Source organism: Limnohabitans sp. JirII-31, from assembly GCF_002778315.1.
Taxonomy (GTDB): Bacteria; Pseudomonadota; Gammaproteobacteria; order Burkholderiales; family Burkholderiaceae_C; genus Limnohabitans.
Map to the genome: position 1 here is coordinate 165680 of NZ_NESA01000001.1, position 57152 is coordinate 222831.

The 57152-nt window shown below is 59.6% G+C and carries 51 protein-coding genes (2 of these 51 running past the window's edge); 17 read left to right on the forward strand and 34 right to left on the reverse strand.

The annotated features are described in order from the left end of the window. Both B9Z41_RS00835 and B9Z41_RS00840 read left to right on the forward strand, forming a co-directional pair. A protein-coding gene (locus B9Z41_RS00835; RefSeq protein WP_100144047.1) for a hydroxymethylglutaryl-CoA lyase crosses the window boundary here: on the forward strand, positions 1-209 show its end. The gene continues 709 nt to the left of window position 1, outside the view; 209 of the gene's 918 nt are visible here — the last part of the coding sequence; its start codon lies beyond the left edge, outside the window; its stop codon occupies positions 207-209. Positions 210-227: 18 nt separating this feature from the next. Beyond that, positions 228-1460: a CaiB/BaiF CoA-transferase family protein gene (locus B9Z41_RS00840; RefSeq protein ID WP_100144049.1), complete on the forward strand. Its 1233-nt coding sequence runs from the start codon at positions 228-230 to the stop codon at positions 1458-1460. Here the strand turns inward: B9Z41_RS00840 and B9Z41_RS00845 are convergent. The 9 genes from B9Z41_RS00845 to B9Z41_RS00885 form a co-directional block, all read right to left on the reverse strand. Further along, on the reverse strand, positions 1447-2427 hold the full coding sequence (locus B9Z41_RS00845; RefSeq protein ID WP_100144051.1) for a tripartite tricarboxylate transporter substrate binding protein: 981 nt from the start codon (positions 2425-2427) through the stop codon (positions 1447-1449). The genes B9Z41_RS00840 and B9Z41_RS00845 overlap by 14 nt on opposite strands. A gap of 54 nt (positions 2428-2481) precedes the next feature. Then, positions 2482-3231 carry a class II aldolase/adducin family protein gene (locus B9Z41_RS00850; protein ID WP_100144053.1) on the reverse strand — a complete coding sequence of 250 codons (750 nt, stop codon included), beginning with the start codon at positions 3229-3231 and terminating at the stop codon, positions 2482-2484. Between the two features lie 26 nt (positions 3232-3257). Further along, positions 3258-4298 carry a tripartite tricarboxylate transporter substrate binding protein gene (locus B9Z41_RS00855; protein ID WP_143474126.1) on the reverse strand — a complete coding sequence of 347 codons (1041 nt, stop codon included), beginning with the start codon at positions 4296-4298 and terminating at the stop codon, positions 3258-3260. Between the two features lie 26 nt (positions 4299-4324). Continuing rightward, positions 4325-5095 (reverse strand): substrate-binding domain-containing protein, encoded by a 771-nt coding sequence (locus tag B9Z41_RS00860; protein WP_100144058.1) that lies wholly within the window; start codon positions 5093-5095, stop codon positions 4325-4327. A gap of 18 nt (positions 5096-5113) precedes the next feature. Then, positions 5114-6208: an alpha/beta hydrolase gene (locus B9Z41_RS00865; protein ID WP_100145047.1), complete on the reverse strand. Its 1095-nt coding sequence runs from the start codon at positions 6206-6208 to the stop codon at positions 5114-5116. A gap of 95 nt (positions 6209-6303) precedes the next feature. After that, positions 6304-6789 carry a cupin domain-containing protein gene (locus B9Z41_RS00870; RefSeq protein ID WP_100144060.1) on the reverse strand — a complete coding sequence of 162 codons (486 nt, stop codon included), beginning with the start codon at positions 6787-6789 and terminating at the stop codon, positions 6304-6306. A gap of 25 nt (positions 6790-6814) precedes the next feature. Continuing rightward, positions 6815-7780: a tripartite tricarboxylate transporter substrate binding protein gene (locus B9Z41_RS00875; protein ID WP_158236104.1), complete on the reverse strand. Its 966-nt coding sequence runs from the start codon at positions 7778-7780 to the stop codon at positions 6815-6817. A gap of 29 nt (positions 7781-7809) precedes the next feature. Continuing rightward, the gene (locus B9Z41_RS00880; protein WP_100144064.1) at positions 7810-8658 is read right to left on the reverse strand and encodes an alpha/beta fold hydrolase; all 849 of its coding nucleotides are present in this window, start codon (positions 8656-8658) and stop codon (positions 7810-7812) included. 75 nt (positions 8659-8733) lie between these two features. After that, positions 8734-9258: a heme-binding protein gene (locus tag B9Z41_RS00885; RefSeq protein ID WP_100144066.1), complete on the reverse strand. Its 525-nt coding sequence runs from the start codon at positions 9256-9258 to the stop codon at positions 8734-8736. Between the two features lie 73 nt (positions 9259-9331). On the opposite strand from B9Z41_RS00885, the gene B9Z41_RS00890 reads away from it, so the two are divergent. Together B9Z41_RS00890 and B9Z41_RS00895 are read left to right on the forward strand one after the other, a co-directional pair. Next, entirely contained in the window at positions 9332-10324 is a 993-nt protein-coding gene (locus B9Z41_RS00890; protein WP_100144068.1) for a tripartite tricarboxylate transporter substrate binding protein, read from the forward strand. 24 nt (positions 10325-10348) lie between these two features. After that, positions 10349-11317: a tripartite tricarboxylate transporter substrate binding protein gene (locus B9Z41_RS00895; RefSeq protein ID WP_100144070.1), complete on the forward strand. Its 969-nt coding sequence runs from the start codon at positions 10349-10351 to the stop codon at positions 11315-11317. Here the strand turns inward: B9Z41_RS00895 and B9Z41_RS00900 are convergent, their stop codons facing one another. Beyond that, complete coding sequence (locus B9Z41_RS00900) at positions 11318-13282, reverse strand: YhgE/Pip domain-containing protein (RefSeq protein ID WP_100144072.1); 1965 nt, start codon at positions 13280-13282, stop codon at positions 11318-11320. A 188-nt stretch (positions 13283-13470) separates the two neighbouring features. Here B9Z41_RS00900 and B9Z41_RS00905 point away from each other — a divergent pair, with 188 nt between their 5' ends. The 7 genes from B9Z41_RS00905 (at position 13471) to B9Z41_RS00935 (ending at position 29092) form a co-directional block, all read left to right on the forward strand. After that, entirely contained in the window at positions 13471-14085 is a 615-nt protein-coding gene (locus B9Z41_RS00905) for an LON peptidase substrate-binding domain-containing protein (RefSeq protein ID WP_100144074.1), read from the forward strand. Between the two features lie 187 nt (positions 14086-14272). Further along, positions 14273-14878, forward strand: a complete 606-nt coding sequence (locus tag B9Z41_RS00910; RefSeq protein ID WP_233202447.1) for an LON peptidase substrate-binding domain-containing protein — start codon at positions 14273-14275, stop codon at positions 14876-14878. 606 nt (positions 14879-15484) lie between these two features. Next, positions 15485-20800 (forward strand): DEAD/DEAH box helicase, encoded by a 5316-nt coding sequence (locus B9Z41_RS00915; protein WP_100144078.1) that lies wholly within the window; start codon positions 15485-15487, stop codon positions 20798-20800. A gap of 24 nt (positions 20801-20824) precedes the next feature. Beyond that, positions 20825-23668 (forward strand): helicase-related protein, encoded by a 2844-nt coding sequence (locus B9Z41_RS00920; RefSeq protein WP_100145049.1) that lies wholly within the window; start codon positions 20825-20827, stop codon positions 23666-23668. A 3-nt stretch (positions 23669-23671) separates the two neighbouring features. Next, complete coding sequence (locus B9Z41_RS00925) at positions 23672-27631, forward strand: DNA methyltransferase (RefSeq protein ID WP_100144080.1); 3960 nt, start codon at positions 23672-23674, stop codon at positions 27629-27631. Further along, positions 27628-28428, forward strand: coding sequence for an HNH endonuclease (locus B9Z41_RS00930; protein ID WP_100144082.1), 801 nt, complete (start codon positions 27628-27630; stop codon positions 28426-28428). The genes B9Z41_RS00925 and B9Z41_RS00930 overlap by 4 nt, the downstream gene beginning before the upstream one ends. Positions 28429-28450: 22 nt before the next feature. Further along, positions 28451-29092 (forward strand): hypothetical protein, encoded by a 642-nt coding sequence (locus tag B9Z41_RS00935; protein WP_143474127.1) that lies wholly within the window; start codon positions 28451-28453, stop codon positions 29090-29092. Positions 29093-29466: 374 nt separating this feature from the next. Here B9Z41_RS00935 and B9Z41_RS17180 read toward each other — a convergent pair whose 3' ends face one another. Both B9Z41_RS17180 and B9Z41_RS00945 read right to left on the reverse strand, forming a co-directional pair. Then, complete coding sequence (locus B9Z41_RS17180; RefSeq protein ID WP_233202448.1) at positions 29467-29844, reverse strand: hypothetical protein; 378 nt, start codon at positions 29842-29844, stop codon at positions 29467-29469. A 91-nt stretch (positions 29845-29935) separates the two neighbouring features. Continuing rightward, positions 29936-30352 carry a hypothetical protein gene (locus B9Z41_RS00945; RefSeq protein WP_100144086.1) on the reverse strand — a complete coding sequence of 139 codons (417 nt, stop codon included), beginning with the start codon at positions 30350-30352 and terminating at the stop codon, positions 29936-29938. A 100-nt stretch (positions 30353-30452) separates the two neighbouring features. Here B9Z41_RS00945 and B9Z41_RS00950 point away from each other — a divergent pair, with 100 nt between their 5' ends. After that, positions 30453-30794 carry a hypothetical protein gene (locus B9Z41_RS00950; RefSeq protein WP_143474128.1) on the forward strand — a complete coding sequence of 114 codons (342 nt, stop codon included), beginning with the start codon at positions 30453-30455 and terminating at the stop codon, positions 30792-30794. An 8-nt stretch (positions 30795-30802) separates the two neighbouring features. Here B9Z41_RS00950 and B9Z41_RS00955 read toward each other — a convergent pair whose 3' ends face one another. From B9Z41_RS00955 to B9Z41_RS01005, 10 genes are all read right to left on the reverse strand, one after another. Continuing rightward, positions 30803-31852 (reverse strand): Rieske 2Fe-2S domain-containing protein, encoded by a 1050-nt coding sequence (locus B9Z41_RS00955; protein WP_100144090.1) that lies wholly within the window; start codon positions 31850-31852, stop codon positions 30803-30805. A 10-nt stretch (positions 31853-31862) separates the two neighbouring features. Further along, a complete protein-coding gene (locus tag B9Z41_RS00960; RefSeq protein WP_100144092.1) occupies positions 31863-32450 on the reverse strand; it encodes an NAD(P)H-dependent oxidoreductase in 588 nt (195 codons plus the stop codon). Positions 32451-32496: 46 nt separating this feature from the next. After that, positions 32497-33864 carry an amidohydrolase family protein gene (locus tag B9Z41_RS00965; protein ID WP_100144094.1) on the reverse strand — a complete coding sequence of 456 codons (1368 nt, stop codon included), beginning with the start codon at positions 33862-33864 and terminating at the stop codon, positions 32497-32499. An 18-nt stretch (positions 33865-33882) separates the two neighbouring features. Then, the gene (locus tag B9Z41_RS00970) at positions 33883-34683 is read right to left on the reverse strand and encodes an ABC transporter permease (protein ID WP_100144095.1); all 801 of its coding nucleotides are present in this window, start codon (positions 34681-34683) and stop codon (positions 33883-33885) included. Beyond that, positions 34680-35537 carry an ABC transporter ATP-binding protein gene (locus B9Z41_RS00975; protein WP_100144097.1) on the reverse strand — a complete coding sequence of 286 codons (858 nt, stop codon included), beginning with the start codon at positions 35535-35537 and terminating at the stop codon, positions 34680-34682. The genes B9Z41_RS00970 and B9Z41_RS00975 overlap by 4 nt, the downstream gene beginning before the upstream one ends. A 13-nt stretch (positions 35538-35550) precedes the next feature. After that, complete coding sequence (locus tag B9Z41_RS00980) at positions 35551-36543, reverse strand: ABC transporter substrate-binding protein (RefSeq protein ID WP_233202449.1); 993 nt, start codon at positions 36541-36543, stop codon at positions 35551-35553. A gap of 300 nt (positions 36544-36843) precedes the next feature. After that, positions 36844-37599 (reverse strand): amino acid ABC transporter ATP-binding protein, encoded by a 756-nt coding sequence (locus tag B9Z41_RS00990; RefSeq protein WP_100144101.1) that lies wholly within the window; start codon positions 37597-37599, stop codon positions 36844-36846. Beyond that, positions 37586-38236 carry an amino acid ABC transporter permease gene (locus tag B9Z41_RS00995; protein WP_100144103.1) on the reverse strand — a complete coding sequence of 217 codons (651 nt, stop codon included), beginning with the start codon at positions 38234-38236 and terminating at the stop codon, positions 37586-37588. The genes B9Z41_RS00990 and B9Z41_RS00995 overlap by 14 nt, the downstream gene beginning before the upstream one ends. After that, on the reverse strand, positions 38229-38900 hold the full coding sequence (locus B9Z41_RS01000; RefSeq protein WP_100144105.1) for an amino acid ABC transporter permease: 672 nt from the start codon (positions 38898-38900) through the stop codon (positions 38229-38231). The genes B9Z41_RS00995 and B9Z41_RS01000 overlap by 8 nt, the downstream gene beginning before the upstream one ends. 13 nt (positions 38901-38913) lie before the next feature. Next, entirely contained in the window at positions 38914-39651 is a 738-nt protein-coding gene (locus tag B9Z41_RS01005) for a transporter substrate-binding domain-containing protein (RefSeq protein WP_100144107.1), read from the reverse strand. Between the two features lie 247 nt (positions 39652-39898). Between B9Z41_RS01005 and B9Z41_RS01010 the strand changes: the two genes are divergently transcribed. From B9Z41_RS01010 to B9Z41_RS01020, 3 genes are read left to right on the forward strand one after another with little or no spacing between them, the layout of a single operon-like run. Next, positions 39899-41038, forward strand: a complete 1140-nt coding sequence (locus tag B9Z41_RS01010) for an ABC transporter substrate-binding protein (RefSeq protein ID WP_100144109.1) — start codon at positions 39899-39901, stop codon at positions 41036-41038. A gap of 8 nt (positions 41039-41046) precedes the next feature. Beyond that, entirely contained in the window at positions 41047-41886 is an 840-nt protein-coding gene (locus tag B9Z41_RS01015) for a shikimate dehydrogenase (RefSeq protein WP_100144111.1), read from the forward strand. A gap of 9 nt (positions 41887-41895) precedes the next feature. Continuing rightward, positions 41896-42717 carry an amidohydrolase gene (locus B9Z41_RS01020; RefSeq protein ID WP_100144113.1) on the forward strand — a complete coding sequence of 274 codons (822 nt, stop codon included), beginning with the start codon at positions 41896-41898 and terminating at the stop codon, positions 42715-42717. Positions 42718-42762: 45 nt separating this feature from the next. On the opposite strand, the gene B9Z41_RS01025 is transcribed toward B9Z41_RS01020, so the two are convergent. The 12 genes from B9Z41_RS01025 to B9Z41_RS01080 form a co-directional block, all read right to left on the reverse strand. Next, a complete protein-coding gene (locus B9Z41_RS01025; RefSeq protein WP_100144115.1) occupies positions 42763-44196 on the reverse strand; it encodes an aldehyde dehydrogenase family protein in 1434 nt (477 codons plus the stop codon). Between the two features lie 97 nt (positions 44197-44293). Further along, a complete protein-coding gene (gene otnI, locus B9Z41_RS01030; RefSeq protein ID WP_100144117.1) occupies positions 44294-45130 on the reverse strand; it encodes a 2-oxo-tetronate isomerase in 837 nt (278 codons plus the stop codon). A 79-nt stretch (positions 45131-45209) separates the two neighbouring features. Beyond that, positions 45210-45905: an aldolase gene (locus B9Z41_RS01035; RefSeq protein ID WP_100144119.1), complete on the reverse strand. Its 696-nt coding sequence runs from the start codon at positions 45903-45905 to the stop codon at positions 45210-45212. Positions 45906-45912: 7 nt separating this feature from the next. Further along, positions 45913-47205, reverse strand: a complete 1293-nt coding sequence (gene otnK, locus B9Z41_RS01040) for a 3-oxo-tetronate kinase (protein ID WP_100144121.1) — start codon at positions 47203-47205, stop codon at positions 45913-45915. 13 nt (positions 47206-47218) lie between these two features. Continuing rightward, positions 47219-48511 (reverse strand): TRAP transporter large permease, encoded by a 1293-nt coding sequence (locus tag B9Z41_RS01045; RefSeq protein WP_100144123.1) that lies wholly within the window; start codon positions 48509-48511, stop codon positions 47219-47221. After that, positions 48508-49020: a TRAP transporter small permease gene (locus B9Z41_RS01050; protein ID WP_100144125.1), complete on the reverse strand. Its 513-nt coding sequence runs from the start codon at positions 49018-49020 to the stop codon at positions 48508-48510. Before B9Z41_RS01050 ends, B9Z41_RS01045 begins: the two co-directional genes overlap by 4 nt. Positions 49021-49130: 110 nt before the next feature. Then, on the reverse strand, positions 49131-50111 hold the full coding sequence (locus tag B9Z41_RS01055; RefSeq protein WP_100144127.1) for a TRAP transporter substrate-binding protein: 981 nt from the start codon (positions 50109-50111) through the stop codon (positions 49131-49133). Positions 50112-50154: 43 nt separating this feature from the next. Then, positions 50155-51060 carry an alpha/beta fold hydrolase gene (locus tag B9Z41_RS01060; protein WP_100144129.1) on the reverse strand — a complete coding sequence of 302 codons (906 nt, stop codon included), beginning with the start codon at positions 51058-51060 and terminating at the stop codon, positions 50155-50157. Beyond that, positions 51057-51968 (reverse strand): L-threonate dehydrogenase, encoded by a 912-nt coding sequence (gene ltnD / locus B9Z41_RS01065; protein WP_100144131.1) that lies wholly within the window; start codon positions 51966-51968, stop codon positions 51057-51059. Before ltnD ends, B9Z41_RS01060 begins: the two co-directional genes overlap by 4 nt. 71 nt (positions 51969-52039) lie before the next feature. Then, positions 52040-52813: a FadR/GntR family transcriptional regulator gene (locus B9Z41_RS01070; RefSeq protein WP_100145053.1), complete on the reverse strand. Its 774-nt coding sequence runs from the start codon at positions 52811-52813 to the stop codon at positions 52040-52042. Between the two features lie 5 nt (positions 52814-52818). Then, complete coding sequence (locus B9Z41_RS01075) at positions 52819-54189, reverse strand: MmgE/PrpD family protein (protein ID WP_100144133.1); 1371 nt, start codon at positions 54187-54189, stop codon at positions 52819-52821. 67 nt (positions 54190-54256) lie between these two features. Next, entirely contained in the window at positions 54257-55228 is a 972-nt protein-coding gene (locus tag B9Z41_RS01080; RefSeq protein WP_100144135.1) for a tripartite tricarboxylate transporter substrate binding protein, read from the reverse strand. A gap of 210 nt (positions 55229-55438) precedes the next feature. Between B9Z41_RS01080 and B9Z41_RS01085 the strand changes: the two genes are divergently transcribed. Both B9Z41_RS01085 and B9Z41_RS01090 read left to right on the forward strand, forming a co-directional pair. After that, the gene (locus tag B9Z41_RS01085; protein ID WP_369823276.1) at positions 55439-56194 is read left to right on the forward strand and encodes a GntR family transcriptional regulator; all 756 of its coding nucleotides are present in this window, start codon (positions 55439-55441) and stop codon (positions 56192-56194) included. Positions 56195-56228: 34 nt separating this feature from the next. Then, positions 56229-57152, forward strand: partial view of an ABC transporter substrate-binding protein gene (locus B9Z41_RS01090; RefSeq protein WP_100144139.1) — the 5' portion only. The gene runs 243 nt beyond the window's last position; 924 of the gene's 1167 nt are visible here — the first part of the coding sequence; its start codon is at positions 56229-56231; its stop codon lies beyond the right edge, outside the window.

Sequence of the window (57152 nt, forward strand, 5' to 3'; positions counted from 1 at the left end):
GCGGCTTGGGCGGTTGCCCGTACGCACCCGGCGCCTCAGGCAATGTGGTGACCGAAGACCTGGTGTTCATGTTCGAGGCCATGGGCGTGCGCACCGGCGTGGACTTGACCCGTTTGATCGCCGCACGTGCCCCCCTGCGCGAGGGCTTACCTGATGAACCGCTGTATGGCATGACGCCCGAAGCAGGCCTGCCCAAGGGTTGGCTCTGATTTTTTGATGTTGCACAGATGACCGAGACACACACCACCACAGCATCCACACCGTCGCAGCCCGCGCCCTACGCGGGCCTGCGCGTGGTGGAGTTCACCCACATGGTGATGGGCCCCACCTGCGGCATGGTGCTGGCCGACTTGGGCGCCGAGGTGATCAAGATCGAACCCATTGGCCACGGCCGCCACGGCGACGCCACCCGGCAGTTGATTGGCTCGGGCGCGGGCTTTTTCCCGATGTTCAATCGCAACAAAAAAAGCCTGGCGCTCGACCTTGAAACGGTGGAAGGCAAAGAGGCGGTGTTGCGCCTGATCGCCACCGCCGACGTGGTGAGCGAAAACTTCAAGAGCGGCACCATGCGCAAGCTGGGTCTGGACTACGCCAGCTTGAAAGCCTTGAACCCACGCCTGATCTACGTCAGCCACAAAGGCTTTTTGCCCGGCCCTTACGAGCACCGCACCGCCTTGGACGAGGTGGTGCAAATGATGGGCGGCTTGGCCTACATGACGGGCCGCCCCGGTGACCCCTTGCGTGCGGGCACCAGCGTGAACGACATCATGGGCGGCGTGTTTGGTGCTTTGGGTGTCATGGCGTCACTGGCGCAACGCGAAAAGACGGGGCTGGGCCAAGAAGTGCAAAGCGCCTTGTTTGAAAACAATGTGTTCCTGATGGCCCAGCACATGATGCAGTTTGCTGTCACCGGCCAAGCCGCAGCCCCCATGCCTGCGCGCATTTCGGCCTGGGGCATTTACGACGTGTTCAAGGTCAAAGACGAGGCACAAATCTTTTTGGCGGTGGTCAGCGACACCGCCTGGGGTGTTTTTTGCGAGGCCTTTGGCTTTGCCGACCTCAAAGCCGATGCCCGCTTGCACACCAACAACGACCGCGTGCGCAACCGCGACTGGATGATGCCCCTGTTGCGCGAACGCTTGGCCGCTTGGTCCGCCCACGACTTGGCGGCGGTGTTTGAACAGCACGGCTTGCCGTTTGCACCCATCACGCGTCCGCACGAGTTGCTCAACGACCCGCACCTGCAAGCCAGTGGCGGCTTGTCGCCCATCACCTTGCCCGATGGACGCAGCGCGCCTGCGGTGTTGCTGCCGTTCACGCTCGATGGTCAGCGCCCGGGCATTCGCCTGTCGCCGCCGCGCTTGGGCGAGCACAACGCGGCCTTGTTGGCCGAGTTGGGTTACAGCGCCGCAGAGATTGAGGCCCTGAGCCACCCAGTGGGCGGCACTACTCCAGCGTGATCTTGGCGTCTTGAATCACGCGACGCCACTTGGCCGCGTCGCGTTGTGTCCACAACAGCACCTCGTCGGCCGAGCCCGCGCGCAGCTCGGTGCCTGCGGCTTCTACCTTGCTGGTGAGCGCTGGGTTCTTCAGTGCACGGCTCAAGGCTTGGTTGATGCGCTCCACCAAAGCGGGTGGGGTGGCCAGTGGCGCGTACATGGCGTACCAGGTGGCGTATTCAAACTCGGGCAGGGTGGCCGACATCAGCGGTAAATTTTTGGTGGCGGGTGATTGGCTGGGCGCGGTGGCGGCCAGCAGCCGCACATAGCCTTTGTCGATCAGGCCTTGCAGCGAGGGCAGGCTGCTGAACAGCGCGCTCACCTGGCCCGAGATCAAATCGTTCACCGAGCCAGAGCTGCCTTTGTAGGGCACATGGATGACATCGGTTTTGGAGAGCGACTTGAACATTTCCATGCCTAAGTGCGAGGTACCGCCCGTGCCCGCAGAGGCAAAGCTCACCTCACCCGGATGGGCTTTTGCATAGGCCACCAACTCGGCCACCGACTTGATGGGCAACTTGGCACTCACCACCAGCACATGCGGTGCGGTAGAGATGATCGACACCGGGCGCAGCTTGGCCACCAAGTCTGCTCCGCCGTGTTTGCTGAGCATGGGTTGCAGCACCACATTGCCCACGGCTGCCATCAGCAAGGTGTGGCCATCGGGTTCGGCCCGTGCCACGGCACCCAGCGCTGGCACGCCCATCGAGCCGCCCATGTTCTCGACCGTCACCGACTGTTTGAGGTCTGCCGTCAAGGTGAGGGCGAGTTCGCGGGCCACCAAATCCGCCGGGCCGCCAGCGGCGTAGGGCACCACCAGACGGATGTTTTTGCTGGGCCACGTGGTTGCGTTTTGTGCATAGGCACCCGCGCAGGCGAGCAATGCGAGCGCGCTGCTGGCGAGTTGAAGAAGGTGTCGACGTGTCATCGGTGTGGGTCAGATAAAAGTCGGTCAGGCAGAGGTGGGTCAGGCCGAGGTGGGTTAGGCCGAGGTGGTTTTGGGCTGTGCCGCTTCAGCGGCCAGGCGGGGCAACCATTGGGTGCGCCACAGATCCCACGAGCGGGCGTAGGCTTGCCACGACAAGGCCTCTACCTCAGCGTCGTCGAGGTACACCACCTCGTCCACCTGCCCGGGCGATTGCAGGGCTTGCATCTGCATGGCTTGCAGTTGCATCTTGGCGTTGTGGTCGAGGTAAATGGTGCGCCCCACGGCAATGGCCAAACTCGCACCCACCACCACCGAGCCATGGCCGCGCATGAGCGCAGCGGGGTGGTTCCCCAGTTTCTGCGCCAAGGACTGGCCCAGCTGGCTGTTGCGCACCAGCATGTCGCTGCCGCGTTGTGCGTCGCGGATGTCCCAGGTGGGAATGCCTTCGCCAATGAAGGCCGCCAAATGAAATATCGGTCGCAGCCGACAGCCGGTGCAACTGAAGGGCACCACCGCATGCGAGTGGTTGTGCACGATGGCGTGCACATCGGGCCGCGCTTTGTAAATCTCGCCGTGGATGTAGCGCTCGTTGTAGGCCGCCGGGCCACCGTCTTGGATGCGGTGGCTGTCGAGGTCAAACTCCAGCAAGTCGACTTCGGTGATCAGCTCGGGCGCCACGGCGCGGGCCATCCAGTAACGGTCAGGCGAGGTCTCGCTGCGCACACTCACATGCCCGTAGGCGTCAATCACGCCGTGCTCGGCACAGGTGCGCGAAGCAATGACCAAATCTTGTAACAAACTCATGGTGTCTCTCTGTCAGGTGTGGGTGTTCAGTCTGCTTGGATGTGGGCGGTGCTGACCACTTGCTTCCAGCGTGTCACTTCTCGCGACAGCAGCTGCCCCAGGCGCTCGGGTTTGCCGCCTGCCGGGCTGAGTCCGTGTTTGGTCATGGCCTCGCGCACCTCGGGCAGTTGCAGCAAGGTGTTGAAGTCGCCATTGAGTTTGGCCACCACCTCCGGCGGTGTGCCCGCTGGCGCGAAGATGCCGTACCAGGTGTCCACCACCAAGTTGGGATAGCCCAACTCTTTGAGGGTGGGCACTTTGGGGAACACCGCAGAGCGCTCGTCGCTCATCACGGCCAGCATCTGCAATTGCCCACTCTGAATCAAGCTGCTGGTGGTTTGCAGCGCCACGATGCTGGCTTGCACATGGCCTCCCATCAAATCTGTCATGGCACCCGCTGCGCCTTTGTAGGGCACATGGCTCATGCTGGCGCCGGTTTCTTGCAGCAGCAAGGCCATGGCCAAGTGCTGCACCACCCCGTTGCCGGGCGAGGCGTAGTTGAGCTGACCCGGTTTGGCTTTGACCAGGGCCAGCCATTCGTTGAAGTTCTTCACGCCCAATTGCGGTGGCACGACCAAGGCCAGGGCACTGGTGGCCATCAAGGCCACCGGCTCGAAACTTTTGATCGGGTCAAACGGCAGCTTGGCGCGCAGGGCTTGCACCGTGCCGTGCGAGGTGGCGGTGAACAGCAAGGTGTGGCCGTTGGCCGCAGACTTGGCCACGGCTTCTGAGCCAATCGCACCCGACGCGCCCACGCGGTTGTCGGTCACCACGGGCACGCCCCAGCGCTCGCTGAGTTTTGTGCCCATCAAACGTGCCATCGCGTCCGCCGAGGTGCCGGTGGAGAACGGCACCACCAGCGTCACCGCGCGGTTGGGGAAACTGGCACTGGGTGTTTGGCTCCAGGCCGCTGTGGCGCTGGCCAGCCACAGACCCAGCAAGCAGAACTTGGCCACACGCCCTGCGGTGCGCGTGGCGGGTGGTGTGCGGTGTTGAGCGTGGTGTGTAGTGGGGGATGTGATGTGCATGGCCACAGACTTCAAGGGAATGGCGTTCAACGCGCCTCGACGAAGGGCTCAATGCCAATCGGGCGCAAGGTCAGGTCTGCCGGTGGGCTGGTCATGAAGCGCACCAAGGCTTGCGCCTCTGCCGGGTGGGCGCTGCGCGTGGCAACCGCTGCGGCAAAACCAATCCAGGTTTGCAGTTCGTCGGGAATCAAGCCCACCACCTGCACACCGGGCACACCGTACATGCGCGAGGCGACCACCACCACCATGTCCACCTCGCCGCGCGCCACGCCCTCGACGTTGTACTCGCCCGACATGGGGCGCATGCGGGGTTTCATCTCGGCTTCAAGCCCCAAGCGTTGAATGAGGCTTTCAAAATAAATGCCACTGGCCCCTTCGCCGGGATACGCCACCGAGCGTGTTGCGAGCAAGGTTTTTTTGAAGCCCTCCACGCTGCGAATGTCGGGCAAGGGTGCACCTTGGCGAATGCCCACGCCTAGCCCAATGCGCCCAATCACCCGGCGTGTATCAGCCCGCACCTGACCGCTTTGGATGACTTGGTCCAGTGTGGGTGGGTTGAGCACCGTGACGTCAAAGGCTTCACCGTCTTGGATTTTTTTCTTGGCCCGTGGATTCACCGCAAACTCCACCGCCACCTTGTGCCCGGTGGCGGCTTCGAATTGTTGGCACAAGGCGATGACGGCAGGGCGCGAGCCGTTGCCGCTGAGCACTTTGAGTTCGACCGCTTGGGCCGATGCAGACAGCGCCATCAGCACCGTCGCGAGCAGGCGTGCGCCCTGTGTGGTGAAGCGTGTCATACAACGTCGATCATGAATTCAGCGGGCCAAATGGCGGTCAAAAAATTGGGCGATGTCGGTGAACGCTTCGCGGGTTTCTGGGGCGTCGGCGTTGAAGCCGTATTGCGCATGCGACTGACCTTCGTACACATTCAAATCGGCCACCACGCCCGCGCGGCGTAGTTTGCGGTGGGTGCGCACGGTGTTGGAGAGAAACAAGTCACGCGTGCCACTGGTCAGAATGGTGGGCGGAAAGTGTGAGAAGTCACCATAGATGGGCGACAGCTGGGGGTCTTTCAAATCGCGGCCATTGGCGTACAACAGAGCCGCGCGTCCGAGCCAGCCGTCCCAGGTGACCAGCACGTTGTCCACCCATTCGTTGGTTTCGTAGGTGTCGCCAATCTTGGCAATGTCCGACCATGGTGTGCCGGGCGCAATGGCCGCAGGCAAGGCCACTTTTTCGTCTTTGGCACGCAGCACCAGCGACAAGGTCATGGCACCCCCGGTGGAGGTGCCAAACACGGCCATGTGTTTGGCCGAGTGTTTTTTCAGCAGTTCTTTCCACACTGCCATGGCGTCATCCATGGCCGCGGGGTAGGGATGATCGGGCGGCATGCGGTAGTCCACCGACACCACGGTGTAGCCGCCAAAGCTGGCCAGCAACAGGGCTTCAGGCAAGGCCGACTCGCCGGGGCCAAACACATAGCCACCGCCGTGCACATGCATCAACACGCGGTTTTTGTTTTTCGATACGGGGTGTTTGGGTGTCACCACAAATACCGGCACGCCCGCCATCTGCGTGGCTTGCACCGTGACGCCTAATTTCTCTTTCAAAGCAGGCAGGCCCGCCACCACCAAGGCTGCACGGCGGTTGACCAGCTCTTTCCATTCGGCAGGGTTTTTCGGGTCGGCGTTGAAGTGGGGTGGGTAGGGCGCCGCGATCATGGCCTGCATGGCGGGGCTCACGTCGCTTGACGGCGGCGGGCTCACATGCGCAGGTGACTTGCGCGCACCTGCTTGTGCGTTGGCTGCACCTTGTGCGACAGCCAGCTCTGCGTAGCCTGCGGGTTGTGCGTGCAGGCCGAAAGACAAGAGGCTGCCTAACAGCAGCCCCCAGAGAGAAAGTTTTGTCATGGCGATGTCTCCTGTGCGTGTGGTTTTTGTGGGCCTGAGCATTCTTGGCTCAGATCACCCAGGTCAAAAGCACGTAGGAGACAGCGTGTCAGGCGTCAACCAAAAGCGTTGAGCGTTTTGCCACCGGCTTGCACCGGGTTGGCATGAATCAAGATCACGGCCATCACACAGGGCTCGGTACCACGGTTGATCCAGTTGTGCACAGTGCCGCGTTGCACCATCACATCGCCTTGCTTGAGGTGCACTTCTTCGCCGCTTTCCAGCTCCATGTCGATCTCGCCCGACATCACCACGATGTAGTCGATGCTGTCGGTGCGGTGCACGCGCTGCTCAACGCCGGGATGAAAGTCCAAGATGCGAAACACGGTGCCGTTTTCGATCATGGTGAACTTGCCGGGACGTTGGCCCTTGTCGTCTTGCGACGAGTTGTCGGCAGGCGCGGTGTCGGTGGTCCAGATGTTGCAAATCTGGCCGTTGGGTCGGCCCTCTTTGAAATGGGTGCAGACCTCGTCAATCTTGACGATGGCTTTGCCTTGGTCGTCGTGGCCCGTGACCACGCGGCGGATGCTGGGTGTCTTCATGGTGTCTCTCCGTCAATGTTGTGTGTTATTCGGCTTTGATCTTGGCGTCTTTGATCACGCGGCCCCACTTGGCGACCTCGGACTTGATGTAGCTGGCAAATTCCTCAGAGCTTGACCCGCCCAGTTCATAACCCAGGCTCAAGGCCTCGGCTTTGAAGGCGGGCGCTTCCATGATGGCGCTGACTTCAGCCTGCAAGCGTTGGATGATGGGCTTGGGCGTGCCCGCTGGCACAAACAAACCGTTCCAGCCGGAGGCTTCCGCATCGGGCAAACCGGCTTCAGCCAGCGTGGGCACCTCGGGCAAGATGGGGATGCGACGCGCACCCGCCACACCCAAGGCCACCAACTTGCCCGAGCGGATGTGCTGGGCCACCACCACGGGGGCCAAGTAGGCGGTGGCCACGTGGCCGGCCATCAGGTCGGGCAGCTCAGCGCCAATGGCTTTGTAGGGAATCTCACGCACAGTGAGGCCAGCCATCATGTTGATCTTCACACCCAGCAACTGCGTGATGGAGCCAGTGCCGCCCGAGGCAAAGGTCAACAACTGCGGTTGGCTTTTGGCCAAGGCCAAATACTCTTTCCACGTCTTCACGCCAAGGCTTGGGTGGGCCACCATCACCAGCGGTGTGCTGGTGAGCAAGGTCACGGGAATGAGGGCTTCGTTCAAACGGCAGCAGGCATCGTTGGTCAAGATGTCGTTGAGCGAGTTGTTGATGTTGGCGTGAAACAGCGTGTGGCCATCGGGCGCCGAACGGGCCGCTTCACGTGCGCCAATGGCGCTGTTGCCACCGGGGCGGTTTTCCACCACCACCGACTGCCCAAACTTGTCGGCCAAGCCAGGCGTGAGCTTGCGGGCAAACACGTCCACGGCGCTGCCAGGGCCTGCGGGTTCGATGATGCGCACCGTTTTGCTGGGGTAGTTTTGTGCCCAGGCACTGTGCAGCAGCAGGCCGCAGACCGCGGCCAAACAGAGTTGTTTCAAAGACTTCACATCGATCTCCTCGAACGGTCAATACAGGTTCAGTGGGCACGCGCTTCGACGCGGTGCATGAAGTCGGCCAGCGCTTGTGCCAGCTCGGGCTCTTGCTCAGACCACGCGGAGAACGGCAGCAGCGGCACGTCTTGGTCTTCAATCGGCAGGTTGTAGAGCTCGCTGCCAGGAATCAACTCGGCGGCGGCAATGCCATTGACCGAGGCATGTGTGTTGTCGTTGCCGGGCACCACCAAGGTGGGCACCTGGATGGAACGCAGCGCCTCGTCGGTCATGCCCAACACGGGCTTGCGGGGCCCTTGCAAAAAGATATCCAGCCAATGGCTCATGACCCGGATGTAGTGGGCCGGGTCCATGTTCATCAAGTAGTCCAGGTTCTTGGGGTTGGCCTTGATGCGCTCTTGGTATTGCTCGGTCGCGCACACCGCGGCCATGCCGCCTTCTTGGGCCGCGCGGATGAACTGTTTGTAGTACATCTCGGGCAAGCGTCCGGCTGCAAAGTCACCGCCGGTGATGCGCATCAGCAGCAGGCCTTTGACATCTTTGGGGTGGCGCAAGTACACCAGCATGGACATGCGTGCGCCGGATGAGGTGCCACCAATGTAGGCGGGCAGGGCATTGAGGTGTCCCAGCAAGGCGATCAAATCGTCGGCTGCAATTTCTTCTTCACCTTCTTGGCCGTCAATCACCACATCGGAGGCGCCCGTGTTGCGTCGGTCATGCAGCACCACGCGAAAACCTTTGGCCGCGAGTTTGTGTGCAAAGGGAATGAACTCGGCGTAGCCACGGCGCCCACCGGTGGTCAACGCCACGTAGGGGCCGCTGTCGCCCACCACCTCATAGTTCATGTTGAAGCCACGGATATTCAAAATAGGCATGCTGTGTTCGCTCAGTCAAAAAGATGCGAGAGTGTCCATGAAATAAAACGCTGCCGTGTCGCCTACGCGGCACGCTCAGAGCTTGCCCGTGTCGAGGCCTGCTTTGCGGTACAGCGCTTCGATGTGCTGCCTGACTTCGGGCGGTGTGGCATCGTTTTGCGCACGGTGTGCCCAGCCCACTTTTTCGCGTGCATAGATGGCCATGATCTCGTCTTGGTCCGAGGTGCCACCGCTCACGCCATAGGCCCCTACCATCTCGTCGCCTTTGAAGATGGGTGCGCAGCCGCCCGACACCACCACCTTGCCGCCCGTGAAGATGGAGGCGTTGATCAGCATTTGGGGGTTGCGTTCTTTGAACCATTGCTGAATGGCCAAGCCGTCTGGAAAGCGCGGGCTCATCGAGCGAAAAGCCGCCACGGTGAAGGCTTTGCTGGTGGCAATGTCGGGGGTGATGAAGCCCGCGTCGTCCATGCGCTCAAGCGCCAACAAGTGGCCCTCGGCGTTGACCACGGCAATGGCGACCGGCACTTTCATGTCGAGCGCCTTGGCTGAAACGGTTTGGATGAATTCGCGGCATTCTGCAATTTTGAGTTTGGGCATGGCGGTGTAAAAAAAGTAAGGAGACTAAAAATATTCTAGGATCGTAGTCATAACCACAACGCAGAGAGACAACATGAATACCCTTAGGCATCACCTGGGCGACACCTCACGCCGCGCATGGCTGGTCGGTCTGTGGCTGGCCTGTGCCGCCAGCGCGTGGGGGCAAAGCAGCTACCCCTCTAAGCCCATCAAACTGGTGGTGGGTTTCCCCAGTGGCAGCTCGGCCGATGTGACAGCGCGCATCCTGGCACGCAAACTCGGCGACACCTTGGGCCAAGCGGTGGTGGTGGACAACAAGCCTGGTGCCAGCAGCAACATTGCCACCGACGGTGTGGTGCGTGCCCCTGCGGATGGTTACACCTTGTTGCTGGGTTCGGTGGCCAACACCATCAATGCGGGCATGGGCAAAAGCCTGCCCTTCAACTTTGCGACCGACTTGGCCCCCATCACCCTGGTGTCGAGTTTGCCCAATATCTTGGTAGTGCATCCCTCACTGGGCGTGAGCAGCGTGCAAGAGTTGGTGGCTTTGGCCAAAACCAAACCGGGCGCGATTGACTTTGCGTCGTCGGGCAACGGCACCTCGCCGCATTTGTCGGGCGAATTGTTCAACCTGATGGCGGGCGTCAAGCTCAGCCATGTGCCTTACAAGGGCAGTTCGCAAGCCATGACCGATGTGTTGTCGGGCTTGGTGCCAGTGATGTTTGCGCCCGCGTCCACTGCGTTGCCGCACATCCAAAGCGGCGCACTCAAGGCCTTGGCGGTGACCAGTGCGCAACGCTCGGCCATTGCGCCCAAGTTGCCCACCATCAGCGAGTCGGGCTTGAGTGGTTACGAAACCTCGGTGTGGTTTGGTGTGCTGGTGCCGCAACTCACACCGCGTGATGTGCAAGACAAGTTGTCGCAAGCCATCAACCAGTCGATTCAAGCGCCCGAGATCAAACAACAACTGCTGAGCCAAGGCATTGATGCCTTGGGTGGCACCCGTGCGGACTTCGCCAAATACATGGCCGCAGAAACCGACAAATGGGAAAAGCTCATCAAAGCTTCAGGTGCCAAATTCGACTGACCTTTTCATTCAGTGAGGTGTCTTATGCGAAAGTTGTTTCACAAGAGGTGGGTGGTGTTGGCCGTGTGGTTGGGCTGTGTCTGTGCTTATGCAGAGTACCCCGACAAACCCATTCGCATGATCGTGCCGCAAGCCCCAGGCAGCGCCACCGACACGGCAGCGCGCATTTTGGCCAGTGAGCTCACAGTTCAACTCGGGCAAACCATCGTGGTGGAGAACCGACCCGGCGGCGGCTTCACCATTGGGCTGGACATGGTGGCCAAAGCGCCGCCCGATGGTTACACCATCGGCTTGGGCCCAGTGGGGGCCATGGCCATCAGCCCCAACATGATGGCCAAGTTGCCCTACGACATTGACAAAGATTTCCAACCCGTGGCCTTGGTCACGCGCGGTCATTTGCTGTTGGCGGTCTCGCCCAATTTGCCGGTCAACAGCGTGGCCGAGTTGATGGCCTATGCCAAGAAAAATCCGGGCAAGCTCACCAACGCGTCATCATCCAATGGCTCGCCCGGCCATGTGGGCGGTGAGTTGTTCAAACTCATGACCGGCACGCAGATCGTGCACGTGCCCTACAAGGGTGGCGCACTCGCGATCAACGATTTGATGAGCGGACAAGTCGATGTGCTGTTTGAAAGCCTCAACTCCATCGCACCCCATGCACGCTCGGGCAAGGTCAAAGCCTTGGGCGTGAGTGGCGCGCGCCGCTCGCCAGGGTTTCCCAACATTCCCACCATTGCTGAGGCCGGTGTGCCGGGCTTTGATGCACCCACTTGGACCGGCGTGTTTGCACCCGCCGGTTTGCCCAAGCCGGTGCTGGACAAACTCAATCTGGCTACCAACCGCGCCATTGCATCGTCCACCTTCAAAGAACGCTTTGGCGTGATTGGCGACGAGCCTGCAGGAGGTACGCCAGAAGAGTTGGGGGACTTGCACAAACGCGAGTTGGCCAAGTGGCGCGATGTGGTCAAACGCTCGGGCGCCCAGTTCGATTGACTACACATCCAGCAGCGGGCGCATGCGTCGCACAGGCACAAAGCGCCACTGCCCCACAAAACAGGCCACCCATGCACTGGCCACACCCCAGCACAGCGTCACCAGCATGGGGGTGTACCAATCACCTTCAAATGCATGGAACATGCAGGCCTTCACGCCCATCACCACCCAGGTCATGGGCAACCAGGGGCTGATTTGTGCGTACAAGCTGCCACTGAGTTCCACGGGCAATAGCCCGCCAGATGCAGACACCTGCAAGGCCAGAAACAACATCGCCAGCGCTTTGCCTGCATCGCCAAAGGCGCGCGTGAGTGCATACACAATGCACACGAAGGTGAGCGACGCCAGCGCCAGCATGACGGCCAAGATAGCGGGATGCTGAACGCTGATGCCCAGCACCCAACACACCGTGAGCAGCACCAAGGTCGCCTGCAACAAACACACCGAAGCCGGCACCGAAACCTTGCCTAAGAACTGGGCCCATGGCGAAAAACTTTGCGCCATGCGAGGCAACAAACGCAGGTGAACCAAAAATGCGGCAATGCCTGCACCCAGCCACAGCGACACCGGAATGATGTTGGGTGCAAAGCCACTGCCGTGGTTGGCCACTTCGGCATCAACTTCCAGAATCGGCGTGACGGAATGTGCCAGGCCTTCTGGGCTGCCTTCGATCGAGCCTACCGCGCTGGGCAATTCTTGCGTCATCAAGTCAATGCCGGCTGACAGGTAGTGCGAACCTTCGCGCAGGCGTTGCAAGCCGTCATGCAGTTGGCTGGTGCCGCGAGCCAGTTCAAGCGAGCCATTGCGCAGTTGATCCAGTTGGCTGTCTTCGGGCAGTTTGCCCGTCATGCTGCGCAGGCCAGCGCGCATGTCGCGAACCCCAAAAGTGAGCGTGCGAATTTTGTTGCTGAGGGTGGTGGCACCTTGGCTGAGTTTTTGTTGGCCTTCTTGGGCTTGCCCCAAACCTTGGTCAAGTTGTTCGGCACCCTGACGCACGCGGTCAAGCCCATCGGCCACGGCCGATGGCACAAACACATTGCTGTCGGCTTCGGTCTTGAAGTGGCTCACGCTCTGTGCCATGCGCTGGCTGCCCAGTCGCAGTTCTTGCAGTCCCTTGTCGAGCTCTTGGTGCCCACTGGCCAGTGCTTCTGCGCCTGTGCGAAGGTTACGCACATCGTCGATGGGGGGCAGGCTGGCTTCCATGGATCGGATGCCGCCGCCGAGTTGCGCTGTGCCGTCGGCCAGTCGTTGCACGCCATCTTGCAAACGTGTCGCTCCTTGGTGCAAGCCCACGCTGCTGAGCTCGGCTTTGCTGGTGCCGTTGGCCAACTCCAGTGCGCCGTTGCGCAGCTGTGTCATGCCCGAGCGCAGGCGATCCACACTTTGTTGTGAGCCTGCACTGGCACTGAGCACCAGTGACCAACGCTGCTCATTGAGGGTTTGATTGACCTCTTCACCCAGTGCTTTGGCAAACTGTGATGCCAAGACAGAGCTCTCATAGTTGTTGCCCGCCGAGGTGTACACCACCAAGCGTCCTTGCCCAGCTTGCAAGCCCGGTACGGCATTGGCGCTGAAGTCACGCGGAATGATGAGGGCAAAAGCCAGTTTTCCTTGGCGCACCCGTTCACGAGCCTGGGCTTCGTTGTCGAAGTTTTGATAGCCCAGTTGCTTTTTGTGTTGCAACCCGCTGATCAAGTCGTTGCCGATGTTGAGTGTTTTTTCACGGTAGGTGAAGCCTTGGTCCAAATTCACCAAGCCCACAGGCAATGAGGTGGACCGAGCCGACGGGTCCCACACGCTGGAGAGGTAAATCAGCAGGTAGATCGAGGGAATGATGGCCACCACCAAAGCCGCCAGCCGTAGCTTGGCCTCGCGCTGGAAATGACTGAACTCGACATGGGCCACCCACCGAGTTTGTGTGAGCAGATGTTTCAACCGGGCACGGCGACTGACGCTGTGTGACATAGGGTATTAACCGTTTCGAGGAGTGTCGCTGTGATTTTTGCAGCTTTTAGAATTCTCTTAGGCTGCTAAGTTCATATATTTTTGACATGCTAACAGCGATCCCTTGGCGCTTATGTTCCACAAATCAAGATGAAGGAATACATTTGGGGCCTGTGTCCGACAGGGAGCCAACGGTGAACACAAACCTCATGACGGAAGTGCCTTTGTTTCCTTTGGGAACGGTGTTGTTTCCAGGGGGGCGCTTGCCACTGCAAATTTTTGAAGTGCGTTACCTCGACATGGTGGGTCATTGTCATCGCGAGGGCTTGCCTTTTGGTGTGGTCTCGCTCATACACGGTGGCGAAGTTCGAAAAGCCGGAGACGAAGACCAAGCGCCCGAGATTTTTCAAAATATCGGCACCATGGCACGCATCAGTTCATGGGAGGCCCCGCAACCAGGCTTGATGCGCATTGATTGCGTGGGTGAGCAGCGCTTCAAAGTGCTCGGACAACGCAAGCTCAAACATGGGCTGTGGGTGGGCGATGTGGAACGCCTGGAGGCAGACCAAACCGTGACGGTGCCTGACGACTTGGTGCATGTGGCGCAACAACTTGAGCGCTTGATTCAACACCTCCAGGCGAGGGTGATCAGCCCCGAGCAATTTCCTATTGCCACACCTTTTGCTTTGGACGACTGTGGCTGGGTGGCCAACCGATGGAGCGAGTTGTTGCCCCTGCCTCCCGCCATGAAACAAAACCTGCTGGCGCTCGACAGCCCATTGATGCGGCTGGAGTTGATTGCTGATTTTTTAGAGCAAGTTTGAGGTTCGCGCTCAGTTATTACGCATAGAAGTTATCTCTATTTGGTCAGCCGCTTGCGTTTAAATAGTTTCAAGTCGGGCTCAATGTTTTCCGGGATGTGACGAAACCATAGATTGGGGACGCCTGTTGCGTGCTCCAGGTTTCTTGACAACGATGGAGTTCACAGTGGACACAAACCTGATGACTGAGATGCCGCTGTTTCCATTGGGCGCGGTGCTCTTTCCAGGTGGGCACTTGCCGCTGCAAATTTTTGAAGAGCGTTACCTTGACATGGTGGGGCGCTGCCTGCGCAAGGGTTTGCCCTTTGGTGTGGTGTCACTCACCGAGGGCGGTGACGTTCGCAAGCGTGGCGACGCAGGGCACGCCCCTGAAATTTTCAAAAGCATTGGCACCATGGCACGCATCACTGCCTGGCAATCGCCACACCCAGGCCTGATACGCATTGACTGCGTGGGCGAACAGCGCTTTCAGGTGCTGGGGCAACGCAAGCTCAAACACGGCCTTTGGTTGGGTGATGTCGAGCGCCTGGCCGCAGATCAAGTGGTGGCCGTGCCCGACGACTTGGTGCATGTGGCGCAGCAACTGGAAAGTTTGATTCAGCGCATGCAGGCAGAGGCATCCAGCCCGCAGCCATTGCGCGCGACCACACCGTTTGCATTTGACGACTGCGGTTGGGTTGCCAACCGTTGGTGTGAGTTGCTGCCCCTGCCGCACGCCATGAAGCAAAACCTGCTGGCGCTTGACAGCCCTTTAGTGCGCTTGGAGTTGATTGCAGATTTTTTAGAGCGGGGTTGAGTCGTTTGGGTGGCTTGTTAGGGTTAGGTCGCTTTTTTTCGCATTCGTTTGGCTGCTTGGTACTGACGCTCGAAATCTGCCGCATCAAAACCATCATTACGCTTTAAGAGGCTGACATTTAACCAAGCGGTATCCTCATTCTGAAGTGCGGAGTATGTAGACTCTAAAGCAGTTAGTTATTGGGCTCCTTGTGCAGGCTCATTACTTTCACATCAATGTCACGACGCAACAGCTCTGCGAAACAGCCATTGTGCTGCCCAGGCTTAACAACTTGTGCAAAGCGCATGACCATCTCCCCTAGCAGTCTTCGAAAAAATTTCGTTTTATGCTCAGTGTTCGAAGTGGTCGTACTCGCACGCTGGTGCGCCGATCTGTGCGTTCAATGGTTAAGACGTCGATGAGGTTGTGGGTTTTGTATTCGCCATGTTTACATGATGTATCGGGCACAGTGCGAACTTCTAGCGGTCAAGTCCGATCAAGTTGGGTCGATCGTGCTTTTACCTGCAATCGGCTTTGAAAGCATTCTTCCGCCTTGGGTAAGATGCCCTGAAGGATCATCAAAAATTGATAGAGCCTGCGGTTACTGATAAGCAGGAAGGGGAGTTCATGGATGTTTTTGACCTGAGGAAACAGGTAGTTGACGACTACGCCAGCTTTGCGCGCTCATTCACGCAAATACGCGCCGCTGACTTGAAGGCTCAGATTGACGCCATCTACGCGCAAGACAAGTTCTGGCCTGAGCCATTGCTCCAAATCACCCCGTACTACGAACCCGGTGGCAACGTAGATGCCCTGGCTGCCGATGGCTCCATAGACCCCACCACCGCGCAAATCTTCCGGATTCCCGCTGCTCCTGAGCAGCCGCTCAACCTCTACACCCATCAAGTCCAAGCGCTGACCGCCGCCAATCAGGGGCGCAGCTATGTTGTGACCACCGGTACGGGTTCCGGCAAATCGCTTTGCTTCTTCATACCGGTGATTGACGCCATCCTGCGCGCCAAGAAGACCGACAACACCAAGCGCACGCGCGCCATCATCGTGTACCCGATGAACGCGCTGGCCAACAGCCAAATGGAGGAGCTGGACAAGTTCCTCAAACACCTGGCCCCCGCACAGCCCATTACGTTCGCGCGCTACACCGGCCAGGAGGGTGACGAAGCCCGCCGCGACGTGGCATCGAACCCGCCAGACATCTTGCTGACCAACTTCATGATGCTGGAATACCTGATGACGCGTCAGGATGAGACGGATCGAAAGGTCATCGGCCACTGCCAAGACTTGCAATTCCTGGTGCTCGACGAGCTGCACACCTACCGTGGCCGCCAGGGTGCCGACGTTGCGCTTTTAGTGCGCCGCATTCGCGCATTGCTGGCCCCTAGTGGATTGCAGTGCATCGGCACGTCCGCCACCATGGCTAGTGGCTCTGATGAAGATCGTCGTTCTGCCGTGGCCACGGTTGCCAGCAAGTTGTTTGGCACAGCTGTGCTTCCGTCGGATGTGATTGGCGAGACATTGATTCGGGCTACATCGCCCGAACTGCATGCAGGCACGGTGTTGGGGCCGTTGGTAGATGTGGTCAACACTGGCGTATCAGCCACCATCACGGACGCCGAGCTAGCCGTGCACCCGCTCGCCATCTGGATTGAAACCCGCCTTGGCATCACCTGGGAAGGTGCCAAATGGGTGCGTGCAAGACCGCAAACACTGCAAACAGCCACCCAATGGCTGTCAGAAGACACTGGGCAGCCGATGGACAAATGCGCTGATCTGTTGCGCAACTTCCTGCTGATATCCTCGATGGCCGAAGAGGACCGCTTGGCCGGTCACAACAGTGGCAAACGCGGCTTCTTTGCCTTCAAGCTGCACCAGTTCATATCCGGTGCCGGTGCCGCCTACGCCACCCTTGACCCTGCGGGCACCCGCACCGTAACGGTCAACGCGCAGCAATACCTGCCGAGCGCTCCTGAAAAGCGGCTGTACCCGGTTCACTTCTGCCGCGACTGTGGGCAGGAGTACCACCCAGTGTTCTTGCAGCAAGATGGCGGCTATGTGGTGCTGCCGCGCGAAATCGACGACGTGCCACCCAAGTTGAACCGCGATGCCGAAGAGCAAGCGCCCGACCGACCACGCTACGGCTTTCTGATGCCTGAGCCCCCCGATGGGTCACTGGATTTTTCCGGGAACGACGAGGACTATCCTGACTCTTGGTTGGAAGAGGACAAGCACGGCACTATCCGTCTAAAAGCGGATGCCCGCAAGAACCGGTCAGAACGCATTGCAATTGACCCCACGGGACGTGTTGGCGCTGGTGCCTATGCGTGGTTCATGCCAGGCAAGTTCCGCTTTTGCTTGGTTTGCAAGGCAGTCCATTCTGCCCAGGGCAAAGATAACAACCGCCTTGCCGCGCTGTCATCCGAAGGGCGTTCTTCGGCCACCACGCTGTTGACTCATTCGGTACTACGCTGGATGCACTCGCAGGAGTCCATACCTGCAAACCGGCGCAAGATGCTGGGGTTCAGCGATAACCGTCAGGATGCAGCCTTGCAGGCGGGGCACTTTAACGACTTCTTGTTCGTCAGCCTGTTCCGCTCGGCGTTTCTAGGTGCAGTACGCGCAGCGGGGTCGGAAGGGCTGTCAGCCGACCGGCTAGGGCAGGCCGTCTTCAAGTCTTTGGGCTTCGACCGGCCCGGTGCTCAGGGACTGCGTGATGAATGGCTGATGGACCCCGAGTTGGAAGGTGCCAACTTCATCAATGCGCAGAAGGCCATGCGCCAGGTGCTGGCCTATCGCGCGTGGTTTGACCAGCGCAAAGGCTGGCGCTACACCAACCCCAATCTGGAACAACTCGCATTAGTGCGGGTGGAATACGTGGGTCTGGAAGACTTGTGTGCCAACGAGGCCCGCTTTGCCGATGCGCCGCAGTTGCTCAAAGGTGCCTCACCCCAGATTCGCATGAACGTCTACCGCATCATTCTGGATGCTATGCGCCAAGCGCTTGCGCTAGACCCGGAAGTGCTGGACCCGTCTGAGCAAGACACGCTGCGGGGGCGCTCTATCAACACGTTGCGTGCACCGTGGGGGTTTGGTCGTGAAGAGCAGATGCGTACCGCCCGCTACCTGATGTTGTCGCCGCCCGCCCGACGCGATAACTCGATGGCTGACGAAGACAAGCTCTTACGTGCCGGTTTCCTGTCTGGCATTGGCCGCGAATTGCGCAAGCCAGATCTGTGGGGTGGGCGCTCAGAGGCGCGCCAGCTCAGGCATGGTGACTACCAGATGTTGCTCAGCCACATGCTGCGAGCTGCGGCCAAAGCCGGTTTGGTGGCAGAGGTTCCCACCCCGTTTGGTACGTCCTTGGGATGGCACCTCAAAAATGCCTGCATTGAGTTCCACGTGGGCACCGGACGGCCAGCCCGTGGTGGCATGGATAACGCCTTCTACAAGGCGTTGTACGAGAACCTGGCCGCTGCCATCAATTCGGACTATCACTACTTCGGTTTCGAAGCCCGCGAGCACACCGCCCAGGTGGACAAAGACCGCCGCGAAGCGCGTGAAATGCGCTTCCGCTTTGGTGACGAAGACCAACAGCGCTTAGCCACCAACGCGCGGCAGCTTGCCGAACTGGGGGAGCGTGGCCGCTTCCTGCCGGTGCTGTTCTGTTCACCCACCATGGAGCTAGGCGTGGACATCTCCGCGCTGAACACGGTGTACCTGCGCAATATGCCGCCTACACCTGCCAACTATGCCCAGCGCAGTGGCCGTGCCGGTCGCAGCGGCATGCCTGCGCTGGTGCTCACGTACTGCGCTGCACGCAGTCCGCATGACCAGTATTTCTTTGCTGACCCACCCGCTATGGTCCATGGCGAAGTTCGTGCCCCTACGCTGGACTTGGGCAATGAAGAGCTGGTGCGCAGCCATTTGCAAGCGGTGTGGCTTGCTGCCACCAATGCCCCCCTAAGTGCAGCAATCTCTGAAATCGTGGAGCCCAACGAACAGAAAGACTTGCCGCTGTACGAGACGGTCGTCACCGCGTTGTCGGATCCTGCAACGCCGCCCATTGCTACGCAACGCATCAAACAGGTGTTGGCATTGCTGACCGATGACCTCACACCAGAGGATGCACCTTGGTTTCAGGGCATTGATGCACTCACTGCCGACATCGTGGACAAAGCTGTCATCCGCTTTGACGATGCCTTCGACAGGTGGCGTGAACTGTTCCGCAGCGCAGCCCGCCAGCGGGACCAGTCTCGCCGCACCATGGATACGCACAACCTCCCGCAGCGCGAGCGCGATTCAGCGCGGGTGTTGCACGCTCAGGCGATTGACCAGCTGAACCTGTTGCAGCGTGGCTCCGAAAGCCTGTCCAGTGACTTCTACACTTACCGCTATCTAGCTACCGAGGCGTTCCTGCCTGGCTACAACTTCCCACGCCTGCCGTTGACGGCCTTTATTCCTGGCAGTGGTGAGCGGGGTACCAAGGGTGCCTATTTGCAGCGGCCCCGGTTCCTGGCGTTGTCCGAATTCGGCCCTCGTAGCTTGGTCTATCACGAAGGCCGCGCCTACCGCGTCACTGCGGCCCAGCTCTCCACCCGTGGCGAAGGTGCAGTGCCTGGCGGCTTACTGAACACCGATACCGCTGTGATCTGCCGCAGTTGCGGTGGTGCCCATTTCCGTTCAGACCCAGCAGACAAAGGTCGCAGCCACTGCCGCGCCTGTGGTGCTTTGCTGATGGACAACAGCGACATGGTGCTCAACCTGTACCGCATCGAAAACGTCCGCACTTCGCCCGCCGAGCGCATCACCGTCAATGACGAAGAGCGCCAACGCCAAGGGTTTGACCTGCAAACCATCTTCCGGTGGGCTCGCCGCGAGGGTGGTCAGCAAGATGTGCGCGTGGTGCGGGCCCAAGATGCCGAAGGCTCTGTGGCTACGCTTCGCTACGGTCCGGGTGCTGAAATCAGCCGTTTGAACAAGGGCCTGCGCCGTCGTGCCGACCCGGCACAGCATGGCTTTATGGTCAATCCACTCAATGGCTCATGGGCCAAGATGGACGAGGATGACGGTCGCGAGCCCGACCCCACCGTGACACCCAATCAGTCCATCGTTCCCTGGGTGATGGACCGCAAAAACGCGCTGCTGTTTCAACTTGCCGAGGAGGGCGCTTCCGAGGTCACCATAGCCACTCTGCAATACGCCATCAAGCGCGGTGTGGAGTCTGTCTACCAGTTGGAAGAGTCCGAGTTGCTGGCTGAGCCCTTGCCAGACCGCAAGACGCGCAAGGGTGTGCTGCTATACGAGGCGACCGAGGGTGGCGCAGGGGTGTTGACCCGTCTGGTTCATGACGAAAACGCGCTTGCCAACGTGGCTCGCGCTGCATTGAAGGTAATGCACTTCGACATACCACCTGTTGGACAACCACTTCCGGCGCTGGACGATTTGCATGATGTGGCGGGCACCCAATGTGTTGCGGGCTGCTACCGCTGCGTGCTGTCCTATTACAACCAGCCAGACCACCCCGTGATTGACCGCCGTGACGCTGCGGCCCGTGCTTTGTTGCTTAGGCTGGCAGCGGTGCGGACCCATTTGATGCCTGCATCCGATGAGCCTGTAAGCGCCACGGATGCAGATGTCGCACCTGCGGATGTGAGCAGCGGGACAGCCGCGTCAGTTGCCGCAAGCGTACCGAGCCAAGGCGGGTTCAGCGCCGCAACATATGGCCTGCCAGAACCTACTGCCGTGGGCAAGCCCATTGACAATACCGATGTGTTGGCACTGTGGCGTGGCCAGCGTGTTGCCTTGGTGGGTCACAACGTTGATCCCGCCCCGTTGCGTGACCGAGGTCTTGAAGTATTCGTATGGCCTGCGGACGACGCGCAGGCCCAAGCCGCTGTGGCTGCACAGTTGGCTCAAAAACTATCCTAAGGATTCGTATCAATGAGTGCTGTGATGTCTGATCCTTTGGGCTCGCACTTCCCCCCTGGGGCCTTGGTGCGCGCCCGTGGCCGTGAATGGATAGTGCTGCCTGGCAGCAGTCCCGACCGGCTGCGCTTGCGCCCCCTATCTGGCAGTGAAGCGGATGTGGCTGTTGTCTCCCCTCGATTGGAAGCTGTCCACGACCCCGTGGTGGCTGCCAACTTCCCGCCACCATCGGTTGCGCAGGCTGCAAGCCATGAAGATGCATTGTTGCTGCGTGATGCCCTGCTAATGTCCTTGCGCCGGGGTGCTGGCCCCTTCCGTAGCTTTGGGCACCTGGCATTCCAGCCGCGCGCCTACCAGTTGGTGCCCCTTCTGATGGCGCTCAAACAGGAAGTGGTCCGCCTTCTGATTGCTGATGACGTGGGTATCGGCAAAACCATCGAAGCAGGCATGATTGCCCGCGAGCTGATGGACCGTGGCGAGATAAAGCGGTTTGCGGTGCTCTGCCCACCCCATTTGGTAGAGCAGTGGGTGCAAGAGCTGGACGAGCGGTTTCACATCAAGGCGGTGGCCGTCACGGCTGCCAGCGCAGCCCGCTTGGAACGTGGTTTACCAGTCACTGACAACATATTCACCGTGCACCCGCACACCGTGGTGAGTCTGGACTTCATCAAGAGTGACCGCCGACGTGGCGACTTCGCCACCCGTTGCCCCGAATTGGTGATCGTGGATGAAGCCCACACCTGCGCAGGTAATGGCGCTGGCCGCCATCAACGTTACGACTTGCTGCGACTACTGGCTGCGGATGCCGAGAGACACATGCTGTTTCTCACGGCCACCCCGCATTCCGGCGATGAGGCCAGTTTCAACAACCTGCTAGGCCTGTTGCACCCAGACTTTTTGCAGCTTGCCACCCTGGCTGGCACTGCCCGTGACGCATTGCGCGCCCGCCTTGCGTTGCACTTTGTTCAACGCCGACGGCCCGACATTGCAGAGTGGAACGACGAGGGTGTGTTCCCACGCCGCGAAACCTCAGACTTGCCCTATTCTCTGGACGGTGCATGGGCGCATTTTTTCGACTCCGTGTTGGACTATTGCTCCGAGGTAGTGGAGCGTGCGGGCACCGACCAGCGCCGCCAGCGCCTCAATTTCTGGGGCACATTGGCACTAATGCGCAGTGCTGCCAGCAGCCCAGCGGCGGCATTGCAGTCTCTGCGTACGCGCATGTCCAACCAGATCACCGATGCTGACGAAGAGGCTTTGCGCGACCGCGTGTTTGACGGTGCAGAAGACGCCATGCCGGATGACGATGCCGAGCTACCCGCAGACAACGCCGAGCCCGCGCTGGCAGACCTGATTACCCAAGCCCAGCGCCTGGCTGCTGACGGCGGCGACCCCAAGTTGGTGGCCCTGCGCAATCACCTTGAAAAAGACTTGCTCAAACCCGGCTTTGCACCTGTGGTTTTCTGCCGCTACATTGCCACCGCGCACTACCTGTACGAACACCTCAAAAACCGTTACCCCGGTGTCACGGTGGGCATTGTTACTGGCGAACTGGCCCCCGAAGAGCGCAAGGCTGCTGTGATGGCTTTGGGGGAGGCCGACCGACCGATGCTGATTGCCACAGACTGCATGTCCGAAGGTATCAACCTGCAAGAGCATTTCAGTGCCGTCGTTCACTACGATCTGAGCTGGAACCCCACGCGCCACGAGCAGCGCGAAGGCCGGGTAGACCGTTTTGGGCAAGAGCGCCGCGTGGTGCGCGCCACGCTGATGTATGGCCGCAATAACCCGGTGGATGCCGTGGTGCTGCGCGTCATCCTGCGCAAGTCCAAGAAAATCAAGGAAGAGCTGGGCGTATCCGTGCCCCTGCCAGATGACGACCACTCATTGACCCAAGCGTTGATGCATGCAGTGTTGGGCTCGCGTCGCAATAAGAACTTAGAGCTGTTTGATTTCGAGGATATGCCGGAGGTCAAGCTGATGGATGTGGCTTGGACCGACATGGCAGAGCGCGCCAAGCGCAACCGCGCAGTGTTTGCCCAGAACCGTATCAAGCCCGAGGAAGTGCTGCCCGAGTGGAAGAAAATGCAAGCCGCCTTGGGTGACCCGCAAGACGTGCAGCGTTTTGCCCGCCGAGCCTTGCGCAGATTGGGTTCAGCGTTGGAGCCACGCAGCGCTCAGGCAGATCGTGGCTGGCGCACGCCGCTTGCAGCTTTGCCGGAAGACCTGCGGGAGCGCCTGATTGGCGAGGGCCTGCAAGGCGTGGTTGGCCTCAGTTTTACAGTGCCGCCACCCGTAGGCACCCGCTTTGTCCACCGCAGCCACCCGCTGATCAGCACATTGGCAGAAGGATTATTGGAGCGCACGCTGGCAGAAGCCGGGCTGGATGCCGACCCTGCAAATAACGATGCAGCCATGTTGGGCCGTACTGGATGCTGGGTCAGTTCTGCCGTTACCGTGCAGACGACCATTCTGTTGCTGCGCTTGCGTCATCAATTGAGCAGCCTAGATGCACGTGGGGGTGAAACCTTGCTGGTGGAAGAAGCCGCAGCCGTGGCGCTTTGTTCCGCCGATGGTGGTCAGCGGTTCGATATCACTGCGGGTGACGAGCCGCTTAGTTGGCTAGCCGCCCCACCTGCTGAAACCTTGGACGACCGCGCCCGCGAAACGCGGGTGATGAGTGCCCTGGGCCAATGGGCGCAGTGGCAACCTACTTTGGAAGCCTTTGCCCGTGAGCGTGCCAATGGCCTCTTGGCAGATCATCGCCGTGTGCGCGAAGCTGCCCGGTCGCGTGGCCGCTATGAGGTGACCCCCTTGCTGCCAGTGGACGTGATTGGTGTGTTCGTGTTGCTGCCCCCACTGGATATCTGAGCCATGCCGCAGAACACATCTTCACTGAACACCGACACGCTCTCGATAGAGGGTGGCCTATTCACTGCCGAATGGTTGGGCAAGGTAGCCTCCCAGCAAGCCCCGGTTCAATCTGACGCTGACTATGCCGTGCGTGCAGGCTTCAATGTGCGGGAGGAGATCGGTCTGGCCTGGCGCTCAGCACAGAGCCTTTGGCGGCAGTTCGACCAAGCCCGAAATTTGCCCGGCCACGATGCCTGGGGCATCACCCAGCAATGGTCCACCGAACTGTTGCGCCAGTGCTTTGCCTTTCAGCTTACCCAACACACCACACCCGTGGTGGTGGACGAGCGCAACTACCCCGTGCCGTACAGCGCGTTGAATGGCCGGGTGCCCGTAGTGGTGTCACCGCATGACGAAGCCAAGGCGCTGGACACCGCCCACGACCGCCTGGGCGACAACTCTGGCGAACGCGTGCGCCGTCGCAGTGCATTTGGCCTGCTGCAAGAGAGCCTAAACGCCATGCCCGACGCGCTGTGGGGTGTGGCCATCAACGGTTTGCAACTGCGCATTGCGCGTGACAACGCCAGCTTGACTCGCCCCGCGTGGGTGGAAGTGGACTTGGAGCGCTTGTTCACCGAGGACCGCTATGCCGATTTTTCTGTGTTGTGGCTGTTGCTGCATGCCAGCCGTTTTGGCGCACAAGGGGCCGCTTCGGTGGATTGCGCGTTGGAGCAATGGCGCAATGCTTGTCGGGAGCAGGGCACTCGCGCCCGTGAAACTCTGCGCGTGGGAGTGGAACAAGCTTTACTCACCTTAGGCCAAGGGTTTGTCAGCCATCCGGCTAACACCGCACTGCGTGAGTCGCTGGCTACCGGCAGATTGAGCCCGCAGGACTACTTGCGCGAGTTGTTGCGATTGGTGTACCGCCAGATCTTCCTGTTGACTGTGGAGGAGCGGCAGATTCTGCATCGCAGTGACGCTGACGCCAATGCCGTAGCCCTGTACTCCGAAGGGTACAGTCTGCGCCGCTTGCGCGAGCGCTCGGTTCGCCGTAGCGCCCATGATCGCCAGAGCGATTTGTGGCAAGCCATGAAGCAGGTGTGGCAAGGGCTCTCTGTTGGGGAGCCACTGTTGGCCTTGCCGCCTTTGGGTGGCTTGTTTGAAACCACTCAGTGCCCCACGCTGGATGCCTGCCGATTGGAAAACCGGCACTTGCTGCTTGCGCTGTTCAACCTGGCCTGGCTGCGCGAAAGCGCCAATGCCCCGTTGACCCGCGTCAACTGGCGCGACATGGGGCCGGAGGAACTGGGCAGCATTTACGAAAGCTTGCTGGAACTGGTGCCCCAGCTCAGCAATGAGCACCGGCAGTTCGGATTCCAGACGGGTGCGGCCACCCGTGGCAATGCTCGAAAGACTACGGGCAGCTACTACACGGCGGACCCATTGGTTCAGGAGCAACTGGACTCAGCACTCGAACCTGTGATTGCTGCGAAACTGGCAGCGCACCCAGTAGGTGAAGAGGCTGTGCAATCACTGCTCACCATTAGTGTGATCGACCCCGCTTGTGGCAGCGGCCACTTTTTGCTAGCAGCCGCCCGACGTATTGCCGGGCATTTGGCACGCATACGCGCTCAAATGCGCGATGTATTGATAGGCCAAGGTGGCCAGCCGACGCCAGATGACTACCGGCACGCTTTGAGAGAAGTAGTCACTCATTGCGTCTACGGCGTTGACATGAACCCAATGGCGTTGGAATTGGCCCGCATGGCGCTTTGGCTTGAAGCCTACACGCCGGATGTCCCGCTGGGCTTCATTGACCACCACTTTCAACTGGGCAATGCGTTGTTGGGTGTGATGGACCCTAAGACTTTGTTGGATGGCGTACCGGACGAGGCGTATAAGGAGCTTACTGGTGATGACAAGGCTCTTTGCCGTGACTTAAAAACGCGAAACAAGAGAGAACGCCAGGGTTTATTGCGAATGCGCGCCGCTGCCAGTTTTAGTCAAAACTTGCAGACCATGGACCTGGCGGCAACGGCAGCCCCTTTGCAGCAATTGGATGCTTTGCCGGATGACACTCTTGCTGATATTGCGGCAAAGCGCGAAGCTTATGCAACATTGCAGCACGGCGCTGGCGCAGATGGGTTTGCCTTAGCTCTTCACCTTTACTGCGCCGCCTTTTTGTTGCCAAAATTGGGCACTGATTCGAGCACGGCGGTGCCGACTACTCAGGACGTAATGAACGCTCTTATGGGGCAGCCGGTAGTGGCCGCAAAGAGGGAGGCAGCATTGAAGCTTGCGATTCAAATGCCTTTGTTGCATTGGCGTTTAGGGTTCGCGCAGGTGTTTGCGCGTGGTGGATTTTCTGTCGTATTGGCGAACCCCCCTTGGGATCAATCTCAATTCAATGACGTGGAGTTTTTCGCAAGCAGGATGCCTTCAATTTCTGACCTTGCCGGGGACACCAGAAAACGTGCTATCGCTCGGCTTGAAATTGAGGAGCCTGTCCTTTGGGCGGAGTTACAGCGGCAAACCCGAGTAGTTGAGGCACAAAACTGCTTTTTCAAAAATACAGGGCGTTACCCATTGACTGCCGTTGGTAAGCTCAACACTTACCCACTCTTCGCCGAAACATCACTTCAAATCCTTAGCGACAACGGTCGGGCCGGTTTGGTGTTACCTAGCGGGATAGCCACGGACGATTCCACCAGCGCATTTTTTGCCGAGATCAGCGCGGGACGAATAGTTCAGCTAATAGATTTTGAAAACCGCGAAGGGATCTTCCCGGGAGTGCACCGAAGCTACAAATTCTGTCTTCTAACCATTGGCGCGGTGAATGTTGCTCGGTTCTGCTTTTTCCTGGGCAACGCCGAACAACTCACCGATGAACGCAGGAGCTTTACTCTCACGGCATCGGATATTGCGCGCCTAAATCCAAACACCTTCACTTGTCCGATTTTTCGCAGCAAGCGTGATGCAGAAATTGTCAAATCAATCTACATGCGCGTACCTATCTTGTGGAACGAGCGTGAAGTCGAGGGCAATCCATGGGGCATCAGTTTTAGACAGGGCATGTTCAACATGACCAGTGACAGCGGCCAGTTTCGAGACGTTCAAAGACGCTTTGAATTGACTGATCCATTGCCGTTGTACGAGGCCAAAATGGTTCACCACTTTGACCATCGATGGGCAACATATCTGGGGACAGGTGAGAGCGCACGAGATATTACGGATTCTGAAAAGCAAGACATCAGTACTGTTGTACAGCCTCGCTACTGGGTTGCAAGACGAAGCGTCGAAGATATTTTGGAGGACAAAGGGTGGCAGCGCCAATGGTTGTACGGTTGGCGTGGAGTGGCCCGTGCAACTGATGAACGTTCCGTCATCGGAGCAATATTTCCGTCTGTTGGAGTGGGAAATTCATTGCACTTGGTGCTGCCGGATTCATCGCACAGTGCGGCACATATTTGTGCTTTCGCTGGATCGATGGCCTCACTCGTTCTCGACTTCATTGCTCGTACGAAGCTTGGCGGAATCAATTTCAATTTTTTCATTCCGAAACAGCTACCGGTTCTGCCGCCATCCACCTACACGAGGCAATATCTTGATGCAATAGTCCCGCGAATGCTGGAACTAACCTTTACTGCCGTTGACTTGCAAGCGTTCTACAACGACATCGTATCGGAGAATGCTGAATGGGACTTGCGTAGTGGTGGTAATCGTGGAACTCCATGGCAATGGGACCCATTGCGGCGGGCGGTCCTGCGTGCAGAATTGGACGCCATATATGCGCGCCTCTATGGCTTAACCCGTGATGAGCTGCGCTATGTTCTTGACCCAGCAGACGTGATGGGTGCCGACTATCCCAGTGAAACTTTCCGAGTTCTCAAAGACAAAGAAGTGCGTCAACTTGGTGAATACCGTACGCAGCGATTGGTGCTAGATGCCTGGGATCGAATGGAGGCAGGGCAGTTGGTATGAGCCAGATTCCTATTGAACCGACTTTGCCATTGCTGGTTCGACACCATGTACGCAAGGCTGCACGGGAGGCGGGCTTTGATGTGTTGGAAGACGTACCGCAAGCCGTGTTGTGCCGCAGCAGTCATGCGCCGCTAGTTTGTGGCGCGTGGGCCAGTCAAGTGGGCGGCTTTATGGTTTCGCTATCAATGCCAAGCGTGGTGGCAACGCTTGGTGTTGCCCATACAGCGGCGCTGCCTGCGTCTATGCCCATCGGGCTCCCGCCAATGGCCGCTGTGTTTTCAATCACGGACGCGCCAGCTTTGGAGCAGTTTCTCAACCAGGCTTGGAACTTGTCCCGCGCGTTGCCCAATGCATTGGAGCAACGGTTTGAAAAAGCGATGCAAGAGATCGGCACCACCGAGCGTGAGGCAACCGTGAAACAGCGTGTAGGGCAAGGGCTGTTCCGGGAAGGGTTGATGACACTGTGGGGTGGTAAGTGCGCCATTACGGGTTTGGACGTGCCTGAAATGCTGCGCGCCAGTCATGCCAAACCGTGGGCGGACAGCAACGACGCTGAGCGGCTTGACGTGTTCAATGGGCTGCTATTGGCTGCGCATTGGGACGCTGCATTTGATGCCGGGCTGGTTACCGTGGAAGCGAGCGGAACATTGAAGGCCAGCCCGAGACTAACGGCAAACGCATTGCAAATTTTGGGTGGCGCGACTGGCTTTGCCGCCATCACGATCAAGTTGCACCCGCAGCATTCGCCTTACTTGGAATGGCATCGCAGCGAAGTTTTCAAAGGCGGTGTCGCGTGAGGAGTTGTATTGGAGGCTAACCATGACACCTGAGCGCTTTTGCACGGAGGTCCCGCAACGCATGCTGCGGCTCTTGGATGTCATGTATCCAATTGCCCAAGAGCAAGACCTGACCACCAGTTTCACGCTGATGATGGCAATGCCATTGCTGATGATCCCCTTGGAGCGTACAGCTACAAAGGGGGGCAAGCCTGCCAATGCAATTAGCGACGTGGACACTGCACAGCCATTTGTACAGGCATTGCATAAGCTTAAATGTGACCTGTTTTGGGAGGTATTTTTGGGTAACCCGGAGCTTTTGCACCGATGGCGGTTCACGGAAATTGCTAGACGGATTGATCATCCATCGCAGTGGCGAGATTCATTGGACCAGCACCCTATGCGGTCCGGTGCCCGTAACGACATCAAAAAGCAGACCGTTGAAAACGTGCTGTTGACCCTGCGGCATGCGCTGGCGCATGGCAACGTGGTGTACCTGAATGACGAGGGTGAAGAAGCGCCAGGCAGGCGCGTTACCCACATGGCGTTCGTTGCAGATGGGAGAGGCACTGACGCGTACCGCGTGGTGATAGCGGAAGAGGTTGCGTTCGTCGAATTTCTGAAAGCGTGGGCCGACTGGCTGGCGCGCTACAACATTGACAGCTCACTGCGGCGAGTGGCTTAGGTGCGTTATTCAGCTATGAAGGGCAAGCACAATGTGCTATGCCAAACCGTACCAAATGCCGCGTCCTGCGCCGTGGCGTGTTAGGTGCCCAGCATCAAGCAGCTTTTGAAGATGTTGCTTTGCCGTACTGCGATTGGCACCTGTCAATTCCACGGCTGACTTGATTAGCCTGTGCATGAAGCGAGCGCAGAAAGAACAAAAGCCGAGGCTCCCAATTTTGTTGCTCTGTGTGAATCGTGATTTGTGTTTGTCGCAGCGCTATGTAATAGCTACCCTTGCTTTGCTCAATCACGGATTCAAGCGAACTGTAGGGCACATAGGCATAGCCTGCTTGCAAAAGCAACAAAGTGGTGAGCACCCGAGAGAGCCAACCGTTACGTCAGCAAATCGCAGTGAAGCTGTTGGATGTGGTTTTCATTGAAGGGGATGTACTTCCATGAGGTGAACACCAGCTGCATCACTTTGGCGTAGCCCACAACCTCTTGTTCATCACGGGACTCAAACGATATGCTGGATAAGCCCGCCATGAGCTTTTCAACCTCTCGGTCAGACAGCTTGCTGACTTCTATGCGGGTGGATGATCCAATGCTTTCGATGGTGGCCACGCGCTTGAGTGCATCGAGTCGTTCAGGAGAAATCGTGCCAAAGGCTCGCCATGCCCCTTTGAACTCATCAATGGTCGAGATGAGGGACAGGATTTCTGTCGAGATGCGCGGTGGCTGAACATTGAACATATCCGTAAATATATCCATTTATGTCCGTTAAATTTCATGACGGCCCGTCGCTTGGCGTTCAGGTACCACCCAAAATGCGCAGCTTTCAAAGCTCAGTGAGCAAAGATATTTAAAAGCCCAGCAGGCTGGGGAAGGCCCACTTCAAGCCCGCAGCACACAAGACCAACAGGGCCAGCACCCAGGCACCGCGTAGCCACCGCATCTGGCTTTGCAGCCGGTCCACCCGTTGCACCAAGTCCTGGTTTTGTTGCGCCAGGCTATTGATCAGCTCGGTGGCGCCCAGCATTTGTGTTTCCAGTTGCAGATGGCTGCTGCGCAAAGCTGCAAGTTCGCTTTGCAGTTGTTCCAGCGTGTGGGTGGGCGCGGTCTGAGTAGGCGCCACGTCGTCGCTGGCCTCGGTGTCTGCGGCCACTTTTTTAGACATGCGGTCCCACAAGCCCTTGGCACCATCGGCCACTTTGGGGGCGTTGCTGATCACGTCCGACCAGGGGACGCTTTGAATCACTTTGAGCCAACCGATTGCCATGCTGTGTTCCTTTGGGGGTATTCCCGTTGGCGTCGATTGTCAGCCATCGGCGCTCTGTACCATGGGCATCCAGATTCACTTCATGTGTTGGGAGCCTGCCATGCGTCACACCCGCTCTTGGACCCTCGCCACGTGGCTATGCGCCACGGTGTGTTCGCTCGCAGCGCAACCTGTGCTCAAGGACGATCCACAGCGCCCGGTGGAGCAGATCAGCCGCGACCTTGGCATTCAACCCGCGCAGTTCCGCACTTGCTTTGCGCAGGTCAACCCGAGTCCGGCTGGGCAGCGCCCCGAGTCTGACCGCACGCATGCCAACAAAACGGTGTTGCTGACGTGCTTGCGTCAAGCCAACCCCGCCATCACCAACGACAGCTTGGATCAGGTGATGGACCGTTATCGACCCGGGGGCCGTGAAGCACAAATGCCGCCCCCAGGGCGTTGACGCCGGCTTTAGCTGCCGCGGTGCACCTCGGCTTCGCCGTATTCGCTCAGCAGCGTCATCAGGTGTTTGCGAATCAAGATGCCGGGGCGGTCTGAGTCCATGGAATATTCCACGCCACGGCGGCGCAGGTCGACCACGGCGTCGGGGTCGGTGGACTCCAAGATGTCTTTGTCTTCGCGGGTGATGACTTCGTCAAAGTGCACCAGCATGGCTTCGGGGCAGTCCGCTTCGGTGTCATTGCGAAACAGCCATTGGCACAGCTGAATGTGGCCATCGTCAATGGGCGTGAAGCAGTTGATGATGATGTGGCGAATGCCCGAGGGGTACTCAATGTCCAGTCGACGTGAGAACGGCAAAAAGTAGGCGTTGCGCATGTGGCGCGTGGTGATGGGGTCGCTCACGCCGCTGATTTGTTGAAACTGCTCAGGGTTCACGGCTTGGATGATGGTCTCGGCATAAAAGCCAGCATCGTTCTCCACCAACTCGTATTTGCTGGGTTTGGGTGAAGCCGCCACACCAAAGGTGGCGCGGTGCACAAAGCTGAAGTGCGAGTTGTCAAAGCTGTTTTCCAGCGCACGCACGGGGCTGGTGGCCCAGGTTTCGTAGAACTGGTAAATGGTGCGCCAGCCGGGCGCATCAAATTCGGGGATGGGCGGAATGTCGGCCACCGGGTCTTCCAGTGCCACCCAGGCATAGCCGTAGCGTGCCGTGCAGTGGTAGGCCTTGGTGCAGTAGTCAGGTGGAATGGCGCGGTCGGCGTCGTACTGCACGATTTGCACGACCTTGCCTGTGCGGTCGTAGGTCCAGCCGTGGTAGCCGCAGCGGATGCGGCCTTGGCCACAGGCCTGGCCTTGCTGGTCGACGCACCAGCCTTTGGACAGCTTTGCGGTGCGGTGACAGCAGCGGTCTTGCAAAGCAGCGGGTTCGCCGTTGTCGTCGATGAATAGCACCAAGTTTTCACCGAGCAGGGTGAACGGTTTGGGTCCGTCGGCGAGTTGCGACAGCGGCATGACGGCATGCCAGAATTTTCTGAAAACAGCTTGTTGTGTGACCAACATAGAGGCACTCCTAATTAAATTTCAACATAGCGTCGCGAACGCGATCGCGAAAACGGGTGAGCTGCGTGGGCGTGGCCACGTTCATGTGGTATCGGGCGTGGTAGTCAATTTTGACGCCTGGGCCTGCCAGCACTTTCAGATACCGCGTGATCACGTGCCGGGGCGGGTCGCCCATGTACCACGCCATCCAACGCGGGCGTCCGTAGGTCACCACGGCGCTGATGCGTCGGATGTGGGTGAGGGCGGGTTTGACGTGAGCCGGGTCGCTGATGTCAAAGGCCACACCGGGCATGAGCAGGCGGTCAAAAAAACCTTTGAGCATGGCGGGCAAGCCAAAGCACCAGGTGGGAAAACAAAACACCAAAGCCTCGGCACGCTCCAGGCGTTGCAAGTAGGCTTCGACCGGCACGCGGTTGCTGGGCACTTCGTGGTAGCCCAAGCGCTCTTCGCGCGACAGCACCGGGTTGAAGCCTTCGGCGTACAAGTCAAAGTCGTCCACCTCATGCCCCGCCTGCGTGAGTGCGCCCACCACGTCGCGGTGCAGCGTGGCGTGAAAACTGGTTTCCACCGGATGACAAAACACCACCAAAACGCGCATGGCTTGACCTTTGTGAGGGATGACGTGTGGGCTGTGACGTGTGCCGTTAAGAGGCCTGGATTTTTTTCACCAAGGCACGGGCGCGGGCCGACAACTCGGCCAAGTCCAAGCCGGGTATCTGGCCATCGCGCACCACCGTGCGTCCTGCCACCCAGGCGTGACGCACCTGGGCTGCCCCGCCTGCGGTGATGGGCGCGGTGGCGTCGTCGTGGTTACCGGCGTAGCGTGGGTGGGTCAGGTCGTAGAGCACCAAGTCGGCCTGCATGCCAGGGGCCAGGGTGCCCACCTCGTCGAGTCCCAGCACTTTGGCCCCGTTGGCCGTGGCCCAGTGCACCAAGGTCTCGACCGATTGGGCGGTGGCACCTTTGACGGCGCGGTGAATCATCCAGGCCGCATGTAGTTCGCTGATCATGTCGGCGGCTTCGTTGGAGGCGGCACCGTCCACCCCGATGCTCACAGTGGCACCGGCTTGCGCCAAGGCTTGCACGGGGGCCACGCCGCTGCCCAAGCGGCCATTGCTTTGCGGGCAATGGGCGATGGCGGTTTGGGTTTGGCCGCAGATGGCAATTTCTTCGGCATCCAAATGCACCATGTGGGCAAAGCTCACGTCGGGGCCAATCCATTCGTGTTCCGCGCACCAGTCCACCGGGCGAGACTTGAGCACGTCCCGCGCAAAGCGCACGTAGTCGGCGGTTTCAGACAAATGGCTGTGCAGGCGAATGCCTAAGCTGCGTGCGGCACGCGCCATCTCGCGCAGCTCGTCGGGTGTGCATGAATAAAACGGGGTGGTGGGTGCCATCACCACTTTGCGCATGGCGTGTGGTGAAGCGTCGTGGAACTGACGCGTGCTGTGCTCGACCTCACGCAAAAACACATCCAGCGGTTGGGTGGGCATGGGTGGGCGCTCGTCGGTGGCAAACGAGCGGCCCATGGTGGCTCCCCCGCGCAGCAACACAAAGCGCACGCCCAGGCGCTCGGCCACGTTGAACAGTGTGGCGCTGGGGTCGTAGCCCATGTTGGTGCCGTATAGGTAATGGTGGTCGGCCACGGTGGTGCAACCCGACAGCAACAACTCGGCGATGCCAATGGTGGCGGCGATCTCAATCGCTTCTTCACCCAAGTAAGGGCCATAGCGGTAGGGCACCGATTGCAGCCACTCAAACAGCGGCACGTTGAGCCCAGCAGGCACGCCTTTCAACACCGACTGAAACAAGTGGTGGTGGGTGTTGACAAAGCCGGGGTAGACCACGCAGCCACGTGCGTCAATCACGGTCTCGCCCGCACGCGGGGTGAGGCTGCCCATCTCGGTGATGCGGTCGCCTTCGATGCGCAGGTCGGTGGCGCGGGTGCGTGCTTGGGGCTCAGGGCCGCCGGTCAGCATGGCGCTGGCGTTTTGAATCAGGGTGCTGGTCATGGGGTCAGGTCTCGGTGATCACGTTTCGGTGGTGGCTTCGCTGTCGTGCCAATGGCCAATGGCACGCTTGGAGGCAAACAGCATCAGCACAAACAGGGCAATGCCTGCAACAGAAATTAAAAACAAAGCGGCAAACAAACGCGGGATGTTGATTTGAAAACCCGCCTGCAAAATTTGATAGGCCAAGCCTGCGCCTTGACCACCGGTGCCCGCCACAAACTCGGCCACCACCGCACCAATCAGCGACAAGCCGCTGGAGATGCGCAAGCCCGCAAACCAATAAGGCAAGGCGGTGGGAATTTGCAAGCGCAGCAGGGTTTGCAACTTAGACGCGCGCTGCATGCGAAACAGCGAGGCCAAGCCTGGGTTGACGCTGCGCAGCCCCAGGGTGGTGTTGGCGATGACCGGGAACAAGGCAATGATGGTGGCGCACACGGTCAGCGCCAACATGGTGTCTTTGACCCAGATGATGATCAGCGGGGCAATGGCCGCAATGGGCGTGACCTGCAACAGCACCGCGTAGGGAAAGAAGCTGATTTCAATCCAACGGCTTTGCACAAACACAAACGCGATCAAGGTGCCAATGAGTGTGGCCAGCACAAACGCCATGAAGGTGATTTGCATCGTCACCCACAGCGACTTCATCAAGATCACAAAATCCAAGCGCAGGGTGGTGGCAATCACACTGGGGCGCGGCACGATGTAGTCGGGCACGGCCAAGTGCCAGCAAGCGACTTCCCAGGCCAGCAGCAACAGCACGCCCACCAAGCCGGGGGCAAACCAGGTCAAGAACTTTTCGGAGCGAATCAACGGGCTCATGCAGCACTCCCGCTGGTCACAGGGGTGGTGCCTTCTTCGCCGGTGCCACTGGCCAGGCTGGCCTGGTAGAGCAGGGCCGACAAGTCGGTGCAGTGGCGCCCAAAGGTGTCGCTGGTGCGGTAGGCCGCATCGCGCGGTCCGTTGTGCGCAATGTCGTAGCTGGCATGCACGCGCCCAGGGCGCGCGGCCATCACCACCACGCGGTCGGACAAGAACGCCGCTTCGTACACCGAGTGGGTGACAAACACCACGGTGAGGTTCTGTTCAATGCACAGCTGGCGCATGTCTTCGTCTAGACGGTTGCGGGTGATTTCGTCGAGCGCGCCAAACGGCTCGTCCATCAGCAACAGGTTGGGCTGTGTCACCAGCGCCCGTGCGATGGACACGCGCATTTGCATACCGCCCGAGAGTTCGCGTGGGAAGCGTTGTGCGTAAGGGCCTAGGCCCACGCGCTCTAGTGCGGCTTGCACACGGGGTGTGCTCTCGCTCACGGGCACTCCGGCGAGGTCCAATGGCAAACGCACATTGGCTGCCACACGGCACCAGGGCATCAACGTGGCCTCTTGGAACACAAAGGCCAACTGACGGCCGGGCTGGCCCACCGCGTCAAAGCCCGAGCGCCACCAACGGATGCGTCCGTCGGTGGGCGTGAGCAAGCCCGCCATCATTTTCAGCAGCGTGCTTTTGCCGCAGCCCGATGGCCCAATCAATGAGACAAATTCCCCTGCACGCACGCTCAAGCTCACCGGGGCTAGGGCTTGGGTGCCGTTGGCGTAGGTTTTGTGCGCGGACAGCACGTCCACGCAGGGGTTGTCGTCAACGTTTGGCTCGGGTGTGTGTGCGGGGTTCGTCATGGGCGCGTCAAGGTCAGGGCATCACGCGCAGGTCTTTGACAAAGTCCAGCGTGAAAGCATTGCGCCACGGTGTTTCAGGCTTGATCAACTTTTCGCTCACCAAGTAGTCGTAGGTTTTTTTCCAGCGTGCTTCGGTCATGGTGCCCACGCCCATCTTGGCTGCGTCACCGCCACCCAAAACCTTGAGGTCTTTCATTTGCTTGATGGCAAACGCAATTTGTTCGTCGCTCATGTTGGGGTTGTCTTTTTTGATCAACTCATTGCCGGGTGCTGGGTTCTTGAAGTAGCTCACCCAGCCTTCCATGGTGGCGCGCACAAAGCGCTTGACGGCATCGGGGTTGGATTTGACAAAGCCCGTGGTGGACACCAAGGTGGTGCCGTAAGGGGGGTAGCCTTCATCGGCAAACAAGAAGAACTTGGCCGGCACATTGCCCTTCATGGCTTGGAAGGGCTCAGACGACGGGTAGGCTTGCTGCGCGGTGTTGGCGTCGGCAAAGAAGGGTTGCAGGTTGAAGGTGTAGGGCTTGCTTTGCTCGTCGGTGTAGCCGTATTTGGCTTTCAACCAGGGCCACCAACTGGCACGCCCCGACGAGGCCACCAAAATGGTTTTGCCTTTCAAGTCGGCCAGCGACTTCACATCGTCGTGGGTCAACATGCCTTGCAAATCGCTTTGGAACGAGGTGGCTACGGTCACCACGGGCAAGCCTTTTTCCACACCGCTCATGACCTGAAAGTCGTAGCCCATGATCAAGTCGGCCTGGCCTGCGGTCAGCAGTTGCATGCCGTTGATTTGCGGGCCACCCATCTTGACGGTGACATCGAGCCCGGCTTTTTTGTACAAGCCAGTTGCCAGCGCTTGGTAGAAGCCGCCGTGCTCGGCCTGTGCATACCAGCTGGTGAGGAAGGTGATTTTGTCGTCGGCGTGAGCCAGACCTTGAAGCGCAAAAGCGCTGAGCAACAAACACTTGGCAATGAAGCTGCGACGTGGGGCTGTGTGCATGGGCATGTGGACCTCTTCAAAAATGGCGTGATTCACACCATGGCAAAGCCCTTGCGTTGCGCGCGTGCACACCGAAACAAGCTGCCTGCCAAGGCATTCGTTGTCGGTGGCAATTTCCTGCACATCGGTCAAACCGAGGTGCTGAACGCTTCTACCCCCACTGGAGAGGTTGCAAAGGCTGTGCCACGTTTTTGAGGGGGTGTTTGAACCCATTGGCACGGCTTTGGCGCTGCCGTGAACCAACTTGGGTGGTGCTTGCACCAAGATGGCGTGGCTGCGCGCCGCGTCGCCCTGAGCTGGAAATTTTTATTGCAGCGAAGACAAAAACTGTTGCAGCTCCGGTGTTTGCGGGTTGGCAAACAGTGTGTCGGGTTTGCCCACTTCGTGGACCAGACCTTGGTGCATGAAGACCACACGGTCGCTGACCTTGCGCGCAAAGTTCATCTCATGCGTCACCATCAGCAAGGTCATGCCTTCTTGCGCCAGCGACTCCACCACCGCCAACACCTCGCCCACCAGTTCGGGGTCGAGCGCCGAGGTGATTTCGTCGCACAACAAAATGCTCGGTGCCATGGCCAAGGCGCGTGCAATGGCCACACGTTGTTGTTGGCCGCCAGAGAGCTGTTCAGGGAAGGCGTTCAACTTGTCGGACAAGCCCACACGTGCCAACAGCCGAAGCGCTGTGGCTTGCAACTCGGGCTTGGGGGTCTTCTTGACCAAGCCAGGCGCCAGGGTGATGTTGTCGCCCACGCTCAGGTGCGGGAACAGGTTGAAGGACTGAAAAATCATGCCCACTTGCTGGCGCAAGGCGCGCATGGCTGCCGCGTCGTCGTACACCAAGGCTTGGCCTTGCACCGTGAGCGTGCCGTGCTGAAACACTTCGAGGCCGTTGATGCAGCGCAGCAGGGTGCTTTTGCCCGAGCCGCTTTTGCCAATGATGGCAATCACCTCACCGGCTTTGACGTGCAGGTCAATGCCCTTGAGCACTTCGTGGGTGCCGTAGGACTTGCGTAAATCTTGAATGTCGACGGCCAAAGGTACTTGGGGGTCAGCGTGTGACATGGAGCTTGCTTTCTAAAACACGGGCGTACAGGCTGATGGGGTAGCACAGGGCGAAGTACAACAAGGCCACACAGCTGTAGACGATGAAAGGTTTGAAGGTGGCATTGGTGATCATGGTGCCGGCCTTGGTGAGTTCGATGAAGCCAATCACCGACGCGAGCGCCGTGCCCTTGACCACTTGAACCAAAAAGCCCACCGTGGGTGCCACGGCCACACGCGCGGCTTGCGGCAAGATGACCCAGCGCAGTTGCTCGCCAAAGCTCAGCGCCAGGCTTTGTGCAGCTTCCCATTGGCCTTTGGGAATGGCGCGCACGCAGCCATGCCAGATCTCGGTCAAAAAGGCGCTGCTGTAGAGCGTGAGCGCCACCGCAGCGGCGGTCCAGGCTGAGGTTTCAAAGCCCAGCAGCGCCATGCCAAAGTAGGCCAAGAACAGTTGCATCAGCAAGGGCGTGCCTTGGAACACCTGCACATAGGCCGACACGCCAACACGCAAGGCCTTGCTGTGTGTGGTGCGCAACACCAACAGCAACAGACCCACCAGCCCGCCGCCCACGAAAGCGATCAGCGACAGCACCACCGTCCAACGCGCTGCCAGCAGCAAGTTGCGCACGATGTCCCACAGTGAGAACTCAACCATGGCCGCCTCCAAAGATGAAGCGCTGGCCGAGCTGGTTGAGCGCCCAGCGCACGATGCCGGACAGCAGCAGGTAGATCACGGTGGCCACGATGAAGGCCTCAAAGGCGCGGAAATTGCGGCTTTGAATCAGGTTGGCCGCGAAGCTGAGTTCTTCGGTGGAGATTTGCCCACACACCGCCGAGCCCAGCATGACGATGATGATTTGACTCACCAGCGCTGGCCACACGCGTTGCAAGGCGGGCGGCAGCACCACCCACACAAAGGTTTGCATGCGGGTTAGCGCGAGGCTGTAGGCCGCTTCGATGTGGCCGGCCGGCGTGGCTTGAATGCCTGCGCGCACGATCTCGCTGGCATAGGCCCCGAGGTTGAGCACCATGGCAATTACCGAAGCCCATTCAGGGGTGAGCTTGACGCTCATGGCGGGCAAGCCAAAGAAGATGAAAAAGAGCTGAACAATGAACGGCGTGTTGCGAAACAACTCCACATACACACCCACCAGTGTGCGGCTCCAAGCGGCGCCTTGGGTGCGCACCCAGGCGCAGCCCACACCGGCCAAGCCGCCAAGCAGGGCCGAGATGGCGGTTAGCCCCAGTGTCCAGGCCACGCCTTTGGCCAGCAGCGGCCACTGGGACAAGACGGCTGCAAAGTCCAGTTCAATCTGCATGCTGTGTCAGCCTTCAGTCGGGCAACTGGCCTGCTGAGCGGCCAAGCCACTTTTGCGCCATCTTTTCAATGTCTCCTGACTTCTTGGCGTCGGCAATGATGGCGTTGACCTTCAGGCGCAGCGCGTCTTCGCCCTTGGCCACGCCAATGAAGTTGGGGCTGTCTTTGAGCAACAACTTGTACTCGGCACCCAACTGTGGGTTGCGCTGCATCATGTTGCCCGCCACCGATGCGCCGGTGGCGACCAGTTGGGTTTGACCCGAGACAAAGGCCGACACGGTGGCGTTGTTGTCTTCAAAGCGTTTGATGTCGGCGCTGGCCGGAGCAACCTTGGTGAGCTCTTGGTCTTCGATGGCACCACGTGTGACGGCCACGCTTTTGCCCGCCAGGTCGTTCATGCTTTTGATGGCGAGTGACTTGGGCGCAAAGATGGCTTGAAAGAAGGGCGAGTAAGCCGCGGTGAAGTCGATCACTTTTTCACGCTCGGGGTTTTTGCCCAAGGTGGAGATCACCAAATCGGCCTTCTTGGTTTGCAAATACGCAATGCGGTTGGCGCTGCTCACCGGCAGCAACTCAACGCCTACGCCCATCTTGGCGGCGATGTAGTTGGCCATGTCGATGTCCAGGCCCTGAGGCTTGAGGTCGATGCCGACAAAGCCATAAGGCGGAAAGTCGGTGGGGATGGCAATCTTGATCTGCTTGGTTTTTTGAATGGTGTCCAGCGCCGATTGCGCGTGGGCGCTGCCCAACATGCTGCCTAAGCACAGTGAAGCGGTGAGTGACAGCAACAAACGTTTGCAAATTTTCACGAATTTTCTCCTGATGGGTGATGTTTGGTGATGAGCGCCATGGTTCGCATGAACGTGAGATTTAACAAGCGATTAGCGTGCCAACTTCTAGGCTTTACCCGTAATAGGCCGTCTAACAGCAGATTTTCAGCACCCTCAAACCTGTTAAATTCCCTCACGTTCAAAACGCATCACAACCCAGGAGACAACCATGGTTCGAATGTTCAAAACGGCCACGCTGCTGGCCTGCTTCACAGCCAGCTTGGCCATGGCGCAATCCACTGTCAAGGTGGTTGGCTTGGTGGAGTTGACGGGTACGGGCACCACCTCGGGCACCAACTTTGACAACGGCATCAAGCTGGCGGTCAAAGAAATCAATGCGGCAGGGGGCATCTTGGGCCGCAAGATCGATTACCAGGCGTTTGACACCCAGTCCAACCCCGGCGTCTCCAAAGGCTTGGCCCAAAAAGCCGCCGATGACGGTGCGTATGTGGTGATGGGCCCGGTGTTCTCAGGCTCCATCTTGGTCAGCATGGCCGAGACGCGCCGCGCTGAGATTCCGAACTTCACCGGCGGTGAGGCTGCGGCCATCACCCAGCAAGGCAACCCCTACATCTTCCGCACCTCGTTCACGCAAGCCTCGGCCATGCCCAAGATTGCCAACTACATCCGTGACAAGGTCAAAGCTAAGAACGTGGACGTGATCTACACCAACAATGACTTTGGCAAGGGCGGGCGCGATTTGATCGTCAAAGCTTTGGAGTCACGCGGCATCAAGGTGGCCTCTGACATTTCTACCGAACCTGGTCAGTTGGACTTCAGCAGCCCCGTGCTCAAAGCGCGTCAGAGCAACAGCGACGCGGTGTTTGTCTACACCAACGAAGAGGAAGCCGCGCGTTTGTTGCGTGAGTTGCGCAAGCAGGGCTACAACAAGCCGGTGATTGGTGAGACCGTGCTGACCAGTCAAAAGGTGATTGAGCTGGCCGGTGACAGTGCCAACGGTGCCGTGGCCCACGTGGGCTTGACCGCCGATGCACCCCAAGCCACGGTGCGCAAGTTTGATGAAGCCTTTCAGCGCGAATTCAAAAGCCGCTCGGACCACAATGGCTTGAAGGGCTACAGCGGCATGTACATCGTGAAAGCGGTGACCGAAAAGATTGGCAAGTTCGACCCCAAAGCCTTTGCCGCTGCCATGCACGGCATCAGCCTGTCGGCCAAAGACCATCCCGGTATCTTGTTGGATGTGAGCTTTGACGCCAACGGCGACCTCGACCGCGAGAGCTACATGACCCGTGTGGTCGGTGGCAAGCAAGTGGTGAGCGATATCCTTCCCCCTGTCAACAAAAAATAAGGTGATCTGTGTCTGATCAGAAATTCGTTTTGGCGGGTGTCATGGGCTGGCCCGTGGCCCATTCGCGCTCACCCGTGATCCACAACCATTGGATTGCTCAATATGGTTTGCGCGGTACCTATGCCTTGCTGCCGGTACAACCCGACAAATTGAGCGACGCCATCCGTGGCCTGCCCGCTTTGGGCTTTGCCGGTTGCAACATCACCATCCCGCACAAGGTCAACGCCATGGCCATGATGGACGTGGTGCATCCGGTGGCCCAGCGCATGGGTGCCATCAACACCATCGTCGTGCAAGCCGATGGCAGCTTGCACGGCTTCAACAACGATGGCTTTGGCTACATCCAAAGCTTGCGCGATGCCCAACCCGATTGGCGAGGCGATGCGGGTCCTGCGCTGGTGTTGGGCGCGGGTGGTGCGGCGCGTGCCGTGGTCTTGAGTTTGTTGGACGAAGGTGCCCCAGAGGTGCGCTTGGTCAACCGCACGCGCAGCAAGGCCGATGACCTGGCTGCCTTGTTGGGCGAGCGTGTCAAGGTGTACGACTGGAGCGAGCGCAATGACGCCATGGACGGCGTGGCCTTGCTGGTCAACACCACCAACCAAGGCATGCACGGCCAGCCTGGGCTGGATGTGCGCCTCGACGCGCTGCCTGCCACCGCCTTGGTGTCGGACGCCATTTACATTCCGCTGGAAACACCGCTGTTGGCTGCGGCACGTGCGCGGGGCCACACCACGGTGAACGGCCTGGGCATGTTGCTCAACCAAGCGCGCCCTGCGTTCCATGCCTGGTTCGGCGTCATGCCCGAGATCACGCCTGCTTTGCACCAAGCCATTGCGGCCACGTTCTAAGGCGCGGGCGTGTCGATTTTTGATCTGCCCAAAATAGACAGCCATTGCCACGTGCTGGACCCGCAGCGCTTTGCGTATGCGAGCGACGTGGCCTACCACCCCCAGGGGCAAGAGATTGGCACTGCTGACTACTTCGCCCACGTGATGGATGCCTACGGCGTGCAACACGCGCTGCTGGTGGGGCCCAACTCGGGCTACGGGTTTGACAACCGCTGTTTGTTGGACGCGATTGCACAAGGGGCAGGGCGCTTCAAAGGCATTGCGGTGTTGGCCGACGACACATCCAGCGAGCGACTGCAAGAACTGCAAGCGCAGGGCATTGTGGGTGTGGCGTTCAACGTGTCGCTGCATGGCTTGGCTTACTACCAAGCCATTGAGCCCTTGTTGCAACGCATGGCGTCATTGGGCTTGTGGGCGCAGTTTCAGGTGGAGGCTGACCAGTTGGTTGAGCTCATGCCCATGATCGAGCGCACCCAAGTGCCGGTGCTGATGGACCACTGTGGTCGTCCGCGCTTAGGCGATGGGCTGCAAGCACCGGGTGTGCAAGCGTTGTTGGCGCTGGGGCGCAGCGGCCAAGCGGTGGTGAAGATTTCAGGCTACGCCAAGTTCTCGCAACAGCTGTTTCCGTTTGACGATGTGGATGCCCATGTGGCGCAACTGGTGCAGGCGTTTGGCATGTCGCGCTGCATTTGGGCCTCGGACTGGCCTTATTTGAAAGCGCCCTACCGCTTGGACTACGGCACCTTGCTCAAGCTCGTGGCGCGCAAGTTCAGTCCAGAGGACTTGCAGCAAGTGATGTGGGACAACCCCAAACGTTTGTTTGGCTTCTGAGCCACGGCATCTGAGGGGCGCTTGGCCTTGGGGTGGGGCTGTGTGTCAACCGTGCTGGATGGAAATGGTCTTGAGCACGGTGAAGCCGTACAAGGCCTCGAAGCCTTTTTCTCGGCCCCAGCCACTGGCTTTGACGCCGCCAAACGGCAGCTCGATGCCGCCACCGGCACCGTAGTTGTTGATGAACACCTGGCCCGAGCGCACCTGGCGGGCCAGGCGCATTTGGCGTGCGCCGTCGCGCGTCCAGATACTGGCCACCAAGCCGTAGTCGGTGGCGTTGGCGATGCGCACGGCATCGGCCTCGTCGTCAAAGGGCAGGGCGGCCAACACGGGGCCGAATACTTCTTCTTGCGCCAGACGGTGTTGCACTGGCACATCGCGCACCAGCGTGGGCGCTTGGTAGAACCCTGTGGCGGGTGCTTGCGATACCACTTGGCCTTGACCCGCAATAGGTAAACCGTCTTGCTGCACCTGCTGCAAAAAGTGTTGCACGCGTTCGAGCTGGCTGTGGCGAATCAGCGGGCCGCAATCGAGGTCCATCTGGGCTGGGCCGCAGCGCAGTTGGCCAAAGGCTTGGCTCAAACGACTCAGCACCTCTTCATACGCCGAGCGTTGCACCAGCAAGCGACTGCCTGCCGAGCAGGTTTGTCCGGCGTTTTGCACGATGGCGTTGACCACCACCGGCACCATGGCGTCGAAGTCGGCGTCGGCAAACACGATCTGCGGTGACTTGCCTCCAAGCTCTAGCGTGACAGGCGTGTAGTTGACGCTGGCGTTGCGCACCACCAGTTGCCCGATGGTGGGTGAGCCGGTGAACGAGATGTGGTCGATGCCTGGGTGCTTGACCAGCACATCGCCCGCTTCATGGCCGTAGCCGGTGACGATGTTGAGGGCGCCTGGGGGCAGGCCCGCTTCGGCGGCCAGTTCGGCCACACGCAACAACGACAGACAAGCGTCTTCAGCGGGTTTGACCACGCAGGCATTGCCTGCGGCCAGCGCGCCGCCCACACTGCGGCCAAAAATTTGCAGCGGATAGTTCCACGGCACGATGTGACCCGTCACGCCATGCGGTTCGCGCAAGGTCAGCACGGTGTAGCCGTTTTGGTAGGGGATGGTGTGGCCCAGCAGTTTGTCAGCGGCCCCGGCATAGAACTCGAAGTAGCGCACGATGGCTGCCGCATCGGCGCGTGCTTGCTTGAGCGGTTTGCCGCAGTCGCGCGATTCGAGCTGCGCCAGTTCTTCGGCATGGTCTTGCAGGGTGTAGGCGAGTTTCATCAGCACCCGGCCACGTTCGGCGGCGGTGAATGCACCCCAAGCGCCTTGGCAGGCCTGGCGTGCGGCAGCCACGGCCTGGTCGATGTCGTGGGCGTTACCGCGTGCGATGGCGGCAAAGGTGTCACCCGTCGATGGGTCGATCACGGGAATCGACTCACCCGAGCTGCCTGCGACCCATTGGTTATTGATGAAGTGCTGTGACATGGTGGGGGCAATGAGAAGGCTGGCTGTGAAAGGCTAGGCGGGGGTTGAGTGTGTGCTCAGCGTCCGTGTGTTTGTGCGATGGGCTAGCCGCAGGCTGCTAGCGGCGTGCGCGCAGCCAGTCCAGGCCCGCAGACGTGCCACCGGCTTGGCCGCCCAAACGCGGGCGGTACTCGCAGCCGATCCAGCCTTGCCAGTGGCAGGCTTGCGAGACCTCGTCGATCACGTCAAACAGGTAGGGGTAGTTCATCTCGCCGAGGTCGGGCTCATGACGCTCGGGCACGCCCGCAATTTGAAAGTGACCGACCCGGCCTGTGGGCAGGTATTGCCGAATCTTCATGGCCACATCGCCTTCGACGATTTGGCAGTGGTACAGATCCATCTGCACCTTGAGGTTGGCGGCACCCACGGTCTCGATGATTTCGTGTGCGTGGTCTTGGCGGTTCAAAAAGAAACCCGGAATGTCGCGCGTGTTGATCGGCTCGATCAGCACGTCCAAGCCCGCCTTGGCCGCCTCGGTCGCTGCCCAGCGCAGGTTGCTGAGGTAGGTGGGCAAGTTGCTGGTGCGGCTTTGGCCCTCACCCAGCAGGCCGGCCATCAGGTGGATGCGTGGGCAGTGCAGCACCTCGGCATAGCGCAGGGCCAATTGCACACCGGCTTGAAACTCGGCTTCGCGTCCAGGAATGCTGGCGATGCCACGGGTGTTGCTCGCCCAAGCCGCGTCAATGCTGGCGGCATCGGTGCCGCCGGGAGGGGCATTGAAGAGCACTTGTTGCAAGCCGTGGGCTTGCAAGCGAGCCGACAGTTCGTGGGCTTCAAACGCATAGGGAAACAAATACTCCACCGCTGTAAAGCCGTCTTGTGCCGCTGCTTCAAAGCGGTCGAGAAACGGCAACTCGGTGTACATCATGGTGAGGTTGGCGGCGAATTGAGGCATGGTCTTTGGGAGGTGTGAAGCGTCAAGAAAAAAAGACGGAGGCGTTCAGGGTGTGTGTGGCGTTGTGCCTGGGCAGCTCTTACCAACACGCACCAAAGGTCTGGCGCAGCTCTTGAATCTGGCTGGCGCTGAGCGCGCGCGTGTCGGTGGGGGCCAAGCAGGCCAGGCGGGCTGTTTCTTCGAGTTCTTCCAGCGTGGCCATGGCCGCAGCAGGGGAGTCGTGCCACACGTTGGGCCCTAAGCGTGCCAGCATGACAGCCCGAATAGGCGTGCCTTGTTCGCCATAGCGGGTGATGGTGCGCGCCACGGCCTCGGCGGCTTGTGCGTCGCCAGGGCGGTGGTAGTCGATCACGGGCACGTGGCCTACCTTCATCACAAAGTAGGGCGTGAGGGCAGGCAGTAGTTCGTGCGGGGCCGCAAAGGTGCTTTGCGTGAGGCCCATGTGGGGGGCGCGCAAGGTCAGCGCCACGCAGTGGGTGCTGTGGGTATGGATGACGCAGGCGGTGTGGGCGTCAAACGCATGCGCGGCGGCATAGATGCGGGTGTGCAGCGCGATGGTTTTGCTGGCCTTGTCGCCACTGAGCTGATGACCTTGCGCGTCCAACTTGGCCAAGCGTGCGGGATCGAGAAAGCCCAAACAAGCGTCGGTGGGCGTGATCAAAAAACCGTCGTCCAAGCGCACGCTGATGTTGCCCGCCGTGGCATGCACGTAGCCACGCGCAAACAGGCTGTGGCCGATGCGGCAGATCTCTTCTCGGGCTTGGGTTTCGGTCATGGGCGTGTCAGTGCTGGAGTTGCGCCAGCGCTTTGGTGAAGAAGTCGGGGCTGCCAAAGTTGCCCGACTTGAGCGTGAGGTGCACGGGGCCGACGGGCGTGTGTGCGTGGCACCAGGGCACGCCCGGGTCGATTTGCGGGCCAATGTGCAGTTGCGTGATGTCCAGGGCTTGCACGCAAGCGCCCGAGGTTTCGCCACCGGCCACCACCCATTGGCGAACGCCCAGAGCGAGCAGGCCACGTGTTATGTCGGCCAGGGTGTGTTCCACCAGCGCACCCGCCGCATCCACACCCAGTTGCGCTTGCACGGCTTTGACGGCTTCAGGCTCTGCCGTGGCATACACCAGCACCGGGCCTGAGGCCAAGTGGGGCGCGGCCCAGGCGCAGACCTGCGCCACCACCTTGGCTGCTGCCTCGGGGCTGCGTGCCAGCACCAAGGGGTCGAGAGCAAACGCGGGACGACCGCTGGCGATGAAATGCGCCACTTGGCCACGCGTGGCTGTGGAGCAACTGCCCGAGACGATGGCCTGCGCACCACGGGCGGGTGGCAACTGGCTGGCGCTGGGGTTGGCGCTCAAGCCAAAGTTAGCGGGCAATCCAATGGCCACCCCTGAACCGGCGGTGACCAAGGGCAGGTGTTTCAAGGCTGGCCCCAAGCGCAGCAGGTCGTCGTTGCTGACGGCGTCTACCACTGCCAGACGCACGCCTTGGGCTTGCAGTTCGGCCATGCGTGCAAGCACCGCCTGCGCGCCTTGCGCCACGCAGCGGTGGTCGATCAGGCCCACTTTGCCTTGTGACTGCGCTTGCAGCACGCGCACCAGGTTGGCGTCGTGCATGGGGGTGAGCGGGTGGTGTTGCATGCCCGACTCGTTGAGCAGCACATCGCCCACAAACAAATAACCTTTGAACACGGTGCGCCCGTTGTCGGGGAAGGCCGGTGTGGCAATGGTGAAGTCGGTGTTCAGTGCGGCCATCAAGGCCTCGGTCACGGGGCCAATATTGCCCTCGGCGGTGCTGTCAAAGGTGGAGCAGTATTTGAAATAAATCTGCTCGGCCCCCTGGGCTTGCAGCCAGTGCAAGGCGTCGAGCGATTGCGCAATGGCCTGTGCAGCCGGGATGGTGCGTGATTTGAGCGCCACCACCACCGCGTCCACCTCGGCGCCTAACTCGGCGTTCAATGGCTCGGTGGGCACACCGATGGTTTGCACCACGCGCATGCCAGCGCGCACCAGGTTGTTGGCCAGGTCGGTGGCACCCGTGAAGTCGTCGGCAATGCAGCCTAGGCGGATGGGATGGGTCATAGGGCCTCGCGCTTTACTTGAAGCCCATCACATGGGGCAGCCAGTTGCTGAGCGCTGGCACAAAAGTCAGCACCACCAGCACCGCACCATGGGCCCACAAGAAGGGGGTGAGTTCACGTGTCAAGTCAGACAAAGGCACGCGTGACACGTTGGAGGTGACAAACAGCAAACCGCCCACTGGGGGTGTGATCATGCCCAACGTCAAGTTGTAGATCACCACCATGGCAAAGTGGATCGGGTCGATGCCCACTTTGGCCGCCACAGGAGCCAGGATGGGCACCAGCACCATCACGCCCGGCAAGGGTTCGATGAAGATGCCAAACAGCAGTAAGAACACGTTGATGACGATCAAGAACGTCCAAGCGTTCAGGTGCATATCGGCAATCCAACCGGCCACGATTTGCGGCACACCTTCAATGGTGAGCACCCAAGCAAACGAGGCCGACATGCCAATGATGAGCAGCACCGAAGCGGTCAAGAGTGCCGAGCGCGACAAGATGTCGGGCACAGCTTTCCATTCGAGCGTGCGATAGACGTACTTGCCGCACAAGAGTGCATAGAACACCGCCACGACCGAGGCCTCGGTGGGGGTGAACCAACCGGCACGCATGCCGCCCAAGATGATGACTGGCAGCAAGATGGCGGGCATGGCCTTCCATGTGGTTTGCCACATTTCGCTGCGCGTGGGAAATTCGTTGTCGCCTTTGTAGTTGCGTTGCTTGGAGACATACCAGTTCACTGCACACATGGCCACGGCAATCAACACACCCGGAATCAAACCCGCCACAAACAAGGCGCCGACTGAGACGTTGTCGTCGGCCAAGGCGTAGATGATCATGATGATCGAGGGGGGAATGATGGGACCCACGATGGCGGTGGATGCGGTGAGTGCGGCTGCATAGGCACGGCCATAACCGGCCTTGTCCATCATGCGAATCAGCATGGAGCCTGGGCCTGCGGCGTCGGCCAATGCCGAGCCCGAAATGCCTGAGAAGAAAGTGAGCGAGACCACGTTGGTGTAGCCCAGGCCACCGCGTTTGTGGCCAACGAACTGGCCCGCAAATTTGAGCAGCACCTCGGTGAGCGAGCCGCCGCTCATCAACTCAGCCGCCAAGATGAAGAACGGCACCGCCATGAGTGGGAAGCTGTCGATGCCCGTGAAGGTTTCTTTCAGCAACACAATGAGTGGAAAGTTGCCCGACACCAGCAGTGCGGTGACGGTGGACAGACCCAGGGCAAAAGCCACCGGCACGCCGATGGCCAGGTAGATACAGGCCGAAATGAGGAGGATGACACTGGCATTCATAGGGAGGCACTCGCGGTAGCGTCGAAGTGGGCGTCTGAGGCGAACTGGCGATCGATCACGTAGTCACGCACGATCAACAGCCAGTGGATCAAAGTCATGGCCATGCCAATGGGCAAGGCCGCGTAAATGTAGGCAAACGAAATTTGCGTGGCGGGGGTTTGTTGGTATTGGGTGCGATCCATGTATTCCAGGCCGAACCAGATGCAAAACACAAACAAGCCGGTGAGCAACAAGGCAATCACCACACGCAAGGCGATGGCCAAGGGGCGTGGCAAGCTGTCTTGCAAGTTTTCTACCGCGATGTGACCGCCGTAGCGCAGCACCGGACCGCAGCCAATGAAGGTGAGCCAGATCATCATGTGGCGAGCCACTTCTTCGGCCCACTCAATGGATTGGCTGGTGGTGTAGCGCAGCACCACGTTGGCAAAGATGATGACCGACATCACCGCCAGCATGACGATGAGCATCCATCGGTTGGTGGCTAAAAAATAACGTTCAAAAGTTTTCATGGCAGCGGTGGGTGGGTGCGATTGAAAGGACCATCAAAAAAGCGGGAGGTGAAGTGCCAGGCACTTCGCGCCCCCGCCTGAGCCTTGGACCTCGTGTGAGGCCTGAGGACTTATTTGACGTCTTGGATTTTGCGGATATTGTCTGCGCCAAACTCTTTCGAGTATTCGGCGTACACCGTGCGCAGCGAGTTGCGGAAGGCTGGGCCGTCGACTTTGCGCACCACGGTCATGCCTTCTTTTTCCAGCTGGGCGATGCCGCTGGCTTCGTCGTCATTGACCTTTTTACGCTGGGCAATGGTGGCGCTCTTGGCGGCTGCGTAGAACACTTTTTTGTCGGCATCGCTGAGTTTGTTCATCACGCGCGGCGAGGTGATCAACAAGGCCGGTGAGTACACGTGACCGGTGAGCGACAAATGCTTTTGCACTTGCGAGAACTTGGAAGCCAAGATCACGGGGATGGGGTTTTCTTGACCGTCCACGGTGCCTTGTTGCAGCGCGCCAAACACTTCAGGGAAGGCCATGGGGGTGGGCTGAATGCCAAAGGCACGGTAGCCGTCCATATGGACCTTGTTTTCCATGGTGCGCATCTTCAGGCCCGAGGCATCTTCGGGCTTGACGATGGCGCGCTTGTTGTTGGTCATGTGACGGAAACCGTTCTCGGTCCACGACAGGGCAATCAGGCCTTTGGCGGGGAACTTGGTGAGGATTTCTTGGCCGATGGGGCCGTCCAAGGTGTGGCGGGCGTGGTCGTAGTCACGAAACAGGAAAGGAATGTCCACGATTTTGACTTCGGGCACAAAGTTACCAACGGGGCCGGTGGATGTGTTCACAAAATCGAGCGTGCCCAGTTGCACGGCTTCGATCATTTCGCGCTCACCGCCCAAGGCACTGCTGGGGAACTGTTGGCATTTGTAGCGGCCTTGCGTGCCTTTTTCAATCTCGTCGCAAAACACGGTGCTGCCCACGCCATAGTGCGAGGCTTGCGTGGTGGGGTAACCGATTTTCAGCACGGTTTGTGCTTGGACGCCGGTGGCGGCCAGCAGGCCCACGAGCAGGGTGCTCAAGGCAGTTGTTTTGAGTCGAGTGGTCATTCAAAGGTCTCCTGTAGAAATTGTTGGAATTATCGCCAAGCACTCACATGGCATGGCTAGTGGTTTTCGCGTGCGCTTGCAAAAAGTCAAGAATGGCGCGTGCCACGGCATAAGGGGCTTCACGTTGCGGGAAGTGACCCACACCATCGATCACCTGACGTTGGTAGGGGCCGCTGAAGAAATGTTCTTTGCCCGCCGAACCCGCAGGGATGTTGCAACTGTCGGCGCCGCCGTGCAACACCAAGGTGGGCAGTGACAGCACCGGGGCGGGGTTGAGGGCGGCGTCGTCGGCTGCGTACTCGGGGTCGCCCGGGGCATGGCCCCAGCGGTGGCGGTAGGAGTGCAGCACGATCTCGGGCCAGTCGGCGTTGTCAAACGCATCGGCGGTGGCTTCAAACTCTGCTGCCTTGTACCAGCCCTCGGGGGCCCAGGTGTCCCACATCATTTGGGTGAAACGACGGCGCTCATGGTGCACGCTGTCTGCGCCGCGTGGGGTGGCCATGTACCAGTGGTACCAGTAGTTGCGGGCTTGCTCCAGGCTGATCGTTTGGTCTGGGCTGTTGGTGCCATAGCCCACCGACATCATCACCAAATGGCTGGCGATGCCGGGTTCTAGGCCGCAGGCATTGGCCGCAGCACGTGCCCCCCAATCGTGTCCGGCCAGCACGGGTTGTTGCAAATCCAAGGCTTGCACCAGTTCCACCAAGTCACGGCCCAAGGCGGCGAGTTGGCCGGTGCGCGGTGTGTCGGGTTTTAAAAATGTGGTGGGCGAAAAACCGCGCAGCGCAGGCACGATGACGCGGTAGCCTGCGGCGGCCAGCTCGGGCGCCACCTCAGCCCAGCAGCGCGTGCTGTCGGGCCAACCGTGTAGCAAGACGATGGCGTGTTCGCCTTGCGGGTTCCACTCGTCGTAGGCCACGCGCAAGACGGAGGTGTCGACGGTTTTCATGACTTGGGGGGCAACTCGATGCCCGGAAAGATTTTGATCACGGCGCTGTCGTCTTCGCGCGCAAAGCCGGCGGTGGAGGCTTGCATGAACATTTGGTGCGCAGTGCTCGAGAGTGGCAAGGGGAACTTGCTGGCGCGCGCCATGTCGAGCACCAGGCCTAAGTCTTTGACGAAGATGTCCACCGCAGACAAGGGGGTGTAGTCGCCCGCCAGCACATGGGCCATGCGGTTTTCAAACATCCAGCTATTGCCCGCGCTGTGGGTGATCACCTCGTACAAGGCGTCGGGGGCTACGCCCTCGCGTAAGCCCAGTGCCATGGCTTCGGCGGCGGCGGCTATGTGCACGCCGGCCAACAACTGGTTGATGATTTTGACTTTGCTGCCCGCGCCCGCGCTGTCGCCGAGCTTGTAGACCTTGGCCGCCATGGCGTGCAGTAAGACCTCGCATTTGGCATAGGCCTCAGGTTTTGCGGCGGTCATCATGGTCATCTCGCCGCTGGCAGCTTTGGCCGCACCGCCGGAGATGGGCGCGTCGACATACATCAGGCCAAGTTGTTCCAAGCGCACTTCCATGGCCACCGACCAATTGGGGTCGACGGTGGAGCACATCACAAACACGCTGCCCGGCTTCATGGCGTGCGCACACCCCATGCCGTTGGCGTCTTTGCCAAACAGCACTTCTTCGGTTTGTGCGGCATTGACCACCACCGAGATCACCACATCGCAAGCGGCACCCAACTCGGCCAGCGATTCGCAGGCCACGCCGCCTTCGCGCACAAAGGCCTGGGCCACATCAGGGCGCACGTCGAACACATACAAGGGGTGACCGGCACGACGCAAGGACGCGGCCATGCCACTGCCCATGGCGCCTAGGCCAACAAGACCGACTGTGAGAGCTGTGGTTTGCATGGTGTATTTTTAAAAAATTCGTGTGATTGTCATACAAATTTCAAGCGACCCGGAGGACTCAAAAGAGGGGTTTACCCTGAGACTTTTTTCACCAAGGGCAGGGCGAGCACGCCGCCTTCTTGTGTCCAAAAACTGGGGTCGGCTTGCTGAATGCGCTTGGCTGCATTTTTCATGTGCAGCGTGGCCGCACGCTGCGCTTGTTTGCTGTCGCCGTTTTGGATGGCTTGCACGATGGCGTGGTGCTCGTTGCGCACGGCGTTGGCAAAGTCACTGCGGCGTGCTTCGTTGGCGCGCGTCACGCGAGTGCCTTCGCGCAAAAACTGAGACAGGTAGTCCAGCGTGCTGATGAGAAACGGGTTGCCCGCTGCTTTGGCAATGGCGCGGTGAAACTTCACGTCCTCCTCGGCACCGTCGTGGCCACGGGCGACCGCTTTGTCGAGCGAGTCGAGGGCTTTTTGAATCTCGCGCACGTCTTTGTCGGTTCTCTTGGCAGCAGCCAATGCAGCGCATTCGGCTTCCAAGGCTCGGCGTACCTCCACGATTTGAATCACGGCCTCACGCGAGGCCGCGTGCTTGGCATCGAAGTTCAGGGGTTGAAACACCGGGTGTGCGTTGACATAAATACCGCTGCCTTGGAGCGACTCGATGAGGCCAATCGATTTGAGCCGTGACAAGGCTTCGCGCACCACGGTGCGGCTGACTTGAAACTGTTCCACCAACTTGGCTTCGGTGGGCAGCTTGTCGCCGGGTTTGAGGTGTCCTTGCTGAATCGCCGCAGCCAACCGTTCTGCGACTTGCACAGACAGACGGTCGGCGGAGGCGATGGGTGTGAACACAGCCGTCACACGCTTCAGCATGTGGCCAAAGCAGCCAAACCACGCAGGTCGGAGGCTTGGCCGAGGTTCCAGCAGGCTTGGATCAGCGCATTGGTTTTCTCGGCGCCAATCACGGCGTCGCTCATGCCATGGAATTTGGCTTCCAGAGCCTGGTCGCTCATGGGGCGTTGCACCGAGCCGATGGCGTGTTCGACAAACACATGGACTTTGCGGCCGTCTTTGAGGAAGGCGGTGACGTCGGCGCTTTCTTCGCGAATGCTGTTGTCCACCGTGGCTTGCACTTTGTTGCGCAAGGCCACCACGTCGGCGCGGGTGACGATGTGGTCGTCAAACTCTTCTTCGGCCGCACGGCCAAAAATCAAACCGGCGGCACAGCCGTGGTAGACGCTGAATTTGCCTTGCAGGCCGTCTTTGGGTTCTTTCTTGCCCGTGAGTTCGAGCACCAGCGAATGCACGCGCAACTCGATGCGTTCCACGTCGTCAGCGTTGACGCCTTGTTCGCGCAGTTGCACGCAGGCGTCGATGCTGGGGTGGATCACGATGCCGCAGGCAAAGGGCTTGTAGGTGTTGAAGCTGATTTCAAAGCGCTCACCGAGTTCGTGGGTGACTTCGTTCCAGTCGTACTTGGTGGAGACCACTTGGGCCCAGCCACGCGGGGCTTCCAGGGCTTTGGGGCTGGCGGTGAAGCCTTGTTTGGCCAGCAGGGCCGACATCAAACCTGCGCGGGCGGCGGCACCAGGGTGGAAGGGTTTGGTCATGGTGCCAAACTGTTCGCGCAAGCCCACGGGCTGCGAAGCCGCAATGCCCAGCGCCATGGCGGTTTGCTCTGTGTTGAGTTTGAGCAAGCGTGCGCAGGCTGCGGCCGATCCCAACATGCCGGTGGTGCCGGTGATGTGCCAGCCACGGTCGTAGTGTTCAGGGTAGACGGTGTTGCCCATGCGGCAAGCCACGTCGATGCCGAGCACCAAAGCGTCAATCACCTCACGGCCGCTAGAGCCCAGGTGCTCGGCCAAAGGCAGCAACGCCGAGGCCACGGGGCCGGCGGGGTGGATGATGGTTTTGAGGTGGGTGTCGTCAAAGTCAAAGGTGTGCGAGGTGATGCCGTTGATCAAGGCTGCGCTGCCAATGTCGACACGTTCTTTGCGCCCAGCGATGCAGGCTTGGGGTGCGGGTTCCAGCATTTGCACGGCGGCCAGTGCAGCGCGTGCGGCGGCGTGGTCGGCGGCACCGACGGCGCAACCGAGCCAGTTCAGAAAAGTGCGATGGGCTTCGTGGTCAACCGCATCGCTCCAGCCTTTGGAGGGATGGGTGGCAACGTATTTGGCCAAAATTTGGGTGACGGGAGGGGCGTTGTGGTCGGCTGCGACGGTGGTGTTGATGGCCATACAAGTCTGAGTCAGTGGTGGGTGAAAAGGTTAAAAAAAATCGGGTGAGTGTAAGAGCGCGCGTGGGTCAAGCGTCGAGCATGATGCCGCGTGCTTTGGCCAATGCGCTCCAGCGCGCGATGTCGGCTTTCATATACGTACCAAAAGCCTCAGGCGACATGGGGATGAGTTCAACCGCTTCGCCAGACAGCTTTTCTTTGAAGTCAGGTTGGGCCAGTACTTTGGCCAGGGCTTCGTTGAGTTGTTTGACCATGGCCGCAGGCATACCGGCTGGACCCACGATGCCGTACCACTGCTGCGCGTCAAAGCCTTTGAGCCCCGCCTCTTCCATGGTGGGCACATCTTTGAGTTGTGGGTGGCGTTGGCTGCCTGTGACCGCCAGGGCTCGGATGCGTCCGCCGCGAATATGGGGCAGGGCAGCTGCGAGTCCCGGGAACATGGCCTGGGTTTGGCCTGCAATCAAGTCGGTGGTGGCGGGGGCAATGCCTCGGTAGGGAATGTGCACCATGAACGCGCCAGTTTGCAGTTTGAACAACTCGGCGGTCATGTGGGTGAGCGAACCTGCGCCGGCTGAACCGTAGGACACACGGCCAGGGTTTTGACGCACGTAGTCGAGAAAGCTTTTGACATCGGTGACGGGCAACGCCGCGTTGATGCACAGCACATTGGGTGTGCTGCCAATCATGCCGATGGGGGTGAAGTCTTTCACCGCGTCATAGGGCAGCTTGCGCGTGGCCGGTGCTGTGCCGTGGGTACCGACATAGCCCTGCATCAGGGTGTAACCATCGGCGGGTGATTTGGCCGTCATCTGTGAAGCAATCACACCGCCACCGCCACCGTGGTTATCGACCACCATGGGTTGACCCAAGACCTTGCCGAGTCGTTCGCAGACGGCGCGCCCAATCATGTCGGAGCCACCCCCCGCAGCCACTGGCACGATGTAACGGATGGGTTTGTTGGGGTAGGCGCTTTGGGCGTAGCCCGTGCTGGCCAAAGCCATGCCCAGGGGCAGCGCTGTGATGAGTTCGCGTCGTTTCATAACTGTCTCCGTCTTGTTTTTTTGAGCGAGGCATGGAGTGTGCGTCAAGGCCAGGATTCACGCAGCAGCGGCAGTTGCGCAGGTGACATCAGGAGAGGCGCCCCATTGAAAAATTGGATACAAAAATCAGGGGATTACCCTCAATAAGCCTGTTTCGGCTTCAAAAAATGCTCTTGATGTATACAATGCCGCCGCATGAACGGTTTGTCTATGTCAAATTCAGCCTCCGTGTTGGCCCCTCAAGAAGAGGGTGGGTCGCAGGCTGTCAAAGTGCAACTCAAGTTGCGCGACATGATTTTGGCGGGCGAATTAGACGCCGGTGCACGCATCACCGAATTGGCGGTGGCCGAACGCTTGGGGGTGTCGCGCACACCCATCCGAGCGGCCCTGATGCGGCTGGAACAAGAGGGTTTGTTGCAGGCATGGCCCAGTGGTGGTTATGCGGTACGCACGTTCTCTGAGCGCGATGCGGCGGATGCCATTGAGTTGCGTGGCGCCATCGAAGGCTTGGCCGCGCAGTGGGCGGCGCAGCGCGGGGCCGATCCTGTGGCGATGTCTCAGGCCCAAGCGTGCTTGGACCAGATCGATGTCGTGCTGGCACCGTCTCAACTGACCGACGAAGGTTTTTCAAATTACGTGCTGCTCAATGGTCGGTTTCACCAAATCTTGGCCGACTTGTGTGGCAGCGAGTTTTTACGGCCCGAGCTTGAGCGGGTGGCGAGCATGCCATTCGCTTCGCCCTCCGGCTTTGTGCTGGCGCAGGCCAACTCACCCCAAGCACGTGACATGTTGATCGTGGCCCAGGACCAGCACCGCCAGGTGCTCGACGCCATTGCGTGCCGCGAAGGCGCGCGGGCTGAGGCCATCATGCGTGAGCATTCCCGCTTGGCACAGCGCAATTTGCGCGATGCCATGCACAGTCCTGATTCGGTGCCCGGTGGTCGATTGATTCGACGCCCGCATTGAGCGTCCCTTTTTTGATATTTAACAGGAGAGCCCCATGCACAAACGTTTTTTCTTGAGCGCCGTGACGGCCGCCGCCATGGTGGCTTGTGTCGGCAGCGCCATGGCACAAGACAAGTTCAAGATTGGCTTGATCTTGCCTATGACCGGGCCGTTTGCTTCGACCGGTAAGCAAATTGAAGCGGCAGCCCGCTTGTACATGGCGCAAAACGGTGACATGGTGGCTGGCAAGAAGGTGGAGTTGATTGTCAAAGACGACACCAGCGCACCGGACGTGACCCGTCGCATTGCGCAAGAGATGGTGGTCAACGACAAGGTGAATGTGTTGGCTGGTTTTGGCCTGACGCCCTTGGCCTTGGCCACAGCGCCGATTGCCACCCAATCGAAAACACCGCTGGTGGTGATGGCTGCGGCCACCTCCAGCATCACCGAAGCGTCGCCTTACATCGTGCGCACCAGCTTCACCGTGCCTCAGGCGGCGGTGGCTTTGGCCGATTGGGCGCCCAACAACGGCATCAAAAAAGTGGTGACCTTGGTGTCGGATTTCGGCCCAGGCATTGATGCCGAAAAGTTTTTCAAAGACCGCCTCACGTTCAATGGCGGCCAAGTGATCGAGACCTTGCGCGTGCCGTTGCGCAACCCTGACTTTGCGCCCTTTTTGCAAAAAGTGCGTGACCTCAAGCCCGATGCCTTGTTTGCTTTTGTGCCGTCCGGCGCGGGTTCTGCTTTGATGAAACAGTTCGCCGAGCGCGGCATGGACAAAGCGGGCATCAAGATGATTGGCACCGGCGACATCACCGATGACGACATCTTGAACAGCATGGGCGACGTGGCTTTGGGCGTGGTGACATCACACCACTATTCGGCATCCCACAACTCGCCGTTGAACAAGAAGTTTGTGGCTGCATTTGAAAAGGCGAACAACGGCCTGCGTCCCAACTTCATGGCCGTGGGCGGCTAC

What these genes read in the sequence shown, in the direction of transcription:
- B9Z41_RS00970 (WP_100144095.1), bottom strand. Translation starts at nt 34,683, where the DNA reads ATGAGCCCGTTGATTCGCTCCGAAAAGTTCTTGACCTGGTTTGCCCCC.
- B9Z41_RS00890 (WP_100144068.1), top strand. Translation starts at nt 9,332, where the DNA reads ATGAATACCCTTAGGCATCACCTGGGCGACACCTCACGCCGCGCATGG.
- B9Z41_RS00935 (WP_143474127.1), top strand. Translation starts at nt 28,451, where the DNA reads ATGACACCTGAGCGCTTTTGCACGGAGGTCCCGCAACGCATGCTGCGG.
- ltnD (WP_100144131.1), bottom strand. Translation starts at nt 51,968, where the DNA reads ATGCAAACCACAGCTCTCACAGTCGGTCTTGTTGGCCTAGGCGCCATG.
- B9Z41_RS17180 (WP_233202448.1), bottom strand. Translation starts at nt 29,844, where the DNA reads ATGGATATATTTACGGATATGTTCAATGTTCAGCCACCGCGCATCTCG.
- B9Z41_RS01060 (WP_100144129.1), bottom strand. Translation starts at nt 51,060, where the DNA reads ATGAAAACCGTCGACACCTCCGTCTTGCGCGTGGCCTACGACGAGTGG.
- otnI (WP_100144117.1), bottom strand. Translation starts at nt 45,130, where the DNA reads ATGCCTCAATTCGCCGCCAACCTCACCATGATGTACACCGAGTTGCCG.
- B9Z41_RS00860 (WP_100144058.1), bottom strand. Translation starts at nt 5,095, where the DNA reads ATGACACGCTTCACCACACAGGGCGCACGCCTGCTCGCGACGGTGCTG.
- B9Z41_RS00980 (WP_233202449.1), bottom strand. Translation starts at nt 36,543, where the DNA reads ATGCCCATGCACACAGCCCCACGTCGCAGCTTCATTGCCAAGTGTTTG.
- B9Z41_RS00910 (WP_233202447.1), top strand. Translation starts at nt 14,273, where the DNA reads ATGCCGCTGTTTCCATTGGGCGCGGTGCTCTTTCCAGGTGGGCACTTG.
- B9Z41_RS00930 (WP_100144082.1), top strand. Translation starts at nt 27,628, where the DNA reads ATGAGCCAGATTCCTATTGAACCGACTTTGCCATTGCTGGTTCGACAC.
- B9Z41_RS01075 (WP_100144133.1), bottom strand. Translation starts at nt 54,189, where the DNA reads ATGGCCATCAACACCACCGTCGCAGCCGACCACAACGCCCCTCCCGTC.
- B9Z41_RS01035 (WP_100144119.1), bottom strand. Translation starts at nt 45,905, where the DNA reads ATGACCGAAACCCAAGCCCGAGAAGAGATCTGCCGCATCGGCCACAGC.
- B9Z41_RS00845 (WP_100144051.1), bottom strand. Translation starts at nt 2,427, where the DNA reads ATGACACGTCGACACCTTCTTCAACTCGCCAGCAGCGCGCTCGCATTG.
- B9Z41_RS00915 (WP_100144078.1), top strand. Translation starts at nt 15,485, where the DNA reads ATGGATGTTTTTGACCTGAGGAAACAGGTAGTTGACGACTACGCCAGC.
- B9Z41_RS01045 (WP_100144123.1), bottom strand. Translation starts at nt 48,511, where the DNA reads ATGAATGCCAGTGTCATCCTCCTCATTTCGGCCTGTATCTACCTGGCC.
- B9Z41_RS00840 (WP_100144049.1), top strand. Translation starts at nt 228, where the DNA reads ATGACCGAGACACACACCACCACAGCATCCACACCGTCGCAGCCCGCG.
- otnK (WP_100144121.1), bottom strand. Translation starts at nt 47,205, where the DNA reads ATGACCCATCCCATCCGCCTAGGCTGCATTGCCGACGACTTCACGGGT.
- B9Z41_RS00880 (WP_100144064.1), bottom strand. Translation starts at nt 8,658, where the DNA reads ATGCCTATTTTGAATATCCGTGGCTTCAACATGAACTATGAGGTGGTG.
- B9Z41_RS00925 (WP_100144080.1), top strand. Translation starts at nt 23,672, where the DNA reads ATGCCGCAGAACACATCTTCACTGAACACCGACACGCTCTCGATAGAG.
- B9Z41_RS01025 (WP_100144115.1), bottom strand. Translation starts at nt 44,196, where the DNA reads ATGTCACAGCACTTCATCAATAACCAATGGGTCGCAGGCAGCTCGGGT.
- B9Z41_RS00950 (WP_143474128.1), top strand. Translation starts at nt 30,453, where the DNA reads ATGCGTCACACCCGCTCTTGGACCCTCGCCACGTGGCTATGCGCCACG.
- B9Z41_RS00990 (WP_100144101.1), bottom strand. Translation starts at nt 37,599, where the DNA reads ATGTCACACGCTGACCCCCAAGTACCTTTGGCCGTCGACATTCAAGAT.
- B9Z41_RS01005 (WP_100144107.1), bottom strand. Translation starts at nt 39,651, where the DNA reads ATGTTGGGCAGCGCCCACGCGCAATCGGCGCTGGACACCATTCAAAAA.
- B9Z41_RS01085 (WP_369823276.1), top strand. Translation starts at nt 55,439, where the DNA reads ATGTCAAATTCAGCCTCCGTGTTGGCCCCTCAAGAAGAGGGTGGGTCG.
- B9Z41_RS00870 (WP_100144060.1), bottom strand. Translation starts at nt 6,789, where the DNA reads ATGAAGACACCCAGCATCCGCCGCGTGGTCACGGGCCACGACGACCAA.
- B9Z41_RS00960 (WP_100144092.1), bottom strand. Translation starts at nt 32,450, where the DNA reads ATGCGCGTTTTGGTGGTGTTTTGTCATCCGGTGGAAACCAGTTTTCAC.
- B9Z41_RS00850 (WP_100144053.1), bottom strand. Translation starts at nt 3,231, where the DNA reads ATGAGTTTGTTACAAGATTTGGTCATTGCTTCGCGCACCTGTGCCGAG.
- B9Z41_RS00955 (WP_100144090.1), bottom strand. Translation starts at nt 31,852, where the DNA reads ATGTTGGTCACACAACAAGCTGTTTTCAGAAAATTCTGGCATGCCGTC.
- B9Z41_RS00885 (WP_100144066.1), bottom strand. Translation starts at nt 9,258, where the DNA reads ATGCCCAAACTCAAAATTGCAGAATGCCGCGAATTCATCCAAACCGTT.
- B9Z41_RS00945 (WP_100144086.1), bottom strand. Translation starts at nt 30,352, where the DNA reads ATGGCAATCGGTTGGCTCAAAGTGATTCAAAGCGTCCCCTGGTCGGAC.
- B9Z41_RS00865 (WP_100145047.1), bottom strand. Translation starts at nt 6,208, where the DNA reads ATGACAAAACTTTCTCTCTGGGGGCTGCTGTTAGGCAGCCTCTTGTCT.
- B9Z41_RS01080 (WP_100144135.1), bottom strand. Translation starts at nt 55,228, where the DNA reads ATGAAACGACGCGAACTCATCACAGCGCTGCCCCTGGGCATGGCTTTG.
- B9Z41_RS00975 (WP_100144097.1), bottom strand. Translation starts at nt 35,537, where the DNA reads ATGACGAACCCCGCACACACACCCGAGCCAAACGTTGACGACAACCCC.
- B9Z41_RS00965 (WP_100144094.1), bottom strand. Translation starts at nt 33,864, where the DNA reads ATGACCAGCACCCTGATTCAAAACGCCAGCGCCATGCTGACCGGCGGC.
- B9Z41_RS00905 (WP_100144074.1), top strand. Translation starts at nt 13,471, where the DNA reads ATGACGGAAGTGCCTTTGTTTCCTTTGGGAACGGTGTTGTTTCCAGGG.
- B9Z41_RS00855 (WP_143474126.1), bottom strand. Translation starts at nt 4,298, where the DNA reads ATGCACATCACATCCCCCACTACACACCACGCTCAACACCGCACACCA.
- B9Z41_RS00900 (WP_100144072.1), bottom strand. Translation starts at nt 13,282, where the DNA reads ATGTCACACAGCGTCAGTCGCCGTGCCCGGTTGAAACATCTGCTCACA.
- B9Z41_RS01055 (WP_100144127.1), bottom strand. Translation starts at nt 50,111, where the DNA reads ATGACCACTCGACTCAAAACAACTGCCTTGAGCACCCTGCTCGTGGGC.
- B9Z41_RS00995 (WP_100144103.1), bottom strand. Translation starts at nt 38,236, where the DNA reads ATGGTTGAGTTCTCACTGTGGGACATCGTGCGCAACTTGCTGCTGGCA.
- B9Z41_RS00895 (WP_100144070.1), top strand. Translation starts at nt 10,349, where the DNA reads ATGCGAAAGTTGTTTCACAAGAGGTGGGTGGTGTTGGCCGTGTGGTTG.
- B9Z41_RS00920 (WP_100145049.1), top strand. Translation starts at nt 20,825, where the DNA reads ATGTCTGATCCTTTGGGCTCGCACTTCCCCCCTGGGGCCTTGGTGCGC.
- B9Z41_RS01000 (WP_100144105.1), bottom strand. Translation starts at nt 38,900, where the DNA reads ATGCAGATTGAACTGGACTTTGCAGCCGTCTTGTCCCAGTGGCCGCTG.
- B9Z41_RS01010 (WP_100144109.1), top strand. Translation starts at nt 39,899, where the DNA reads ATGGTTCGAATGTTCAAAACGGCCACGCTGCTGGCCTGCTTCACAGCC.
- B9Z41_RS01050 (WP_100144125.1), bottom strand. Translation starts at nt 49,020, where the DNA reads ATGAAAACTTTTGAACGTTATTTTTTAGCCACCAACCGATGGATGCTC.